Annotated in this window: 49 protein-coding genes, 2 tRNA genes and 3 pseudogenes (1 of these 54 running past the window's edge); 16 read left to right on the forward strand and 38 right to left on the reverse strand. The window is 67.8% G+C overall.

The features are described 5' to 3' along the window. Positions 1-207: pseudogene (locus A3ES_RS54510) on the reverse strand (IS5/IS1182 family transposase); the annotation flags it as partial. Positions 208-496: 289 nt separating this feature from the next. Between A3ES_RS54510 and valS the strand changes: the two are divergent. After that, complete coding sequence (gene valS / locus A3ES_RS0134580) at positions 497-3,028, forward strand: valine--tRNA ligase (protein WP_020391429.1); 2,532 nt, start codon at positions 497-499, stop codon at positions 3,026-3,028. A gap of 1,198 nt (positions 3,029-4,226) precedes the next feature. Here valS and A3ES_RS55220 read toward each other — a convergent pair. Further along, positions 4,227-4,547, reverse strand: a complete 321-nt coding sequence (locus tag A3ES_RS55220) for a hypothetical protein (protein WP_169501828.1) — start codon at positions 4,545-4,547, stop codon at positions 4,227-4,229. A 496-nt stretch (positions 4,548-5,043) separates the two neighbouring features. Between A3ES_RS55220 and A3ES_RS0134590 the strand changes: the two genes are divergently transcribed. Continuing rightward, positions 5,044-5,469: a hypothetical protein gene (locus tag A3ES_RS0134590; protein ID WP_237745143.1), complete on the forward strand. Its 426-nt coding sequence runs from the start codon at positions 5,044-5,046 to the stop codon at positions 5,467-5,469. A gap of 17 nt (positions 5,470-5,486) precedes the next feature. Here the strand turns inward: A3ES_RS0134590 and A3ES_RS0134595 are convergent, their stop codons facing one another. Continuing rightward, complete coding sequence (locus tag A3ES_RS0134595) at positions 5,487-6,410, reverse strand: AEC family transporter (RefSeq protein WP_020391432.1); 924 nt, start codon at positions 6,408-6,410, stop codon at positions 5,487-5,489. Between the two features lie 126 nt (positions 6,411-6,536). Here A3ES_RS0134595 and A3ES_RS0134600 point away from each other — a divergent pair, with 126 nt between their 5' ends. Then, complete coding sequence (locus A3ES_RS0134600; protein ID WP_020391433.1) at positions 6,537-7,814, forward strand: phosphodiester glycosidase family protein; 1,278 nt, start codon at positions 6,537-6,539, stop codon at positions 7,812-7,814. A gap of 86 nt (positions 7,815-7,900) precedes the next feature. Here the strand turns inward: A3ES_RS0134600 and A3ES_RS0134605 are convergent, their stop codons facing one another. Together A3ES_RS0134605 and A3ES_RS0134610 are read right to left on the reverse strand one after the other, a co-directional pair. Next, the gene (locus A3ES_RS0134605; RefSeq protein WP_020391434.1) at positions 7,901-9,157 is read right to left on the reverse strand and encodes a hypothetical protein; all 1,257 of its coding nucleotides are present in this window, start codon (positions 9,155-9,157) and stop codon (positions 7,901-7,903) included. A gap of 11 nt (positions 9,158-9,168) precedes the next feature. Next, complete coding sequence (locus A3ES_RS0134610) at positions 9,169-10,710, reverse strand: alkaline phosphatase D family protein (RefSeq protein WP_020391435.1); 1,542 nt, start codon at positions 10,708-10,710, stop codon at positions 9,169-9,171. A gap of 133 nt (positions 10,711-10,843) precedes the next feature. Here A3ES_RS0134610 and A3ES_RS0134615 point away from each other — a divergent pair, with 133 nt between their 5' ends. Next, positions 10,844-11,047 (forward strand): hypothetical protein, encoded by a 204-nt coding sequence (locus tag A3ES_RS0134615; RefSeq protein WP_020391436.1) that lies wholly within the window; start codon positions 10,844-10,846, stop codon positions 11,045-11,047. Positions 11,048-11,360: 313 nt separating this feature from the next. Here A3ES_RS0134615 and clpX read toward each other — a convergent pair whose 3' ends face one another. From clpX to A3ES_RS0134640, 5 genes and pseudogenes are all read right to left on the reverse strand, one after another. Continuing rightward, on the reverse strand, positions 11,361-12,656 hold the full coding sequence (gene clpX / locus A3ES_RS0134620) for an ATP-dependent Clp protease ATP-binding subunit ClpX (RefSeq protein WP_020391437.1): 1,296 nt from the start codon (positions 12,654-12,656) through the stop codon (positions 11,361-11,363). Positions 12,657-12,873: 217 nt separating this feature from the next. Further along, positions 12,874-13,491: pseudogene (locus A3ES_RS0134625) on the reverse strand (ATP-dependent Clp protease proteolytic subunit); the annotation flags it as partial. Between the two features lie 22 nt (positions 13,492-13,513). After that, a complete protein-coding gene (locus tag A3ES_RS0134630) occupies positions 13,514-14,137 on the reverse strand; it encodes a ClpP family protease (RefSeq protein WP_020391439.1) in 624 nt (207 codons plus the stop codon). A 736-nt stretch (positions 14,138-14,873) separates the two neighbouring features. Beyond that, positions 14,874-16,259 carry a trigger factor gene (gene tig, locus A3ES_RS0134635; RefSeq protein WP_020391440.1) on the reverse strand — a complete coding sequence of 462 codons (1,386 nt, stop codon included), beginning with the start codon at positions 16,257-16,259 and terminating at the stop codon, positions 14,874-14,876. Between the two features lie 78 nt (positions 16,260-16,337). Continuing rightward, positions 16,338-16,410, reverse strand: a tRNA-Pro gene (locus A3ES_RS0134640). A gap of 123 nt (positions 16,411-16,533) precedes the next feature. On the opposite strand from A3ES_RS0134640, the gene A3ES_RS0134645 reads away from it, so the two are divergent. Then, positions 16,534-16,604 (forward strand) — tRNA-Gly (locus A3ES_RS0134645). A 16-nt stretch (positions 16,605-16,620) separates the two neighbouring features. Here A3ES_RS0134645 and A3ES_RS0134650 read toward each other — a convergent pair. The 3 genes from A3ES_RS0134650 to A3ES_RS0134660 form a co-directional block, all read right to left on the reverse strand. Next, on the reverse strand, positions 16,621-17,820 hold the full coding sequence (locus A3ES_RS0134650; protein ID WP_020391441.1) for an MFS transporter: 1,200 nt from the start codon (positions 17,818-17,820) through the stop codon (positions 16,621-16,623). Between the two features lie 64 nt (positions 17,821-17,884). Continuing rightward, complete coding sequence (locus A3ES_RS0134655) at positions 17,885-19,672, reverse strand: vWA domain-containing protein (protein WP_020391442.1); 1,788 nt, start codon at positions 19,670-19,672, stop codon at positions 17,885-17,887. A 66-nt stretch (positions 19,673-19,738) separates the two neighbouring features. Then, positions 19,739-20,800 carry an AAA family ATPase gene (locus tag A3ES_RS0134660; RefSeq protein WP_020391443.1) on the reverse strand — a complete coding sequence of 354 codons (1,062 nt, stop codon included), beginning with the start codon at positions 20,798-20,800 and terminating at the stop codon, positions 19,739-19,741. Positions 20,801-20,964: 164 nt separating this feature from the next. Between A3ES_RS0134660 and A3ES_RS0134665 the strand changes: the two genes are divergently transcribed. The 3 genes from A3ES_RS0134665 (at position 20,965) to A3ES_RS0134675 (ending at position 27,589) form a co-directional block, all read left to right on the forward strand. Next, positions 20,965-23,706, forward strand: a complete 2,742-nt coding sequence (locus tag A3ES_RS0134665) for a phage tail protein (protein WP_020391444.1) — start codon at positions 20,965-20,967, stop codon at positions 23,704-23,706. Positions 23,707-23,909: 203 nt separating this feature from the next. Further along, complete coding sequence (locus A3ES_RS0134670; RefSeq protein WP_026163479.1) at positions 23,910-25,703, forward strand: ABC transporter ATP-binding protein; 1,794 nt, start codon at positions 23,910-23,912, stop codon at positions 25,701-25,703. Then, positions 25,700-27,589: an ABC transporter ATP-binding protein gene (locus A3ES_RS0134675; protein WP_020391446.1), complete on the forward strand. Its 1,890-nt coding sequence runs from the start codon at positions 25,700-25,702 to the stop codon at positions 27,587-27,589. The genes A3ES_RS0134670 and A3ES_RS0134675 overlap by 4 nt, the downstream gene beginning before the upstream one ends. A 48-nt stretch (positions 27,590-27,637) precedes the next feature. Here A3ES_RS0134675 and A3ES_RS54515 read toward each other — a convergent pair whose 3' ends face one another. Then, entirely contained in the window at positions 27,638-27,775 is a 138-nt protein-coding gene (locus tag A3ES_RS54515) for a hypothetical protein (RefSeq protein WP_020391447.1), read from the reverse strand. Beyond that, positions 27,772-28,719: a Gfo/Idh/MocA family protein gene (locus tag A3ES_RS0134685; RefSeq protein ID WP_020391448.1), complete on the reverse strand. Its 948-nt coding sequence runs from the start codon at positions 28,717-28,719 to the stop codon at positions 27,772-27,774. Before A3ES_RS0134685 ends, A3ES_RS54515 begins: the two co-directional genes overlap by 4 nt. 51 nt (positions 28,720-28,770) lie before the next feature. On the opposite strand from A3ES_RS0134685, the gene A3ES_RS0134690 reads away from it, so the two are divergent. Together A3ES_RS0134690 and A3ES_RS0134695 are read left to right on the forward strand one after the other, a co-directional pair. Then, a complete protein-coding gene (locus tag A3ES_RS0134690) occupies positions 28,771-29,706 on the forward strand; it encodes a LysR family transcriptional regulator (protein WP_026163480.1) in 936 nt (311 codons plus the stop codon). Beyond that, complete coding sequence (locus tag A3ES_RS0134695; RefSeq protein ID WP_020391450.1) at positions 29,700-30,878, forward strand: AAA family ATPase; 1,179 nt, start codon at positions 29,700-29,702, stop codon at positions 30,876-30,878. Before A3ES_RS0134690 ends, A3ES_RS0134695 begins: the two co-directional genes overlap by 7 nt. Here A3ES_RS0134695 and A3ES_RS0134700 read toward each other — a convergent pair. From A3ES_RS0134700 to A3ES_RS54520, 6 genes and pseudogenes are all read right to left on the reverse strand, one after another. Then, a complete protein-coding gene (locus A3ES_RS0134700) occupies positions 30,823-31,716 on the reverse strand; it encodes a DMT family protein (RefSeq protein WP_020391451.1) in 894 nt (297 codons plus the stop codon). The genes A3ES_RS0134695 and A3ES_RS0134700 overlap by 56 nt on opposite strands. Beyond that, entirely contained in the window at positions 31,717-32,445 is a 729-nt protein-coding gene (locus tag A3ES_RS0134705) for a CDP-alcohol phosphatidyltransferase family protein (protein WP_020391452.1), read from the reverse strand. Positions 32,446-32,751: 306 nt separating this feature from the next. Further along, complete coding sequence (locus A3ES_RS0134710; protein ID WP_020391453.1) at positions 32,752-33,192, reverse strand: nitroreductase family deazaflavin-dependent oxidoreductase; 441 nt, start codon at positions 33,190-33,192, stop codon at positions 32,752-32,754. 4 nt (positions 33,193-33,196) lie between these two features. Continuing rightward, positions 33,197-33,388, reverse strand: a complete 192-nt coding sequence (locus A3ES_RS49460) for a helix-turn-helix transcriptional regulator (RefSeq protein ID WP_020391454.1) — start codon at positions 33,386-33,388, stop codon at positions 33,197-33,199. A gap of 145 nt (positions 33,389-33,533) precedes the next feature. Next, positions 33,534-33,677, reverse strand: a pseudogene (locus A3ES_RS57275) (SRPBCC domain-containing protein); the annotation flags it as partial. A gap of 10 nt (positions 33,678-33,687) precedes the next feature. Beyond that, a complete protein-coding gene (locus A3ES_RS54520; RefSeq protein WP_020391455.1) occupies positions 33,688-33,825 on the reverse strand; it encodes an SRPBCC domain-containing protein in 138 nt (45 codons plus the stop codon). 404 nt (positions 33,826-34,229) lie between these two features. Between A3ES_RS54520 and A3ES_RS0134730 the strand changes: the two genes are divergently transcribed. Beyond that, positions 34,230-34,442 (forward strand): hypothetical protein, encoded by a 213-nt coding sequence (locus A3ES_RS0134730; RefSeq protein ID WP_020391456.1) that lies wholly within the window; start codon positions 34,230-34,232, stop codon positions 34,440-34,442. Here the strand turns inward: A3ES_RS0134730 and A3ES_RS0134735 are convergent. The 9 genes from A3ES_RS0134735 to A3ES_RS0134775 form a co-directional block, all read right to left on the reverse strand. Next, positions 34,439-34,894 (reverse strand): hypothetical protein, encoded by a 456-nt coding sequence (locus A3ES_RS0134735; RefSeq protein ID WP_237745144.1) that lies wholly within the window; start codon positions 34,892-34,894, stop codon positions 34,439-34,441. The two genes, A3ES_RS0134730 and A3ES_RS0134735, sit on opposite strands and share 4 nt — an antisense overlap. 11 nt (positions 34,895-34,905) lie before the next feature. Further along, positions 34,906-35,589 (reverse strand): class F sortase, encoded by a 684-nt coding sequence (locus A3ES_RS49465; protein WP_237745145.1) that lies wholly within the window; start codon positions 35,587-35,589, stop codon positions 34,906-34,908. 29 nt (positions 35,590-35,618) lie between these two features. Next, positions 35,619-36,479 (reverse strand): hypothetical protein, encoded by an 861-nt coding sequence (locus A3ES_RS0134745; protein WP_020391459.1) that lies wholly within the window; start codon positions 36,477-36,479, stop codon positions 35,619-35,621. A 160-nt stretch (positions 36,480-36,639) separates the two neighbouring features. Beyond that, a complete protein-coding gene (locus A3ES_RS54525; protein WP_083933891.1) occupies positions 36,640-37,266 on the reverse strand; it encodes a hypothetical protein in 627 nt (208 codons plus the stop codon). 67 nt (positions 37,267-37,333) lie between these two features. Further along, entirely contained in the window at positions 37,334-38,521 is a 1,188-nt protein-coding gene (locus A3ES_RS0134755; protein WP_020391461.1) for a PP2C family protein-serine/threonine phosphatase, read from the reverse strand. Between the two features lie 97 nt (positions 38,522-38,618). Beyond that, a complete protein-coding gene (locus tag A3ES_RS0134760) occupies positions 38,619-39,464 on the reverse strand; it encodes an Fpg/Nei family DNA glycosylase (RefSeq protein ID WP_020391462.1) in 846 nt (281 codons plus the stop codon). Between the two features lie 177 nt (positions 39,465-39,641). Further along, entirely contained in the window at positions 39,642-40,115 is a 474-nt protein-coding gene (locus A3ES_RS0134765) for a ribose-5-phosphate isomerase (protein WP_020391463.1), read from the reverse strand. A 20-nt stretch (positions 40,116-40,135) separates the two neighbouring features. Then, positions 40,136-41,260 carry a hypothetical protein gene (locus tag A3ES_RS0134770; protein WP_020391464.1) on the reverse strand — a complete coding sequence of 375 codons (1,125 nt, stop codon included), beginning with the start codon at positions 41,258-41,260 and terminating at the stop codon, positions 40,136-40,138. A gap of 128 nt (positions 41,261-41,388) precedes the next feature. Next, positions 41,389-41,985: a mycothiol-dependent nitroreductase Rv2466c family protein gene (locus A3ES_RS0134775; protein ID WP_020391465.1), complete on the reverse strand. Its 597-nt coding sequence runs from the start codon at positions 41,983-41,985 to the stop codon at positions 41,389-41,391. A 214-nt stretch (positions 41,986-42,199) separates the two neighbouring features. Between A3ES_RS0134775 and pepN the strand changes: the two genes are divergently transcribed. Further along, positions 42,200-44,788: an aminopeptidase N gene (gene pepN, locus A3ES_RS0134780; RefSeq protein ID WP_020391466.1), complete on the forward strand. Its 2,589-nt coding sequence runs from the start codon at positions 42,200-42,202 to the stop codon at positions 44,786-44,788. After that, positions 44,788-45,315, forward strand: coding sequence for a hypothetical protein (locus A3ES_RS0134785; RefSeq protein WP_020391467.1), 528 nt, complete (start codon positions 44,788-44,790; stop codon positions 45,313-45,315). The genes pepN and A3ES_RS0134785 overlap by 1 nt, the downstream gene beginning before the upstream one ends. Here A3ES_RS0134785 and A3ES_RS0134790 read toward each other — a convergent pair. Beyond that, a complete protein-coding gene (locus A3ES_RS0134790; protein WP_020391468.1) occupies positions 45,312-46,448 on the reverse strand; it encodes a serine hydrolase domain-containing protein in 1,137 nt (378 codons plus the stop codon). The two genes, A3ES_RS0134785 and A3ES_RS0134790, sit on opposite strands and share 4 nt — an antisense overlap. A gap of 285 nt (positions 46,449-46,733) precedes the next feature. Between A3ES_RS0134790 and A3ES_RS0134795 the strand changes: the two genes are divergently transcribed. Next, positions 46,734-47,528 (forward strand): SPOR domain-containing protein, encoded by a 795-nt coding sequence (locus A3ES_RS0134795; protein WP_026163481.1) that lies wholly within the window; start codon positions 46,734-46,736, stop codon positions 47,526-47,528. 1,451 nt (positions 47,529-48,979) lie between these two features. Here A3ES_RS0134795 and A3ES_RS0134800 read toward each other — a convergent pair. The 5 genes from A3ES_RS0134800 to malQ form a co-directional block, all read right to left on the reverse strand. Beyond that, complete coding sequence (locus A3ES_RS0134800; protein WP_020391469.1) at positions 48,980-49,378, reverse strand: DUF5130 family protein; 399 nt, start codon at positions 49,376-49,378, stop codon at positions 48,980-48,982. Further along, complete coding sequence (ctaJ, locus tag A3ES_RS0134805; RefSeq protein ID WP_020391470.1) at positions 49,365-49,640, reverse strand: aa3-type cytochrome oxidase subunit CtaJ; 276 nt, start codon at positions 49,638-49,640, stop codon at positions 49,365-49,367. The genes A3ES_RS0134800 and ctaJ overlap by 14 nt, the downstream gene beginning before the upstream one ends. Before the next feature lie 82 nt (positions 49,641-49,722). Continuing rightward, positions 49,723-50,226, reverse strand: a complete 504-nt coding sequence (locus A3ES_RS0134810) for a hypothetical protein (RefSeq protein ID WP_020391471.1) — start codon at positions 50,224-50,226, stop codon at positions 49,723-49,725. Positions 50,227-50,371: 145 nt separating this feature from the next. Next, on the reverse strand, positions 50,372-50,968 hold the full coding sequence (locus tag A3ES_RS0134815) for a lytic polysaccharide monooxygenase auxiliary activity family 9 protein (RefSeq protein ID WP_020391472.1): 597 nt from the start codon (positions 50,966-50,968) through the stop codon (positions 50,372-50,374). 585 nt (positions 50,969-51,553) lie between these two features. Continuing rightward, the gene (malQ, locus tag A3ES_RS0134820) at positions 51,554-53,671 is read right to left on the reverse strand and encodes a 4-alpha-glucanotransferase (RefSeq protein WP_026163483.1); all 2,118 of its coding nucleotides are present in this window, start codon (positions 53,669-53,671) and stop codon (positions 51,554-51,556) included. A 242-nt stretch (positions 53,672-53,913) separates the two neighbouring features. Here malQ and A3ES_RS0134825 point away from each other — a divergent pair, with 242 nt between their 5' ends. Next, on the forward strand, positions 53,914-55,401 hold the full coding sequence (locus A3ES_RS0134825) for a glycerophosphodiester phosphodiesterase (protein ID WP_020391474.1): 1,488 nt from the start codon (positions 53,914-53,916) through the stop codon (positions 55,399-55,401). Here A3ES_RS0134825 and A3ES_RS0134830 read toward each other — a convergent pair. Together A3ES_RS0134830 and A3ES_RS0134835 are read right to left on the reverse strand one after the other, a co-directional pair. Further along, complete coding sequence (locus tag A3ES_RS0134830) at positions 55,385-56,329, reverse strand: FAD-dependent oxidoreductase (RefSeq protein WP_020391475.1); 945 nt, start codon at positions 56,327-56,329, stop codon at positions 55,385-55,387. The two genes, A3ES_RS0134825 and A3ES_RS0134830, sit on opposite strands and share 17 nt — an antisense overlap. Then, a complete protein-coding gene (locus A3ES_RS0134835; RefSeq protein WP_020391476.1) occupies positions 56,326-57,321 on the reverse strand; it encodes a hypothetical protein in 996 nt (331 codons plus the stop codon). The genes A3ES_RS0134830 and A3ES_RS0134835 overlap by 4 nt, the downstream gene beginning before the upstream one ends. A 94-nt stretch (positions 57,322-57,415) precedes the next feature. Here A3ES_RS0134835 and A3ES_RS49470 point away from each other — a divergent pair, with 94 nt between their 5' ends. Continuing rightward, a protein-coding gene (locus A3ES_RS49470; protein ID WP_040456287.1) for a mechanosensitive ion channel family protein crosses the window boundary here: on the forward strand, position 57,416 shows a 1-nt sliver of it. The gene runs 881 nt beyond the window's last position; only 1 of the gene's 882 nt is visible here; only part of the start codon is in view: it crosses the right edge, with 1 base visible at position 57,416; the stop codon falls past the right edge of the window.

Below are 57,416 nucleotides of genomic sequence, written 5' to 3' on the forward strand. Positions count from 1 at the left end.
CTGCAACACCAGCACCGACGCCGCGACCTCACCCGGCAGACTCGGCCGCCCGGTCGAGCTCGGGAACAGATCCTCGAACAACCCGGCCGGGAACACCTCACCACGATGCTCAGCCAAGAACCCGAACACGCTCCCGGCCGGCACCAGATGCCCGACCAACGCCCGAGCGTCCATCAACTCCTGATCAACCCCAGCTGAACCCTGCACCCCACAATCGTCCCAGCACGGTCACCACACGACCGGGCCAACACGCAGGTTATTCAGCAGGCTCCTAGGGCCCTGGGTTGGGCGAGCTTCGAGTGATCACGGTGTCCAGGTGCGTGCATCGGGGTGCTGGGGTGGCGTCCTCGATGCGGAGCATCGTGGATGTTGCCCCAGTGCCGCGAGGTGCGTGCCTGGGCGCCGTGAGCGCCGAAGGGCGCCCAACCCAGGGCCCTCGGAAGGGGGTGTGGATAACCGGTCGGAAGCACCCCTTGACAACCACTAGGATTGGCGCATGACCGAGACGTCCCGCGTTCCTGACAAGCCCACCCTCGATGGCCTCGAGGAGAAGTGGGCTGCGGTATGGAAGGAACAACAGACCTACGCGTTCGACCGTACTGCGGAGCGCGCGGACGTCTACTCGATCGACACCCCGCCGCCGACGGTGTCGGGATCGCTGCACGTCGGGCACATCTTCAGCTACACCCACACCGACCTGGTCGCGCGCTTCCAGCGGATGCGGGGCAAGACGGTCTTCTACCCGATCGGCTGGGACGACAACGGCCTGCCGACCGAGCGCCGGGTGCAGAACTACTACGGCGTCCGGTGCGACCCGACGCTGCCCTACGACGCGTCGTTCGAGCCGCCGGAGAAGCCGGACGCGAAGAAGCAGATCCCGATCTCGCGGCAGAACTTCGTCGACCTGTGCGGTGAGCTGACCCACGTCGACGAGCAGGCGTTCGAGGCGATGTGGCGCCAGGTCGGCCTGAGCGTCGACTGGTCGTACCTCTACACGACCATCTCCGAGGACTCCCGCCGCGCATCGCAGCGCGCCTTCCTGCGCAACTTCGCCCGCGGCGAGGCGTACCTGTCCGAGGCCCCGACGATGTGGGACGTCACGTTCCAGACCGCGGTCGCCCAGGCAGAGCTGGAGGCCCGGGAGTATCCGGGCGCTTTCCACCGGATCGCCTTCCACGGCGCCAACGGCCCGATCTACATCGAGACCACCCGGCCGGAGCTGATCCCGGCCTGCGTCGCGCTGATCGCACACCCCTCCGACGAGCGCTACAAGGACCTCTTCGGTACTACGGTCCGCTCACCGCTGTTCGACGTCGAGGTGCCGGTCCTCGCGCACGAGCTGGCCGAGCCCGACAAGGGCGCGGGCATCGCGATGTGCTGCACCTTCGGCGACCTGACCGACGTCCAGTGGTGGCGTGAGCTGCAACTGCCGGTCCGCACTGTCATCGGGCGCGACGGGCGACTGCTGCGCGAGACGCCGGAGTGGCTCGAGGGCTCTTCGCTCTATGCCGAACTGGCCGGCAAGACGATCTTCAGTGCGCGCGAGCTGACCGTCGCCAAGTTGCGCGAGAGCGGCGACCTGGACGGCGAGCCGAAGCCGACCAAGCGGATGGCGAACTTCTTCGAGAAGGGCGACAAGCCGCTCGAGATCGTCTCCACCCGGCAGTGGTACATCACCAACGGTGGCCGCGACGCCGGTCTGAAGGCCGAGTTCATCGAGCGTGGCAACGAGCTCGGCTGGGTCCCGGAGCACATGAAGCACCGCTACCTGAACTGGGTCGACGGGCTGAACGGCGACTGGCTGATCTCCCGCCAGCGCTTCTTCGGCGTGCCCTTCCCAGTCTGGTACCCGCTCGACCACGACGGCGAGCCCGACTACGCGCACCCACTGATGCCGAGCGAGGCCGACCTGCCGATCGACCCGACCTCGCAGGTCCCGGGCGGGTACGACGAGTCCCAGCGCGGCAAGCCGGGTGGCTTCGTCGCCGACCCGGATGTGATGGACACCTGGGCGACCTCGTCGCTGACCCCGCACATCGCCTGCGGCTGGGAGCGCGACGACGACCTGTTCCAGCGCACCTTCCCGATGGACCTGAACACGCACGCGCACGAGATCATCCGCACCTGGCTGTTCTCCCGCGTCGTCCGGGCCCACTTCGAGAACGGCACGCTGCCGTGGGCGCGCTCGATGATCTCCGGTTTCGTCGTCGACCCCGACCGCAAGAAGATGTCGAAGTCCAAGGGCAACGCGGTCGTCCCGTCGGAGATCCTGGAGAAGTTCGGCTCGGACGCGGTCCGCTGGCGCGCGGCCATGGCCCGGCCCGGTCTGGACTCGCCGTTCGACGAGTCGCAGATGAAGGTCGGCCGCCGGCTCGCGATCAAGGTCCTCAACGCTTCGAAGTTCGTGCTCAGCTTCGGCGCCACCTCGGTGGACGCCGGCGCCGTGACCGAGCCGGTCGACCTGGCGATGCTCGCCCAGCTCCGCAGGGTGATCACGGATGCGACCGCCGCCTTCGAGCGGTACGACTACACCGGCGCCCTCGAGGTCACCGAGCGGTTCTTCTGGACCTTCTGCGACGACTACGTCGAGCTGGTCAAGGAGCGCGCATACGGCGGCCATGGCGAGGCAGGGGCCACGTCGGCGAAGGCCGCTCTCGCGGTCGCGTTGTCGGTGCAGCTGCGCCTGCTCGCGCCGTACCTGCCGTTCGCGACCGAAGAGGTCTGGTCGTGGTGGCAGGAGGGCTCGATCCACCGGACATCTTGGCCAGTCGACATCGCAGCCGCCGAGCAGGACCCGGCGGTCCTCGACGCGGTCGCCGAGGTGCTCGCAGGCATCCGCGGCGCCAAGTCGACGGCCCAGGTCTCGATGAAAACCGAGGTCTCCAAGGCCGAGGTCACCGGCCCCGCCGCCCGCCTGACCCTGGCAGAAAAGGCCGAAGTCGACCTCCGAGCCGCCGGCCGAATCACCGGCGAAATCCTCTGGAGCCCCGACGACTCCGACACCGTGTCAGTAATCGCCACCCTCTGACCCAGCCACGGCCCATCGCGCGGGATCAGCCGGTCCTGCGCGCACGCGCGGAACCGCCCGGCACGTTCGCCTAGCGCCCCCGTCAGATGGGGTTGTCACCCGAGATGGTGGGTTGTCACCCCATCTTCAGGGGTGACAACCCACCATCTGAGGTGACAACCCCAGCGCGACTCGCCGACTCACCCACCGCCGCCAGCCCCGGTGCGGCGCTCGCCATTCACCTGCCCACCCAGGCGACATCCGGCGCTCCCTCCCGTCGAGAGCAGCCCTGACCGCCCGGTCGACGTCCGGCGCTCCCTCCCATCGCGAGCAGCCGTGCGCGGCAGCCGGCGTACCGGAGCGCGCAGTCTCAGAAGCACCTGCGCCAGCCAGCTCAGCCGGTAGATGCCCTCGACGAGCCCTTGGGTGTGCTCAACCCCTCGAAGGACGGTTCGCCCACCGGTCTACCAGGGAGCGAACCCCACGAAGCGGAGCTAACCCCACCGAGCGCACCACGGTCGAGGAGGATCTCGGGTACGCCAGTCGCGAGCACGCACTCGGCACGGCGCGGCGCGGCAGCACCCGGCGTACCGGAGCGCGCAGACTCAGAGCACCTGCGCCAGCCAGCTCAGCCGGTAGATGCCCTCGATGAGCCCTTGGGTGTGCTCAGCCCCTCGAAGGACGGTTCGCCCATCGTTCTACCAGGGAGCGAACCCCACGAAGCGGAGCTAACCCCACCGAGCGCACCACGGCCGACGAGGATCTCGGGTACGCCAGTCGCGAGCACGCACCCGGCACGGCGCGGCAGTCGGCGTACCGGAGCGCGCAGTCTCAGAAGCACCTGCGCCAGCCAGCTCAGCCGATAGATGCCCTCGATGAGCCCTTGGGTGTGCTTAACCCCTCGAAGGACGGTTCGCCCATCGGTCTACCAGGGAGCGAACCCCACGAAGCGGAGCTAACCCCACCGTTCGTACTGCGGGCGGCAGGGATCTCGGGATTCGGAGAGGTCAGACATGCCCTGGCTTGCAGTAGCGCCTTGTCGTGATGTGAAACGATCGGGTGAACCCCCAACCCAAACCCCCGGCGACCCCGTCCGCGCGCCCCGAGGAGTCTCGATGACCACCCCCACCACCCCCGGCCCGGACGACCCAACACCCAAGCCGAAGCAAACCCAACTTCCCACCCAAACCCCGCTCCCCCAGCAGACTCCCCTCCCACCTCAAACTCCTCTCACCCCTACCCCACCCACCGGCAGTTCCTCCGGCGCTGGGGACTCAGCAGCCAAGCCCACCTCCGACAGCTCACAGGCCGGCACGTCCGGTACTCCCGCTGACGGCGCCGGTACGCCAGCAGGCGCGGCCGGTACGTCGGCAGGCGCGACCGGTACGTCGGCAGGCGCGGCTGGTACGTCGGGTGGCGGCGCCAAGTCCGCTGCCGAGAGCAGCTCTACGGGTGCAGCAGCGGCGGGTGCCGGTGCGGGCGGGTCGGGCGGGTCGGGCGGGTCGGGCGGGTCGGGCAAGGCTGCGGCTGAAGCGGACACGGAGTCGATCCCGGTGCAGACTGCGGCCGGAGCAGGCGGAGTACCGGCCGGCCAAGCTGCGGGCGGAGCGCCTGCTGGGCAAGCTGCAGGTGCGGCTGGCAAGCATGCGGCAGGTGCGAGCGGAGTGCCGGCCGGGCAAGCCGCAACGGTTGCAGCTGGCACGGCTGGGGCAGGTGCGAGCGGAGTACCCGCCGGGCAAGCCGCAACGGGAGCTGGCACGGCTGGGGCAGGTGCGGGTGGAGTACCGGGCGGGCAGGGTGCTGGCGGGGTGGGTGCTGGCGGTAAAGCTGTTGATGGGAAGGGTGTTGGCGCGACGGCTGTTGGTGGGAAGGCTGCTCGTGGCGGGGGCGGTGGGGGCAAGGGGCCTTGGTGGAAGGCGCCTTGGGGGAAGTTGCGGAACGTGCAGTGGCGGCGGAATCCTTGGGTGACTGTGGGTGGGGTTTTGCTGGCGCTGCTGGTGGTGGCGGCGGTTGGGTATTTTGGTGGGCTTGGGCCGATGAGCCGGTTGAACACTGCTCGCGGGATTGAGCCGCCGGCGAAGCTTGGTGGGCTGGATCGGGTGACGGACAGCGAGATTCGTGGGCAGCTGAAGCTGGATCAGACCAAGGAGGCGCTGAGCCGGATCAACGACGGTAAGCAGGCGACTGTCGAGGCGTACGGGAATCTCGACGGCAACCGGCTATTCGTCATCATCGCGTTGCGCGGCAAGGTCGACATCGACAAGACGATCAAGGATTCGGGAGCATCGCCCGAGATGGTCAAGGTGGTCGGCAAATCCACCTGCGTGGAGTCGAACGAGCTGCCGACCCAGTGCTACCGCGGTTCCAACACCCTCACGGTGATCGCCCAGGCGGCCAACGACGGCGTCAGCGTCAACGACGTCGGCCCGCTCGCCGACGAAGCCTTCGCCGCCATGAAGTAGCCCGACGTCGGCCAAACTCAGGCGAGTAGGCCAGCGAGAGCGATCATCACGGGGATCGAGAGCAACGTGCTGAGCAGTACCGCGCTGCGGGCGAGTCTTTGCGCGGCGCGGTACTGGACGGCGTACACATAGACGTTCTGGGCTGTCGGTAGCGCGGCCAGCAGGACCGGTGCGAGCAGCGAAGCGCCCTCAAGGCCGAGCACCCAGCGGCCGACGGCGAAGGCCACCAGCGGCTGGACGAACGTCTTCAAAACAACGGCCAGTGCTGCGTCGCGATCGAGGCTGATCGAGTCCTTCGTACCGCTCAGGCTCAACCCATACGCCACCAGCGCCACCGGCACGGCCGCCGCGGCCACCAGGTCGATGGGGCGCATGAGGAGAGCCGGCAACTCAACCCCGAGCGCAGCGATCAGCAGGCCGAGCAGCGACGCGACGGTCAGTGGATTCCGCAGCGGCCGGCTCAGCAAAGTGCGGAGCGGCACGCGCCGTCCCGACCCCCGCCCGTCGCCATCCAGTACTGCGAACGCGACCGGCGCCATCACCAGCAACTGGAACAGCACGATTGGCGCCACCAGCGCACCATCGCCAAGCACATAGGCGGCGACCGGCACCCCAAGGTTCCCCGCGTTCACATACGACGCAGCCAGTACTCCGATCGTCGCCTGAGCCCGAGTGCGTCGCCAGAGCAGCACCGCGACGGCGAGGTACAGCACCTGAACCACGAACAGCCCGGCCAAATTGGTCAGCAGGACCGGCGAGAAGATCGCGTGCAGATCGGCCCTGGCCACCGTGGTGAACAGCAACGCGGGCGTCGCGACGAAGAACGCGAGCCTCGACAGGACCAGTTCGTCCGAATGACGAAGGACACCGGCCAGCCCGACCAGATAGCCGAGAACGGCGACCGCAACGAGTGCGACGAAGGCGGCAAGGACGGCGGACATCCGGGCTCAGGCGCTCGACGGCTTCATCACTCCGACGATCCTATACGAAATGATTCACCTGCAAGTTACTGACGAGCCAGGCACTGTAGTGGAAAGATTCCACCAAAACCTCACAGGATGGCTGCCATGACTCCTTCTGTCCGTCGCACGCTCGCCGCAGGCACCTCACTGGCCGTGCTGGCGACCCTGATCGTCGCACCGACCACCAACGCCGCAGCCGAGAGCACCGCCCCGAGCACCACCCTCCCGATCGGCGACGCGGACCTCGCCGAGACCCGCACGACCACGACCCTCGCCAGAGGCGTCACGCTGACCCGCATCGTCCGCGGTACCGACCCGGCTCCCGCCGACCAGATCAACACCACCACTCGCGGGCCGTGGGTCGTCAACGTGCTCACCATCGATCCGCGCAAGGCGAAGGGCCAACTGAAGGCGACCTACGGCCCCGACCTCGCCAAGGTGGAGAAGACAACCGACCTCGTCCGTACGTCGGGCGCCCTGGCCGGCGTGAACGCGTCGTTCTTCACCTTCACCGCCAGCGCCCTGTACCCCGGTGACCCGGTCGGCCTGGGCATCTTCGACGGCAAGCTGCTCAGCGAGCCGCTGACCGATCCGGCCGAGGCCAACTTCCTGATCGATGCCAAGAGCAACAAAGCGGTGATGGGCCACCTGCGCTGGACCGGCGCGGTCGAGAACCGGCAAACCGGTACGACGCTGCCGCTCGAGTTCGTCAACCACCCACCCGTGATCCCGGCCGCCTGCGCCACGCTCCCCGACCAGACCACCTGTACCGCGCCCGGTGACGTGGTTCTGTTCACGCCCGAGTTCGCCGCCGCAACCCCTGCTGGTGCAGGGATCGAGGTGGTACTCGACCAACGCGGCTGTGTCGTACGGACTGCCACAACCCGCGGTACGGCCCTCACCGCCGGCCAGACCTCCTTGCAAGCGACCGGCCAGGACAGGAACGCGCTCCTGGCGACAGCAACCGGCTGTCTCAAGCAAGACATTGAGGTAGCGAACGAGTCCGGCGACAAGGTCAAGCTGCGCAAGGGCCTGTACGGCGTGACCGGTCGCTACCGCCTCACCGCCAACGGCGAGATCGTCGTCCCGGCCGGTACCGGCAGCTTCTTCGCCCGCAACCCGCGCACGATCGCCGGGACCACCCGCGACGGCAAGGTCACGCTGGCCACGATCGACGGCCGGCAGACCACGAGCGTCGGTACGACGATGGACGAGACGGCCGCGGTCGCCGACGCGCTCGGCCTGCACAACGCGATCAACCTCGACGGTGGCGGCTCGACCGCGATGGCCGTCAACGGCGCGCTGGTCAGCCACCCCAGCGGCACCGGCGGCGCCGAACGAGCCGTCGGCGACGCCCTCGTCTACGTCGAGAACAAGAACTGACAGACCTCGACAACCGGTACTGACAACCAGCACTGACAGCAGCGAGCCCAGGCGGACAACGCATCCACCTGGGCTCGCCGCCAATCTCACCAGTTGTTGTTGGAGATTCCCTGCCCGAGCATCACCTGGTCGTAGGTGTTCCCGTCGTTGTCGTCGGTGTAGGCGACAGCCACCTCCGACCAAGGCGACACGGCTACCACCATCTGCTCCTGCCGCAACGGCGTCAGCTGGCTCAACTGCTGAGCTGACAGCCGCGACGCGTCCGTAGTACCGGTGGAGCTGAAGCCGCGGATCCACACGTCTAGGTCAGCAGCCTGCACAGTCCATCCGACTGCACTGCTGGCCTGGTCGTCGATGCCCACCGACGGGCTCTTGCCCCCGGCAGCCACCTCCACGTCGGCGAAACGCGCAGTACCGGCTGAGTTTAAGCTGCGCGTCCAAGCGCCCGCAGTACCGGTGTGGTTCGACTCCCATGCCACAGCGAAGTCGCCGTTGAAGTTGGCGGCGACCGACGCCTGCGTCTGCTGCCCGCCGGCGTTGGAGTTCGCCGTACGCCGGGACAGCGTGACCGCGCCACTCGTGCGCGCCAGCCCTACCAGGCCGACGTTGTACGCCGCGTCGGCGTCCCCGTCCTCGTTCCACACCACGATCGCATCGCCCGAGGCCGACACCGCCACGTCCGGGTTGTGGTGCTGACCCGTCGTCTGCGAGGCAGTGACCTCCCAGGCCCGCGTCGTCGGTCCGGTGAACCCTGCCGCCTTGACCATCGCTTGCGCGCCCGTCTGGATGTCCTCCCACACCACGGAGAACGCGACCGCTCCCCCGGCCGGAGCGCCGTCCGGGTCGACAGCCACGCGGGGGTTGATCTGCTGACCGTCAGAGCTGCTGTTGGCGCTGCCAGACGCGGTGACGGTACCGGCCGTGTTCACCACCCGGTACGGGATGTTGTAGTAGCCGTTGCCGTCCGGGTCATCGGCCCACACCACTACTGCATTGCCCTTGTCGTCCAGCCCGACGTCCGGGTGGAGGTGGCGCCAGTTGGTGACGCCACTGCCGCCGGCTGCGGACAGCTTCACCTCGTAGATGGCCGTACCGTTGCGGAACAACCGTAGGAAGATCTCGCTGTGAGTGTTGTCGGTCGCGGCGGTGGTGTCCCGGTCGTCCTCCCACACCACGGCGACATACCCGTTGCGGTTGGTCGCGATAGCCGGAGCATCCTGGTCACCGGTCGACACGCTGTTCGCCGTCGACCAGGTCGGCGCCGCGATGGCAGCGTGCGCCGGGGTGGCGATCGTGGCGGTGAACAGCACCGCGACGACGGCAGTGAAGAGCTTCTTCTTCATGACTGATCCCCTCACACGGCCTGAAGGCCAGGCTGGCCCTCTTCGATCACGAACGACTTCGCGGTGGTCACCGCGGCGTCATGCTCCGAGACCTTCGCCACGGCGCGGAAGTCCGCCCGCAGCTGGGTCGGGCTCATCGTCGTCCGGATGTAGCCGCGGCGGTTGTTGAAGAACTTCAGCCACGGGTTGGTGCCGACGTCGGGAATCGCGGTGGCGCCGTCACCGTCGCCACCGGAAGTGGCCGAGCTGGTGACGAGCTCACTGCCGATCACTGCCGAGTTGGCGTTGTTGTAGTCAGCCATCAAGTTGTTCGCCCACGCGCGGTGGACGTCGCCGGTGAGCACCACCGGGTTGCGGGTGCCACGGCTGACCCAGCCTTGCTGAATGCGGGCCCGGGAGGCACGGTAGCCGTCCCACGAGTCCATGCTCGCTCCGGACGCGTTGAAACGCCTGGCGAAGAACACCTGCTGCCCGATGATGTCCCAAGTGCCCGTGTGCTGGGCCAGGCCGTCGAGAAGCCAAGTCTCCTGAGCATTGCCAGGCAGGCTGCGCGAGGCCAGGTCCGCGTCCGAGCAGACTTTCCAGCCGTCACCACAAGCCTGGTCGCTGCGGTACTGCCTGGTGTCGAGCATGTGGAAGGTAGCGAGGTTCCCCCACTGCAGACGCCGGTAGAGCGGGATGGAGTTGCCGTTGTTGGCCTGCGCCGGCCGCAGTGGCATGTTCTCGTAGTACGCCTTGTACGCCGCACTACGACGAGCAGTCCACTGTGCAGCCGTCAGTGCGGGAGTACTGTCCGCGCGTATCGTCCCCGCGTAGTTGTTCTCCACCTCATGGTCATCCGGTACTACGATCCACGGCGCAACCGCGTGTGCTGCCTGGAGATCCGGGTCCGACTTGTACTGCGCATAGCGGCGCCGGTAGTCCGCCAATGTGCTGATCTCCGTGCCACCCAGGTGCAGTCGCGTCCGGCCCGCAGTAGCGGGGTACTCGTAGATGTAGTCGCCGAGGAACAGGATGACGCCCGGGTTGTCCTCAGCCATCCGGCGGTACGCCGTGTAGTAGCCCTCCTCGTAGTGCGCGCAGGAGGTGAACGCCATGACGAGGTCGCGACCGCTGGTGCCCGGTGCGGGCGCAGTACGGGTGCGGCCGACGGGCGACAGGTGTCCCTGAGCGCGGAAGCGGTAGAAGTAGTCCGCGTCGGGGTTGAGCCCGCTGGCGACTACATGGACCGAGTGAGCGGCGCCGTACGTCGCAGTGACGGTTCCCGAGGCGACCAGCGTGCTGAAGAGCTCGTTGGTCGACACCTGCCAGTCCACGGCGACATTGGCGTTCGCCATGCCGCCCTGGCCGTCCGCATTCAGTGGCAGAGGCGCCAGTCGGGTCCACAGCACGACGCTGCTCGCGTCGGGCTCACCAGATGCGACACCTAGCTGGAACGGGTATGGAACAGCCGCGGTGGCGTTGATGATGCTGCTGGAGTGGGCGGGTAGGGCAGCGGCACCTGCCGCTGCCAGTCCGCCAAGGACAAGCGTTCGACGACTGATGGGTTTCATGGGCCTCACCTTCCGTGGTGCGCATTGGGGCGGTTCGCGCCCATGATCCCCAACATTTGGTAACTTTCCTACATCTCACAACCCTTAGCGGGAAAACGTTCGCCGAACTCAGCGGATCGGGACGGCCTGAAGCTTGCTCTTAGCGGCGACCCAGGCACGCATCCGGCCGAAGTGCGGGGCGACCTTGTCCGCCGCGTCGGCGTACGCCGGGTACGCGAACGGCCGGCCGCTTTGGGCGGCCTCGATGCACGGCTGCAGGACCCCGCCGACGGACGAGTACTCCTCCTGCCGCCGATTCCACTCGACGAAAGCCTTCCCTGCGTTCGCCGTCGAGTAGTGGGCGAGCCGGTCAGGCGACGTGGTGAGGCAGCTCAGAGCGAGCTTGACGTTCGCCCTGGTGAACGACCTCTCCTCGGCCGCGCCGCTGCAACGCTGATAGCCGGTACTACGAGTGCGACGGCGGCCAGTACGGCCGAGGCCCGTCTGCCGGTTCGTGACTTCACTGTTCTCCTCACATCGACTGGGCCCTTGGACACAGTCGACGCTAGGCGTGGGGCTTCTCGGCCCACGTCCGCCACGAGAAGGAGGCCGGCAGTCCGCCTCTCAGCGGATGCCGGCCTCTTCAGGAGTTACGCGGTACGGAGTACAGGTCAGGCGGTCTTCTCGCGCCGCTCGCGCTTGCGCTCCATCTGGTCGCGCGGGATCAGCGTCGGGTTGACGTTCTCCAGCACGACCTCGCCGGTGACGACGACCTTGGCGACGTCCTCCCGGCTGGGCACCTCGTACATCACGTTGAGCAGGACTTCTTCCATGATCGCGCGCAGGCCGCGGGCACCGGTGCCGCGCAGCAGCGCCTGGTCCGCGATCGCCTCGACGGCGTCCTCGCTGAACTCCAGCTCGACGTTGTCGATCTCGAACAGCCGCCGGTACTGCTTGACCAGCGCGTTCTTCGGCTCGGACAGGATCTTGATCAGCGCGTCCCGGTCCAGCGGGGACACGGTGGTGATGACCGGGAGCCGGCCGATGAACTCGGGGATCAGGCCGAACTTGAGCAGATCCTCCGGCATGACATCGGAGTACCCGCTGAGTTCCTTCGGCTTCTCCGGCTCGCGGGAGGCGTTGAAACCGAGCGTCTTCTTGCCGACCCGCTGCTCCACCATGTGGTCCAGGCCGGCGAACGCGCCGCCGACGATGAACAGCACGTTGGTGGTGTCGATCTGGATGAACTCCTGGTGCGGGTGCTTGCGGCCGCCCTGCGGCGGGACGCTGGCCGTGGTCCCTTCCAGGATCTTCAGCAGTGCCTGCTGGACGCCCTCACCAGAGACGTCGCGGGTGATCGACGGGTTCTCGCTCTTGCGGGCGATCTTGTCGACCTCGTCGATGTAGATGATGCCGGTCTCGGCCTTCTTGACGTCGTAGTCAGCGGCCTGGATCAGCTTCAGCAGGATGTTCTCGACGTCTTCGCCGACGTAGCCCGCCTCGGTCAGCGCGGTGGCGTCGGCGATCGCGAACGGGACGTTCAGCATCCGGGCGAGGGTCTGGGCCAGGTACGTCTTGCCGCAGCCGGTCGGGCCGATCAGCAAGATGTTCGACTTGGCCAGCTCGACCGCCTCGTCCTTGGCGTGCCGGCCGGCGCTCGACGAGCCCTGACCGTCACGGACGCGCTTGTAGTGGTTGTAGACCGCCACCGCGAGCGCCTTCTTCGCCACGTCCTGACCGACGACGTAGGCATTGAGGAAGTCGTAGATCTCCCGGGGCTTCGGCAGCTCCGTCAGACCGACCTCGGAGCCCTCGTTCAGCTCCTCCTCGATGATCTCGTTACAGAGATCGATGCACTCGTCGCAGATGTAGACGCCGGGACCGGCGATGAGCTTCTTGACCTGCTTCTGGCTCTTCCCACAGAACGAGCATTTGAGCAGGTCACCGCCGTCACCTATGCGTGCCACCGGGACAGATCCCTTCTCTGAGCAGTCGACCCGGGTTGGCCATCGGGGACGGACCCCACCCGGAACTCGCTTCGACGGTACCGCGCCAGGGGCCGAAACGCCGTGCGCACCGACGCGTTGTGACTACGCCGGTGGCGAACGCACTGTGGCTTGACACTGCGTTCCCCTTTCACCGGACGGCCCTTTTGTCAGTACCGCCGAAGCGGAACGGTCCTGCTCAGACGCCGGCCGGAACCGGAGCCTTGAGCGTCTGCAGGATGTCGTCGATCAGGCCGTACTCGATGGCCTGCTCGGCAGTCAGGAACTTGTCCCGCTCGATGTCGCGCGAAACCTCTTCGAGCGGCTTGCCGCTGGCCTCGGCGAGCATGGTCTCCAGCAGCGCCCGCAGACGCAGGATCTCGTTCGCCTGGATCTCGATGTCGCTGGACTGCCCGTAGGTGCCCTCGGTGGCCGGCTGGTGGATAATGATCCGGCTGTTCGGCAGGGCGAGCCGCTTGCCCGGCGTACCGGCGGCGAGCAGTACCGCGGCGGCCGAGGCGGCCTGGCCCAGGCAGACCGTCTGCACGTCCGGCTTGATGTAGCGGATCGTGTCGTAGATCGCGGTCAGCGCGGTGAACGAACCACCGGGCGAGTTGATGTAGATGCTGATGTCCCGGTCGGAGTCCATCGCCTGCAGGCAGAGCAGCTGCGCCATCACGGCGTTGGCGATCTCGTCGGTGATCGGGGTACCGAGGAAGATGATCCGGTCCTCGAACAGCTTGGTGTAGGGGTCGATCCGGCGCATGCCGTACGACGTGCGCTCCTCCCACTGCGGGATGAAGTAGTTCATGCTGGTGTCCTTAGTTTCGCGTGGGAGATCAGGAGTTCGGGCTGCCGCTGGTCAGCTGAGCGGCGCTGGCCACGACGTGGTCGATGAAGCCGTACTCCTTCGCCTGGTCCGCGGTGAACCAGCGGTCCCGGTCGGCGTCGGTCTCGACCTGGTCCAGCGGCTGGCCGGTGTGCTCGGCGATCAGCTTGAACAGCTGCGCCTTGATGTGCAGCGACTGCTGGGCCTGGATCTTGATGTCGGAAGCCGTACCACCCATGCCACCGGAAGGCTGGTGCATCATGATCCGCGCGTGCGGCAGGGCGAAGCGCTTGTCCTTCGCGCCGGCGCAGAGCAGGAACTGGCCCATCGAGGCGGCCAGGCCCATCCCGACGGTGGCCACGTCGTTGGAGATCCACTGCATGGTGTCGTAGATCGCCATGCCGGAGTCCACCGAGCCACCCGGGGAGTTGATGTACAGCCAGATGTCCTTGTTGGGGTCCTCGGCGTTGAGGAGCAACATCTGAGCGCAGATCGCGTTCGCGTTGTCGTCGCGAACCTCGGACCCCAAGAAGATGATCCGGTTGCTCAGCAGGCGCTGGTAGATGTGGTCGTCGAGTCCGCCGGATCCGTTGCCGCCCGCGGCGGTGGGGCTGGCTGCAAATGTCTCGTTCACGAAGCCGACATTACTGGTCCCCGACGACAGACCTAAGGCTGGTAGGCACCTGTTCGCTCACGGCGCACGCCGTCTGCCCTCAGCGAAACCGCGAACAGCCCTTTTCGGTCTGATGTATTACCCCCACCCGCACTCGCTCGGCGAGCCGGGGTGCCCACCCGAACCACAGGGTCGGCGGCGCATTCGCCGAGACGGACCGCGTGGACTGCTGGGCGCTGTGTTGGCTCCACCCGTGCTCGCTCGTCGGGATGGCGCGTGGTGCCCAGTCGATCCACCGCGCGGGCGGATCAGCAGCCGCTACGACCGCGGCCTGTGGGTGGCGCGTTGGCTGAGGCGAACCTTGTGGCCTGATGGCGGAGCGTGGTGTCACCGCCCTCGTGCGCATCGCTGGCCGGTGACGATTCCGACGACTTTGGGCACGAAGCAGTCACCGGTACGGCGCTTTGGTGACTGACCGGCGCTCAAGGTGCCGCCCAGCGCGACACCGGCGCTCACGTTGAGCACCGGGTAGTCGCCGGTAGGGCGTCCGGGTGGCTGGCGGGTGCTCAAAGTCGGCGCAGGCATTGCCGAACCGACCGCCGTTGGGCTGTCCGCCGGGCAGGCTCATGGTTCGGGTGGGCACAACACTCCGGCTCGACGAGCGAGCACGGGGGGATCCAAAACATCACCCGCTACAACGCCGACGGCCCCGGGATCCGCCTTAGGACTCCGGGGCCGTCAGTTTTGTTCAGGTGTTTCAGGCCTTGGCAGGCTCTTCCTCGGCCGGGGCGTCGGCCTCGGCGGCTTCCGGGTCGGCGTACGAGCCGTCCGGCTGGAGGGTCTTGAGCTCGACGACGTTGCCGGAGGCGTCGGTGACCTTGGCGTTCTCGACCAGGTGGGCCAGCGCCTTGCCGCGAACGACCTCGGAGACCAGGCTCGGTACCAGGTTGTTCTCGACGGCGTGCTGGGCGAACTGGTCCGGGCTGACGCCGGAACGCTGCGCGTGCCGGACGATGTGCTCGGTCAGCTCCTGGTCGTTGACGCTCAGCTCCTGCTGCTCGGCCACCAGGTCGAGCACGAACTGCGCCTTGATCGCGTCCGCGGACCGCTTCTTCAGGTCCTCGTCGAACTCTTCCTCGGTCTGCTCCTCGCCCTCGAGGAACTGCGCGAACGTCATCCCGGAGTACCCGAGCTGCTGCTCCAGGTTCTCCCGGCGGGCGGCCAGCTCATCGGTCAGCAGGCCCTCGGGGACCGGCACGTCGACGAGCGTGAGGATCTTCTCCAGTACTGCGTCGCGCGCGTCGCCTGCCTGCTCGAGGCGCTTGCCACGCTCCAGCCGGCCGCGCACGTCCGCGGTGAGCTCCTCGGCGGTGTCGAACTCCGAAGCGGTCTGGGCGAAGTCGTCGTCGTACTCCGGCAGCTCCTGCTCCTTGACCGCGGTCACGGTGACCTCGACGTCGACGTCCTCGCCCTTGAGTTCACCGCCGACCAGCTGGGTCACGAAGGTCTTCGACTCGCCGGCGGTCAGGCCGGCCACCGCCTCGTCCAGGCCGTCGAGCAGCTGACCGCTGCCGACCTGGTACGACAGGCCGGTCGCCTGGGCCTCTTCGATCTTCTCGCCGTCCTTGGTGGCCGACAGGTCGATCGTGATGAAGTCCTTGTCGGCGACCGCGCGCTCGACCGGGTTCAGCGAACCGAACCGCTGCCGCAGGGCCTCGATCTGCTCGGTCACCTCGTCGTCGCTGATCGCGATGTCCTCGACGCCGGCCTCGAGGTTGTCCAGGTCCGGCAGGGTGATCTCCGGGCGGACCTCGACCTCGGCGGAGAACTGCAGGCTCTCCTTGTCGTTGAACTCGGTCACGTCGACCTCAGGCCGGCCGATCGCCTTGACCTGGTTGTCCTGGACGGCCTGCGAGTACAGCTTCGGCAGCGCGTCGTTGATCGCCTCTTCGAGCACCGGACCGCGACCGACCCGCTGGTCGATGACCTGCGGGGGGATCTTGCCCTTACGGAAGCCCGGCACCACGATCTGGCTGCCAATGCTCTTGTACGCCGCGTCGAGGCTCGGCTTGAGCTCCTCGAACGGCACCTCGACGATGAGCTTGACCTTGGTCGGGCTCAAGGACTCGACGGTGCTCTTCACGGTGGCGGTTCTCCTTGATCGATGACGTCCACAGCCGTGACCGGACAGGCCACGCTGCACGGTGCTGCATGGGGTTTGTCGGGGCGACAGGACTCGAACCTGCGGTCTCCTGCTCCCAAAGCAGGCGCGCTAGCCACTACGCTACGCCCCGCAGTGACCGGACGAGTCTAGTGGACGCGAACCAGTGCTCGCGCCACCACCCCTCCCCGGGACCGGTTTGAGTCCTGGCCCGGCGATGTGGAATCATGTCCGCGTGCCCGCCGGACGGGTGCATGCGGGTGTAGCTCAATGGTAGAGCCCCAGTCTTCCAAACTGACTACGCGAGTTCGATTCTCGTCACCCGCTCCCCCAAGAAGGGCCCTCAGTCACCGGCTGAGGGCCCTTTCTCATACCCACGCAACGGCGACCGGGCGGAGTACAGGCCGGCGGTGAGCATGCCTGCGGTGGCGAGAACGAAAGTGACGCGAAGGCCGACGGCGGTGGCTAGCAGGCCGGAGGCCAGGGCTCCGGCGGTTTGGCCGCCGATGACGAGCGTGCGCCAGGCGGCCGTCGTCTGCGGGAGCAGGGCAGGCGGGACCAGCAATTGGCGGAGCGTGCGCTGAGGCACGCCGTAGAGGGGCATGCCCACGCCGGTGAGGAGCTGGCTGAGGAACGCCAGCGGCGTGAGCGCTGCGGCCAAGGCCAGGCCGGATAGGGATGCCAGGAGTTGGCCGGTGATGTAGGCGCGGCCGAGGCCGAGGGCACGTCCGTACGCCGGGGCGAAGAGCGCGCCGAGCGCGGAGGCGGCTCCTGAGACGGTGATCGCGATGCCGACGAGTACCGGGGACCAGTGGAGCTCTCGGATGAGGTAGAGCACTACGAGCGGTGCCTGCATCGCACCGCAGGCGGCAGCCGCTGTCGCCGAGATCAGCAGCGCACGGAGCACGGGATCGGCGTAGAGCACACGCAGGCCGCCCGTGAGGGACAGGGCTTGACCCCGAGCAAGTACAGGTCGCCGCGGCTCCTTCAGGAGAACAGATGTCACCGCGGATGCCGCATAGGAGATGGCGTCGAAGGCGATGGCAAACGGGGCACTGACGGCCGTGACCAGAGCTCCGGCGAGGGACGGGCCAGTAGTGGTGGCGACTGTCTGGGTGAAAAGCGTTGCGCTGTTGGCGGACATCAGGTCGTCGCGCGCGACGAGTACGGGCAGCAGGGACTGGGATGCCGTGTCCGACAACAGGGTTAGCACACCGGCAGCCGCTGCGACCAGGTAAAGGTGGAGCATCTGCAAATGGCCAATGGCTGCCAGGACAGGGATTGCGCCGAGCAGTAGCGCCCTGCCGACGTCAGCAACGATCAGTAGACGCCGTAGGGAGAAGCGGCTGACCCAGAGGCCGGCAGGTAGGCCGAACACCAAGTGGGGAAGGACATTCAGCGCCGCCAGGACACCCATCTCCACAGGCGACACATGCAACGTGAGCACCGCGACCAGTGGCATGGCGACCGCGGTGATCACAGTACCGGTCGACGAGATCGCCTGGCCGGACCAGAGCTTCACGAACTCGCGGTTGCGCCACATGCGCCAGATCCTCACAACAGCGCAGGCTCAACCGACAGGGGCGTTCACCGCCAGCGAACCCTGTTCACTGCACGCGGAAGACCGGCCCCTTGGGAGTGAACGGCAGTGTCGCCCCGGCCGGTACGAGCCAAGCGTGCTCACGCCGAACCCGTACTACGTCGCACTCGCCGTCCGTGATGATCAGGATCGGGCCGTCCACCGGGAAGTCATCCGCGCGCTCCAGCAGGTCCACGCCGGGTTGCAGCACGGTCCCACCCCGCCCACGCACCTTCACCCGTCCGGCGATCTCGTCGACCGGGACATAGCCCGCGTCGTAGGCAGCCGCGTCGCAGAAGACCACCCGAGCCGCCGGGACATCCCGGGCCATCGAGTACGACGCAATCGCGCCAAGCGCCTTCCCCAGCAGGGCACGGTCCATCGAGCCAGACGTGTCCAGCACCACCCCGTACGTCGGCAGCCGCTCGACCGTGGTCGGCCGAATCCACCCCGGCCGCGGGATATCCGGAGTACTGGCCTGGCGGCGGGAGGCGCGGGCGTAGGTCCGTACCTTCGACACAGCTGGCACGTGCTCCTCGAACCACCGGGCCAACTGCGCGTCCCAAGCCAGTGGCGGGTGGTCGAGCGCCTTGATCTCCTCCACCAGCCCGACAGGCAGCAGACCCCGACTGCTGTCGTGATAGGCCAGTCCGGTCGTCAATGAACGCCGGTAGATGTCATCCAGGTCCGTCGCCCGCGGACCCTCGCCAACACGCGGCAGCGGCTGCCCCAACACATCCCCGAGCCCCACACCTCGCAGTGTCGCCAGCTTGCGATAGCGGCGCAGGTCGGTCGTGATGCGGTCGTACACGGCCTCCACAGACAGCCCCTGCAGCGATACGTCGTACAGGGCGCCCTCTGGCATCGTCCCGACGCCCATCTCGATCAGCCAGCCGTTGATGACCAGGTCGGCCGCCACGTTCCACAGGTAGGCGTCACGCCCTCCTACTCGCGCACCGTGGCGCAGTGCGGCGTGCAGCATCTCGTGGGCCATCACGAAGCGCCACTCGTTCTGCGTCATCCTGAGCAGCGGGTTGATGTAGATCTCCCCAGCCTCGGCGTTTACGGCCGCGACGTGGATGTCCCAGGCCCGTGCGAGCTCCGCCTCGGCCACCACTTTCATGGTCGCCGCCAGCGCGCCCAGCAGCGGGTACGACGAAACGAACCACCCCAGCGCCCGATCCCACTCGGCGACGGCCCCGCCTAGGTCTGACATCGAGGACCGCACACCGCCCGCGACCTCCACAGCCGCAGCAGCCGCGTCCGCGAGCCCGGCGGCGAACAAGTCCTCCCACTGCGGCGGATCGCCCCATCCCGTCCAGGCGGTCAACTCGACGTCGTTCACCTGCCCAGCCACACCGAGCCGGGCAAACTCCTCCGGTACGCCGATCCGCCGCCACTCGCGAGCCAGCACGTCCTCGTCCGTGCCGGGAAGCTCGTCGGGGAGCCGCACCACGGATCGCCCGAAGCCCAGTGACGCCAGGAACCGGTTGACCGCTACATCACAGGCGGCGGCAGCCGCGTGATCCGCCACCGGCCGGTCCGGCGACGCGTGGCCCAGCCCGAGGTGGATGAGCAGGTGCGCGAAGACCCACTTCCATTCCTCGGCATCGGCCCGCCGGGTCGGATGAACGAAGAACGTCCCCTCGGACGAGACGACCGCCCAGCCGTCGGGCGGGCACGGCCCTTTCTCCTCCCGCCGAGGCTCGGTCCAGCGCGTGACCATCGGCGCGAACAGCGGATGCCGCGAAACCTCGCTCCAGGCGTTCCGGATCGCCTCCAGCGCCGGATCCTTCTTCGGTCCCCGCCGAGCCATCAGCTACTCCCCGGCCGAGCCAACGTCCCCGACGGCGCGCCCTCGCAGCAAACCATCAGCGCCAACTCAGGACCGGGCTGCGACGAGTCGCGGCAGGTCCCGCGTCACTTCGACCAGGAACCAGGACGGCAGCACCGGCCGGCCGTCCTCGTCGGCGGCGATGACGATCTGCGCCACCTCCAGCGAGATCTCGGCGAGCTCCACCAGCAGCGCCTTGCCGCGGTAAGCCAACTGCCGCGCCGCTGGGCCCGCAGAAGCCTTGTCGGCCGACAGTTCCTTCACCAGCCGGGCGCGGAACGTCTCGGCCAGGAAGTACAGCAGGTCCCGGTCCTCCGGTGCCGCCGGCCAGCTCACCTCGCCCTTCAGCACCGCCTCCAACCCGAACGCGTTGCGGATCGTCTTCACGAACGCCCGGAAGGTCGACGCGTGCGCGGCCGTCAACGTGCCGAAGGCAAGGATCCGGACCGTCTCGTCGTCGATGCCGTCGCCGTAGGAGTGCAGCGCGTCGGACAGCATGTGCCAGCTGCGCGGCGTCGAGAACGGCTCCTCGGTCTTCGGCGGCGCCGTCCACAGGTGATCCGGCCGGTTCAGCAAGTAGTCGAGCACCCACGGGTGAATACCCGCCTTGGCCGCCCATTCCAGCCAATCCGTGGCGGACGCCCGCAGATGAACGTGCACCAGCCGATTGAGCAACGCCGAAGCCATCGGCCGGGCCAGTGCGTTGTCGGTAGCGCGGTTTCCGGCGCCGATCACCACCGACCCGGCCGGCAGCTCGTACTCACCGATCCGGCGGTCCAGGATGAGCGAGTAGAACGCCTTCTGTACTTCGGCCGACGACGCGTTCAGTTCATCCAGGAACAGAACGTAGGGAGTTTCCCGGGCGATGCTCACGGGCGGCGCGAACCGGCTCCGGCCGTCGACGATCTGCGGTACGCCGATCAGGTCCTCGGGCGCCAACTGGGTGCCGAGCAGCGTCACGCACTCCAGCCCGAGCGAGTCGGCGAACGCGCGGACCAGGCTGCTCTTGCCGATTCCAGGCGATCCCCAGACGAAGACCGGGCGGACGACGGCGACGTTCAGCAACAGGTCGGGCAATTGCGCCGGCGTCACGGTAATTGCGGCCTGCATCGGGTCCTTTCCGCGGGTTCTCGGGTCTTGTGAGGGTCCCGCACGTCACCCGCTGTGTCCACCGGAATTTGCGGCAAGCGCTTCCGCTACTCCTGGTCACCGGTTAAAGTGCCGCCCTCAAGGGGAAACCGGCGGCGACCACTAGCCGCCGAGGGGGTTGTTCCATGAAGTTGCGTTCGAAATTGACTGCTGCCGTCTGCGCGGTCGTCCTGCTGCCGCTCGCTGCCGTCAAGGTGATGGCGGCCGATCCGCCGGAGCATCTTGGCGAGGGGGTGGCGGTCGGGAATCGGTCTGTGGCCGACCCGGCGGTTCAGATCAGACAGGCGACCAGCTCGTACTACGTGACGTCGTACGGGCAGCCGGCCGGGCCGTGGGAGATCCTCAGCAGCACGAACGGCGCGCTGGTCCGGACCTCTCCGCGACTGCCCGACGAGCCGGACAAGCCGCCCACGCTGCTCGGCAAGTACGTCGTCACTCCGGCCGCTGCCCAGGTCAGCTTCCGCGACATCGCGACGGACGCGGTCAGCCAGGTCGCAGTACCGGCAGGAGCGACGTACCAGGGCGCCTACCCCGGCGGCATCCTCCTGGCCCGCGAGAGCTCGTTTGCCTTGCGCGCTGTCGACAACACAGAGAAGCCGGTCACCGGCGCGGTCTTCGGCGACCCGGTCATCCTCGACACGACCGCCACCTCGATCCTGATCGGCGTAGCCGGCCACCTCTACGTCGTAGACACTGCAACCGGTACTGCGACCGCAGCAGCGACGCTGGCCGCCAACCCGGCGTGGGCCGCCCTGACCCCGAACAGGGTGCTCTGGCAGACCGCAGCCACCGCCAACTCCAAGACCGTCGCCTGGAAGCAGGGCGCGACCACCGGCACGGTAGAGGTGCCCTTCGGCCTTCCGCTGCTCACAGTGAGCGATGACCTCGCAGTACGGGTGCCCGAGACCAAGCAGCTGGCCAAGATCGCAGCCAATGGCGGCGCTATCACTCCAGCGTTCGTCACTGGAGTCCACGCCGCGGCAGACCTCAGCAACGGCCGCCTGCTCGTCAGTGCACAGAGCAAGGTGGCCAGTGTCGGAGCCGATGGCGTACTGACGACCGTCAAGGCCACCCCTGCCTTTGCTGCCCAGGTCAGCGGAGTGGGGATGTCCGGAGCACGTGTAGTCACGGCGGACTACCAGCCGGACCACGGTGTGTACGAGACGGCCACCAACGGCACGACCTGGACCTCACTGAGCACCAGCAACTCCACCAAGCCACTCCAGCTCGAGGGGACCACCCTGGTGACCTACCAGGGAAGCACCGCTCGAGTGCGGGGCTCTGGCGGCGACTTGACCTTCCCGGCAGCCGACGAGGTCGTCCTGGGCAAGGGCGGCAAGCTGGTCTCGCACCGTACGCCGAATGCCGCCACGGCCGAGGTCTACGACGTCGCGACCAAGACCAAGCTCGCGGACTACGCAGTGCCCTTCGCCTTGGCCGACAGCTCGGCCTGGAAGGTCACGGAGCCCGGCGTACTGACTGGCAAGGACCTCAGCACCCAGGCCACCAAGACGATCGCAGTGGCTGGCGGCTGCACGGTCGGCGCGGACCGCGTCAACGGTCGCTGGGCTCTGCTCAGTGGCTGCAACGGCGGCAACCAGGTCATCGACACCAAGGGCCCGGAGGCACCCCGCAACCTGACGGTCGCGGCGGACGCCCAGCTCGGCAACGGGTTCGTCGTACAGACCGCTGTCGGTGAGAACGCCGCTAAGGAACTCCTGGTCACCGACCTCAACGACCAGGGCCTCGGCCAGCGCCGGTACGGCCCCATCAACGGCAGCTTCCGGCCAGACGGCGCTGGTGGCGCCAAGCTCATCTACGCGGACCCGGATGCCCGCCCCCGGATCGCCAGCCTCACCTGGCTGGCAGCCGATCCGCAGCAGCGACCGGACACGACTGCGCCGGTGCTGACCAGCGCGAGTGCCGGAGACCGGCTCCGCGACAACACGAGTCTGTCCTTCGACTGGGCCTACACGGATCCGCAGGACCCGAACGCGCCAGCGACCGGAGTACTGTCCTACGACCTTCGCATCCAGCAGCGGCCGAACCGCACTTCGCCGTACGGCGCCTGGAACCAGGTGCCCAGCTGGCAAGGCCTCAAGACCACGGCGGCGAGCTACAGCGCAGTACCGGGTACCGACACCTGTTGGCAGGTCCGTGCGCGTGACTACGCCGGCAACCTGAGTGCTTGGAGTACGTCGTACTGCAGTGAGGTAGACGGCATCGCGCCGGTGGCCTTCACGCTGAAGATCAGTGATCGGGTCTACCTCGGTACGCCGGCTACGGTCCGCTGGTCGTACACCGACGAGACCTCGGTCGCGAACTACGACGTCGTCTACAAGACCGCCGCGGCTGGAGCCGCATTCGGCAAGTGGATTTACCCCGCGGCCTGGCAGAACACCGACCTCACGTCGATCTCCTGGGCGCCACGGCTCGGTATGGACGAGTGCTTCATGGTTCGCGCCCGCGACGTACTGGGGAACCTGTCGGCCTGGTCGCCGCAACTCTGCTCGATGGCGCCGCAGGACGACCGCGCGCTGCTCTCCTCCGGCACAGTGACCCGGGCGACCAGCACGCTCGCCTTCCAGGGCACCACCTCGATCCTGAAGGCCAGCGGCGCCTTCCTGACCAAGACCGGCGAGGCGGGCCTGCGGATCGCGCTCGTCACGATCAACGGCCCCGGCCAGGGCAAGGTCGACGTCTACCACGCCAACATCAAGATCGGCACGGTCTCACTGGCCGGCACCACGACCGCGCGCAAGGTCACCTACCTGCCGGTCACGCCGTTCCGCACCGGCGCGATCAAGATCGTCTCGACCTCCACGGCTCCGGCCGTGATCGATGGCGTGGCCCTCTTGCGATCCTGAGATTCATCACGACTCGTAATGACTGTGAGCCCCGTCACCGCCCGGTGCCGGGGCTCGCTCATTGCAACAAGTGGTAATTGACCGCCGCGGAATGGAATCCGGACGACAAGCGCTTACCGCTACGCGATACTGGAAAGTGCGCCGTTTTCCGGTCGCGAGCCAAAAATCCCGTGCCGAGCATGTTGGGAAGTGCGCCCCTCCAGATGCCCTCTGAGCAACCTGTCCAAGCGCCGTCGATCGCTGCCCCTTCTAGCCGTACCACTCCCCGCCGCAGCCAGAATCTCTGGCGACTCCGCCCCTACCTCCGCCCCCACAAGTGGCGCCTGCTGATCATGTTCAGCACGGCGATCCTGGGCGTAGGCGTCGGCCTCTCCGTCCCGCTCGTCACCCGGGCCATCATCGATGGTCCGGTCACCCGCCGCGAGATCGATCTCCTCCTCCCCCTCGGCCTGCTGGCCCTCGGCCTGAGCATCAGCGAGGTCCTGCTGGTCTGGGTCCGCCGGTGGGCCCAGTCCCGCGCGGTCAGCGACCTCGAGGCCGCTCTCCGCAACGACCTCTACATCCGGCTGCAGGCCCTCCCGATGGAGTTCCACAACCGCTGGCAGAGCGGTCAACTGCTGTCCCGGGTCACCGCCGACCTGTCCACCATCCGCCGGTTCATGGGCTTCGGCCTGTTGTTCCTGGTGATCAACATCCTGCAACTGGTGGTCGTCACCGTCCTGCTGCTGCGCCTGTACTGGCCGCTGGGCGTCGTCGTCCTGGTCGCGGCCGCGCCGATCATCGTCGTCTCCCTGCAGTTCGAGAAGAAGTACCTGGCGATCTCCCGCCTGGTGCAGGACCAGCAGGGCGACCTGGCCACCCGGATCGAGGAGTCGGCGGTCGGCTTCCGGGTGATCAAGGCGTTCGGCCGGCGAGAGCACGTGAAGCAGCAGTTCGACGACGGCGCGGTGAAGCTCTACGACACGTCGGTCGACAAGGTCCGGTTGTCCGCGCGCTTCTGGACCTTCCTGGGGGTGATCCCGAACCTGACCCTGGTGATCGTGTTGCTGCTCGGCGCGCTCGCCGTCGGCCGGGAAGCGATCACGCTGGGCACGCTGGTCGCCTTCATCACGCTGATGCTGTCGCTGATCTGGCCGGTGTCGTCGCTCGGCACCATCTTGGCGATGGCGCAGGAGGCGATGACGTCGGCGGACCGGATCAGCGAGATCCTGGACACCGAGTCCACCATCACCGACGGCCCGGACGAACTGGTGAACCCGCGGGGCCACCTGCGGTTCGAGAACGTCAGCTTCCGGTTCAGCCCGGACTCGGCGGACGTCCTGCACCACATCGACCTCGACCTCGCTCCCGGTACGACGCTCGCCCTGGTCGGGGCGACCGGGTCCGGCAAAACCACCCTCACCTCCCTGGTCCCCCGCCTGTACGACGTAACGGGTGGCCGGATCACGATCGACGGGCACGACGTCCGGGACCTGACGACGAGGTCGCTGCGGAGCGCGGTGGCGTCGGCCTTCGACGACCCCACGCTGTTCTCGATGAGTGCCCGGGAGAACATCACGCTGGGCCGGCCGGAAGCGACCGAGGCGGACGTCCAGCAGGCTCTGGAGATCGCCCAGGCGACCTTCGCCAACGACCTGCCCTGGGGGCTGGAGACCAGGGTCGGTGAGCAGGGCATGTCTCTGTCCGGTGGTCAGCGGCAACGACTCGCGCTCGCGCGGGCGGTGCTGGCCAGGCCGTCGGTCCTGGTCCTCGACGACACCTTGTCCGCGCTCGATGTCCACACCGAGGCCCTGGTCGAGGAGGCGCTGCGCAACGTGCTCGCCGAGACCACCGGCATCGTGGTGGCACACCGGGCGTCGACGGTGATGCTGGCCGACCAGGTGGCCCTGCTGGAGAACGGCACGATCACGGCCGTCGGAACGCACCAGGAGCTGCTGGCGACCGTACCGGCGTACCGGCAACTGCTCGCCGCGGAAGAGGAGGAGGTGCACGCATGACCACGACCCAGCAGACACCTCACCACTCCCCGGACGACGAGCCGGAGGAGCAGAACGACTCCTGGCGCGGGTATGCCGAGGAGGGCAACGACGAGTTGTCCAGGGCAACGACCGTGCGACTGCAGAAGCACTCACGCAAGTTGCTCGGCGAACTCCTGCGGCCGTACCACAAGATGATCTGGCTGCTCGTCGTGATCGTCCTGGTCGAGAACGGCGCCCGGCTGGCGGTGCCGTACCTGGTCAGTCTCGGCATCGACAAGGGCATCCCGCCGATCATTGCCAGCAAGCACGGTCTGGCGGGCGAGGGCAGCCAGACGCTGGTCACGGTGGTCCTGGTGGTGTTCGCGTCGGCGCTGATCCAGGCGTTCGCCCGGCAACTGTTCCTGATGCGCTCCGGTCGCCTGGGCCAGACCATCCTGCTCGGCCTGCGTCGCCGGGTGTTCGATCACTTCCAGCGGCTCAGTCCGTCGTTTCACGACAAGTACACGTCGGGGCGGGTGATCTCGCGGCTGACCTCGGATGTCGACGTCATCGACGAGATGCTGCGGACCGGGTTCGACGGACTGGTGACGGCTCTGCTCACCCTCGTCGGCACGGCGGTGCTGCTGCTGGTGCTGGATCTCCAGCTCGGCCTGATCGCGTTGCTGTCGTTTCCGGCGCTGTTCATGATCACCAGGTGGTTCCGGCGCCGGTCGGCGATCGTCTACCGGCGGACCCGCGAGGCCGTAGTACTGGTGATCGTGCACTTCGTCGAGTCGATGGGTGGCATCCGCGCCGTCCAGGCGTTCCGCCGGGAGCCGCGCAACGAGGAGATCTTCTACGACGTCAACGACAAGTACCGCGAGGCGAACCTCGAGTCGTTCCGGATCAACGCGATCTTCATGCCGTCGATCAAGGGCGTCGGCAACATCACCATCGTCGCGATCCTCGCGTACGGCGGCTGGCAGGCGTACCACGGGCATGTCACGGTCGGCGTCCTGACCGCGTTCCTGCTCTACCTGCGGCAGTTCTTCGAGCCGCTGCAGGACATCTCGCAGTTCTACAACACCTTCCTGTCCGCGAGTGCGGCGCTGGAGAAACTGTCCGGCGTACTGAACGAGAAGCCTGACGTCGCCGAGCCGGTGAAGCCCGCTAAGCCGCCGGCTCACACTCGTGGCCATCTGGAGTTGCGCGACGTGCAGTTCCAGTACGTCGACGGGGTGCGGGTGCTGCCCGGGCTCCAACTCGACGTACCGGCCGGTCAGACCCTCGCTCTGGTCGGTACGACGGGAGCGGGCAAGACCACGATCGCCAAGCTGGTGGCGAGGTTCTACGACCCGACCGGTGGGCACGTGCTGCTGGACGGGATCGACCTGCGCGACCTGACCGAGGACGACCTGCGCGATCGGGTGGTGATGGTGACCCAGGAGAACTTCCTGTTCACCGGCACGGTCGCCGACAACATCCGGTTCGGCAAGCCGACCGCGACGATGGACGAGATCGTCGACGCGGCCAAGGTGATCGGCGCGCACGACTTCATCATGGCGCTGCCGGACGGCTACGAGACGGCGGTCGCCAAGCGCGGCAGCCGGCTGTCGGCCGGTCAGCGTCAGCTCGTCGCGTTCGCCCGGGCCTTCCTGGCGGACCCGGCGGTGCTGATCCTGGACGAGGCGACCTCCAGCCTCGACATCCCCAGCGAGCGGCTGATCCAGCGCGCGCTGCGCACCATCCTGGACGACCGCACCGCGATCGTCATCGCCCACCGCCTGTCCACGGTGGAGACCGCCGACCGCGTGATCGTGCTCGAACACGGCCGCATCATCGAAGACGGCGCCCCCTCCACCCTGATCACCACCGGCGGCAACTACGCCGGCCTCCACCAAGCCTGGGAAGACTCCCTGGCCTGAGCTGTCGCACGAAGGCCGCCCCGCACCTCATCAGGTGCGGGGCGACTTTTATGGAATGAGCAGGAGCTTGCGGTAGTTCACGCCGATCGCGACCACCTCGATCCGCACTTGCCCTGCCTGCAAAGGGATCGAGGGCCGCTCGACCACGCGAAGGGTGTCCGGATCGACAGCCTCGATCGCCTTCATCGGTGGAACGCCTCGACGACGCGCTGCACCCGGTCGGCCGCGGCGAAGTCGGCGAGGTCGTGTGGATGCTCACCGCGTACGGCCTGGGCGAAGAGGGTCAGGCGAGTCGCCTCCGACCCGAGCTCGCCGGCCAGCTCGACCGCCCGCCAGTCATTGCCTTCAGCAACAAAGAGGTCGCGCCAGGCGGTCAGCCGGTAGGACTGCTTGGTTCCGCGCAGTACCCACTCGTAGGTATCCGGCCCAGCGGCGCCGACGATCCCGGTCAAGTGCACGGGGATCTCGCCCGCCTTCATCAACCCGTACGCCGCTGTCTCGCTCGCCTCGTCGCGATACTCCAGTTCGGCATGGACCGGTTGGAGCGGGCCGACCAGGCGATCGGTGAGGTAGGCGAAATGGGAGAACACCTCGCGCACGAAGCCACCCTGTTCGCGCCCGGCGACCCAGGTCGCGTCGGCCTGGAACGCACGGGGCCAGACCGGGAAGGCCAGCCGGATCTCAACCCCGAGGACGTCACCGAGGCGCCCGTCCGCGATCGCCTGCTCGACGTACCGGGTGGACTGCCGATCCGACAAGGAGAAGTTCACCGCGGCCGCCTTGCCAGCAGCCGCTTTGAGCATGGCGGCCGCATCGGCGTCGGACACGGCCAGCGGCTTCTCACAGAACACCGCCTGACCCGCCTCGAACGCCGGTACTGCGAACGCCGCGTGCGTGGCCGGCGGCGTCGCGATGTAAACCGCGTCGACATCCTCGGCGCCGATCACGTCGCCGGCCGTCACGCTGAAGGCAACACCGGGATGCTCGGCCTGAAGCGCGCTGACGGTTTCCCGGGCGAGGTCGACGGCGTGGGTGACCGTGAAGTCCGGATGATCCAGGGCGGTAGTGAGCAGGTGGTGGCCCATCGCGCCGAGGCCGATGATTCCCAGGCGGATCGGTGGTGTGGTCATGTCCGACAGTCTGCCGCGCTGGCGATCATCCAGTCCATCTACTCTTTATGCATGAAACCGTTAAGCCACGACTTCATGGATGATCTTCGCAGACTCCGCGTCCTGCGGGAGTTCCGCGAACGTGGCACGGTCACGGCCACCGCCGAGGCGCTGCACCTGACGCCCTCGGCAGTCTCCCAGCAACTCGCCGGCCTCTCCCACGACCTCGGCTTCCCGGTCACTCGCAAGGACGGGCGCCGCATCGCCCTGACCCCGCTCGGCGAGGCGCTCCTCAGCCACGCGGACGCAGTCTTCGCGCACCTCGAGCACGCCCGCCACGACCTGCAGACCTTCGACGAGACGCTCCGCGGCACAGTCCGGATCGGCGCCTTCTCCACTGCGCTCGCAGGTCTGTTGCCCACGACCCTGGACAGCTTGGCCGCCGACTTCCCCGACCTCGTCGTCTCGGTCCGCCAGAGCGAGCCGCCCGAGCTCTTCGACCAACTGGACGCGGGTCGCCTCGACGTAGCCATCGCGGTGGCCTTCGACGGCTCCCCGACGGTCAGCGATCCGCGCTATCACCGGGTCGACCTGGGAGCCGACGTACTGGACGTCGCAGTACCGGCAGATCACAAGCACGCCGCAGACGCCAGCATCAACCTCCGCGACCTCGCCACGGACCAATGGATCACCGGCTCCCCCGGCGGCTGCTGCGCTTCCATCACCGCCACCGCCTGCGCGGCCGCCGGCTTCACCCCGGACATCCGCCACCAGGTCGACGACTGGCTGGCCGTGACCCAACTAGTTGCCCACAACCACGGCGTGACCCTCCTCCCCCGGCTAGCCCAGCGAAACCTCCCACCCGGCTTGGCCGTCCGCCCAGTAGCCACCCAACAACCCCAACGGCACCTCTTCGCCGCAGTACAAGAGGGTGGCCAGAACTCTCCACTGCTGCAGGAAGTCCTCAGGCACCTGTCGGAGGCGGCGGCTACGTTGGCCGCATGTTGACTGCGTTGGCGATTGAGAACTACCGGTCGTTGTTACGGCTGGTGGTGCCGTTGGGGCGGTTCAACGTGGTGACTGGGTCGAACGGGACCGGGAAGTCCAGTCTGTACAGGGCTTTGCGGTTGCTGGCGGACGCTTCGCGCAATGGCGCCGTGGCCGCATTGGCCCGGGAAGGTGGGTTGCAGTCGACGTTGTGGGCCGGGCCGGAGAACGTGTCGAAGGCTGTCCGGCGGGGTGAGCGACCGATCCAGGGGACGGTGCGGACCAAGGCTGTCAGCCTGCGGATGGGGTTCGCGTCCGAGGACTACGGGTATGCGATGGATCTCGGGCTGCCGATGCCGAGCAGGTCCGCTTTCGCGCTTGATCCGGAGATCAAGAGTGAGGTGTTGTGGGCCGGGCCGTTCCTGCGGCCGGCTGCCTTGCTGGCTGAACGCAAGAACGGTGCCGTGCGAATCCGCGATGACGACGGAAAGTGGCGTGACAGCGGGCATCAGCTGCAGTCCTTCGACAGCATGCTCAGCGAGTACGCCGACCCGGATCGCGCGCCGGAACTCTTGAGCCTGCGGGAGCGGATGCGCTCATGGCGGTTCTACGACCACCTGCGGACCGACGCCGACGCGCCGGCCAGACAAGTACAGATAGGAACCCGTACGACGGTGCTCGGGCCGGAGGGCGCTGACGTTGCCGCCGCTCTCCAGACGGTCAGGGAGATCGGCGCGCCCGGCGCTCTCGACCACGCGATCGAGCAGGCCTTTCCTGGCAGCAAACTGGCCATTCAGAACAACGGCGGCCGGTTCGAGCTCGCCTTCCACCAGCACGGTCTACTCCGCCCGCTGTCCGGAGCCGAACTCTCCGACGGCACGCTCAGGTACCTGCTCTGGGTCGCCGCCCTGCTGACCCCGCGCCCGCCCACTCTCCTGGTCCTCAACGAACCCGAGACCAGCCTCCACCCGGACCTGCTCCCCGCTTTGGCCAACCTCGTGGTCACCGCCGCCAAGAACACCCAGGTCATCGTCGTCACCCACTCGCGCCCGTTCCTGGCAGCGCTTCAGGCCGGGTCCGACGAGACCAAGGTGGACCTCCAGACCATCGAGCTGGTCAAGGAGTTCGGGCAGACGACTATCGAGGGTCAGGGCCCTCTGGATGAGCCGCCGTGGAAGTGGCCGGCTCGGTGACCTCGTCCTTGACGCTCTCGAAGCGGACCAGGATGAGAGCGCCGATCGCGGTCACGACGAAGCCGCCCAGCGCACCGGCGTACCAGCCGTCGCGGACTGCGTCGTCGAGGACCAGTACGCCGACGGCGGCCGGCGCGATCGTCTGCAGCGCGATCATCGGTGTGGTTGCCAACGTCACCGAACCGCGTTGCAGGGCTAGCGAGTAGAGCAGGAAGGCGAGTGCGGCCGAGACGGGCAGCGTGTACGTCGTGGGGCTCTGGAACAGCGCGCCGATCGAGCTGTCATCCAGCATCCGGGCCGAGATGGCGACTCCGGCGTACCCAAGACCTGATAGCAGGCCGAGCACCGCCGTCACGCTCGCGTGCTGGGAGCGACTCGCAAAGCCACCCAGTACTGCGATGCAGATCAGCCCGACGATCAGCCCGACCGTCAGGCCGTGGTGGCGAGCACTCTCGCCCGCATCGCCGGCCGACACCGCGAGCAACCCGAGTCCCACGCAGACGCCGACCACGGCCGACCACTCGATCGCGCTCAGCTGGTCGCTCATCAACCGGGTCGCGAGCAACGCGGTGACGACAAGGCTCGCCGCGATGCCGGCCTGAGCGAGGTACAGGGGAAGCAGTCGCAGGGCAACGAAGTGCAGCCCGAAGCCGGCCAAGTTGAGCGCGAGCGCGCCGAGCCAGGCCGGTTGCCGCAACAGCGCGACGACGAAACCCGCCAGCCGGCGCGGGTCGAGCTCCGAGCCGGTCGGCACGTTGCGCGAGCCGACGGCCTGCAGGATCGCGGCGATGCCGAACAGAACGGCGGCACCCAGAGCAGCGGCTAGACCAAGTAGCACTTAGGCAACCTTGCGCCGGGGAGCCCAGAACGTGAGGTACAGGCTGAGTCCCCCGTAGTACACGAGATAGGCCAGCGAGATCGCCACCACGATCGGGCTCGGATTCGGCATCTGGGCCAGCAGTACGGCGTACGCGGCGAGCCAGATCAGTGTGGTGATCAGGTTCATCGACCGGAACACCTTGGTCCGCGAGGGGTAGACGTACTTGACCGGGACGAAGACCAGGATCGAGCAGGTCAGCAGGATCACGCCGGTCGCGGTCGGGCCGAGGCCGAGCACCACGACGTAGAAGGCGACCACGTTCCAGTAGCTCGGGAAGCCCAGGAAGAAGTGGTCGTCGGTCTTCGCGTCGGTGCGGCAGAACTGGTAGCTGGAGGCAAGCAGTGGCAGCGCTGCCAGCGCGGCACCGATGAAGCCGTTCGGCAGGTAGCCGCCGGTCCACAGCAACACGATCGGCGCGAACGCATACGTCAGGTAGTCGACGATGTTGTCGAGCATCGCGCCGTCGAACCAGGGGATCGTCTCCTTCACCCGGAGCCGGCGCGCGATCATCCCGTCGGTGCCGTCGATCCAGAGCGCGGCCAGGCCGAGCCAGAGCGCCCGGACGGCGTCCCCGTCGATCGCCGCGATCACGATCAGCAACGCGAGCACCGTTCCGCTCGCGGTATAGGCGTGCAGTGCAAGTCCGGCCAGACGCAGTCGCGTCGACCCGACGAACGGTTCCCGCACCGCGTCGTGTGTGGTCAGGAGAACTCCCAGAACTCGGCCGACGCCACGCGTCGGATCAGGTCGTGTTGGCAAGCTCTGTGCAGTCGCGAGCAGGTGCTCGGTGCGGTAGCTCGGTGTGCTGGAGTGAAGGCCTCGATGTTTTTCCATCGTGGCCTTTGCTCCAGTGCGCCGAGGTGCCGTGCCGAGTGCCGCGCAGCACGCACAGAGCTTGCCAACACGACCTCGCGCCGTCAGCGTCTCATAAGGCGGGTGCTTGCCTGGAGACCGCATACCAATCCGCGGTCTCCAGTGTGTCGCGTCGAGCTACTACTGCATCGGCTCCAGCAGGAAGAGGGGGATCAGCCGGTCGGTCTTCAGCTGGTACTCGCCGTAGTTGGGGAAGACCTTGACGGCCCGCACCCACCACTCGGCGCGCTCGTCACCGGTGAGCTCGCGGGCGACCATCTCGCGCGTCTCGGTGCCGTCCTGGACGGTCAGCTTGGGGTCGGCGATGAGGTTGTAGTACCAGACCGGGTGCTTCGCGGCGCCGCCGTCCGAGCCGACCGCGAGGTAGCTGCCTTCGTGCTCGACGCGCATCAGCGGCACCTTGCGGAGCTTGCCCGTCTTGGCGCCACGCATGGTCAGCAGGACAACCGGCTGGCTGCTGTTGAACTGGCCGGCCTTGGTGTCCCCCGCCGCCTCGATCTTGGCGACGGCGTTCCGGACCCAACCGGTCGGACTGGGCGCATACTCTTCAACAGATGACATGTCATCATTCTCGCAGACTTTCGGCCAGTTCCTTGACCGCTGCGAGTCGCTGACCCCAGAGCGCCGCGACCTGCCGGGTGACGGGCAGCTCCACGGCGAGAGCGGTCGCAGTACGGGCGCCTTGGCCGGCCAGCATCTCGACCAGGCGGCGGCGACTGGGGTCGGCGAGTGCGGTCAGCACTTCCGCAGTACTCACGTTCGTTGCACCAACTCGGCCAGCGCCGCGAGACCGCCGTCCCAGCCCTGCGCGGCATCGTCGGCATGCTTGACCTGTACTTCGGCTGACGCGTCGAGGCGGTCGAGCCGCTCTCCACCACAGGCAATCGCGTGCCCTCGCCCTCGGGGGTGAGGGTGAACTCGACGAGGTTCGAGTTGCCCGATACTGGATCGACATCCGGGTCGACGGCGTACCGGTAGGCGAAGCGCCGACCCGGCTCGACCTTCTCGACGAAACCGCGGTACTCGCCGTGCTCGTCCCAGCGCATCACCAGGGATCTACCGGGCCGCAACTCGAACTCGGCACCGCCGAAACGCGTGCCAGGGCCAGGTGGCGAAGTGCTCGGGTTGGGTCAGCGCCGTCCAGACCAGCTCAGGTCGCGCCTCGACGTCCACCTCGCGTTCGATGCTCTCCATGGGCCGGATCTAGAAACCCTTGGTGGCGACGCGCAAGCCGTCGCTCGCACATCAGGTTTGCGCGTCAGCCTTGGACATCAGGCGTGTCCCTCTGGCCTGCGCCTCAGGCTTGAGCTCAGGCGACGGGCCGCACGTTCGCTACTCGACGACGCCGGCTGAGACCTCCCGGACCTCGGCGTGAAGGATTTTTGCCGCTCCGTGGCAAAAATCCTTCACGCGGGCCATCTGCCACTCCTCCACGTTGCTCGACCATGCGTCCGCCGTGGCGAAGGCGTGGACGGCTGCGCACGCAGCTGACCGGAGACCCGGCAACACCGCGAGAGACACCGACCGAGGAGGAAATTACGCCCGCCCGCGGCGAAAATCCTCCTCGGCTCCGGCGACCTCAACCTCAGATCTCCCGATTGCTCAAAGGTTGCGACATCCTGTCGGACGACCAGCGGATTGGCCGTGCAGCCGGCGTCGTCTGCAAAGCTTCCGGCACAGCTGACGTGGTGGACGCGATCGTCGTGGTGACAGCCGTGCAGTATCAGGCTTCGGTCGTCACCAGCGACCCCGGTGACCTGAGCCACCTCGCGGCGTCGATCGGCGTCAAGCTTCAGCTGTTCACCGTCTAAGCGGTGCATTCCTGGAGTTGGGTGGCGGTGGCGATTTTGGCTTCTATCCAGCGGCGGCGGAGGAAGTGGGCTTTGAGGAGGCGGTGGAGTCCGTCGAGGACGACCAGGCGGCCGCGGTAGGCGACCAGGTGGATGGGGAAGTCGAGGTCGGCGTCCATCACGCGTTCGTAGTGCGGGCGGTAGTTCATCGGGGTGGCGGCGACCTGGTTCGGGGTGACCTTGAAGCGTTCGCCGTTCAGTTGCCACAGCGGCAGGTCGAACATCCAGAGCAGGTCGGCGACCTCGACCGGTTCGACCCGCAGGTCGAGCGCCCACAGCTTGCCCAGTTGCCAGTGCGTCTGCGGGAACACCTCACGCAGCGGCTCCGGCGTCATCGCCAGCAGTTCGTCGAACGACACGTCCGGCGCGCTCCGGTCGGCACCATCCAGGTTGTCCACCCCATCGATCGTCACGACCGAGCAGGCTACGCCATCGGCTGGGCGACCACGACGACGTTGCTCAGGTAGACCTTGCCGTTCCAGTCCTCGCAGGTGATCAGTACCAGCCGACCCGGACCGCTCTGGTCGAAGACAGCGGCAGCACTCCGGGCAAACGCCTGCTTCCGGTACGTCGTTACGCCGGTCACCCGATAGTTCACCGTGCCTCGCGAGGTGCTCAGCACGACAACGTCCCCAGCGCGAAGCTGCTCCAGATCGTCGAAGGCACCGCCGCCGTCGTGGACGGTGTGCCCGGTGATCACCGCCGAGCCCTGGGCGGCTCCCGGCAGCGCCCCTTCCGACCACCAACCCACCTTCCGCGGATTCCCCGGCGGCGTCAGCGAACCTTGCTCGGCACGGATGGCCACCACCGGCGCACTCACGCCCAGCCGCTGGATCGCCACCACTGAAGGCACTCCAGGCCGAGCGACGGGAACTGCCGTCGTCGGAGCACCGGCCCGCGACTTGCTCACCACGACTCGAGGTACCGGCAGGCCACCAGGCGGCTCGGGGGCGGATGCCTGCGACTCCACCGGACTCGGTACGGCGTCGCTCGGGCCGTCGGTGAGTTGGAGACAGCCGCCCGCGATCGCCAGGCCAAGCCCGACGATCGCCAGCGAACTGTTCCCCCGAAGCGGCGCACCCCTCCCACGCCGCCGCCCAACTGTCACCTCATACCTCGCTAGTTACCGATGGTTCGTCAGAGACTGTGCTTGCCACGGCGCCTGAGGACCAGAGCCGCACCGAGGGCGAGCAGGAGTCCGCCGGACGTCAGCAGGATCCCTCCGACGGTGTTCATCCGTCCCGACGAACCCCGGGTGGCAGGGTCGCTGCCGAGACCGGCGTCCACTTCGGTCGGGATTCCCGTGGCCGGCGGCACCGGTGCCGAGGTCGTTGCGACCGGGACGCTGGTCTCCGGAGCCGTCGTCGGGTGCGTCACGGGCGGCTTCGTCGGCTTGGTCGGCCGAGTCGTCGGCGGCTTGGTCGGCTTGGTGGTCGGAGGCTTCGTCGGCTTGGTGGTCGGCGGCTTGGTAGTCGGCGGCGTGGTGGGAGGTGTCGTCGGCGGAGTGGTCGGCGGGGTCGTCGTGGTGCAACCCTCGACCCAGAACACTTTGTGCTTCTTGTCCGCGCCCTGCGACCCGTCGGCCTCGACGGTGATCTTGACGTGGTACCCCTGCACCGGATGCGGATCGCCGGTGAACTTCAGCGTGTAGGTCACCTTGGCGTCGAGGTCGTTGCCACCGCTGGCCGCATCCTCACCGATGAAGGGCGTCAGGTCACCCGACACGACCTGCAGCCCACCGTCGGCGGTGGGTGGCTGGTCCTCGAAGGTCACCTTGGCGAAATAGGCCGGGTTCTTGTCGTAGTTGTAGAACTCGACGGTGAACGTGCAGCCCTGATGCGGGTTGTTGTCCGGCGGCCCGCTGCCGATGTCGACGCCCTCGATCTTGATCGTGCCGTTGTTACCCGGTGGATCGGCCGCCTGGGCTCCTGGAGCGACCAGCACGGCACTACCCAGCACCAGCGAGAACGCCCCAGCGGCGGCTACCCACCCGGCCATACGACTGCGACTACCCGACAAAGCGATCATGACAACGCCTCGGATCAGGAGAAGGAGTGAGGTCCTCCCTGGAAGGTAGGCGCGGATCGTTGCCTCAGTCAACTACTGATCGTAACGATTCGATCAGCAGACCCCCAACTTACTTACGCTGTGTGCATTTTCAACTGTGCCTGCCCCGGCGCCTGAGCGAGCCGATCGCAACTGTTGCCATCAGCAACCCACCCACGGCCAGCAGGATCCCGCCCAGCATGCCGATCGGCTGCACCGGCGCGGAGCTGACCAGGGCAACACCATCAACCTGTACTCCGCCCGCAGTCGCCGCCGGCAGGCTCGGAGGACTGGGCGCGGGCGTGGTGTCCCGTACTGCGCTCCGCGGCGGCGGGGCAACTCGTCTGTCGCGTCGAGGCGGCGCAGTGGTCGAAACGGCTGCCGACTGCGTGGCGGACGGAGTACTGGACGGTGACGTCGAGGGCGTAGCCGATGGAGCCGCGGTCGAAGGAGACGGCGTGGCTGATGGCGTAGTGGGTGATGCCGTCGGCGAAGTGGTGGGAGGCGGAGTGGTGGGAGGCGGAGTAGTGGGAGGCGGAGTAGTGGGAGGCGTGGCCGGCGGCGTACTCGACGGCGATTCGGTCGGTGTGGAGGTCGGTGTGGGCGTCGGCGAAGGCGTCTCGGAGACAGGCGGCGTCGGAGGCGGAGTGTCGGCACTCGCGGTCTGCGCGCCGAGCGCGAGCAGGGCAGGGACGACGATCAGTAGCAGCGACAACGTCCTGGCCGAGTTAGCGATCACGGCACTGCCCCGTTCGAGCGAAGAGTCCCTGGCCTCAATAGGTGTCTCTCCGGCAGTATGCGCGCCCTCAGCGGGCGTAGCGAAGCATCGCGGTCTTGCGGCGTTGCAGTTTGTCCGCGAGCTTCGGCCGGGCCAGCGCGCTGTCCGGCGATTCGGACGGGTTGGTCATGCGGTGGACGACCACGATGGCGGAGTCGTCGCCCGGTCCGCCGATCTCGTCGACGAGCTCGAGCGCGGCGCCCCGGAAGCCGTGGGCGACCAGGCGCTCCGCATGACCGGCGAGCCGGTCCGTACCGCGCTCGATGTCGCGACGGGGCGTCTCCACCATCCCGTCGCTGTAGAGGAACAGCGCGTCGCCCATCTTCAGCTGGCCGCGATTCACCACGAACTCGGGCGTCTCGACCAGACCGAGCAACGGCCCGTCGGCGTCCCGCGTCTGCCACCGCCCCGACCACGCGTCGAACTGGATCGCCGGCGGATGCCCAGCGGTCCGTACTTCGAAATCGCCGGTTCGCAGGTCGACCGCGACGTGCACGACGGTGGCGAAGTCGTCGTTCCAGTCCTGTCTGCGCAGATAATGGTTCGCCGCCGGCAGGAACTCCTCGACCGGCACCACCCCGAGCAGCCCGCCGAAGGCCCCGGACAGCAGCAGTGCGCGGGTTCCGGCATCGATTCCCTTGCCCGAGACATCGACCAAGGCGATCTCGAGGACCTCGTCGGCTCTCGTCGTCGAGACCACGAAGTCGCCGGAGAAGGATGCTCCGCCGGCCGATCTGATCGCCTGCTCGGCCCGCCAGCCGGCCGGCAGGTCGGGCAGCTCCCCCTGGGCCGTCAGCAGGTCGCGCAACTCCATCAGCATCGTCTCGCCGCGAGTTCCCTGGACACCGAGCCGGCTGCGCACCTTGGCGCCGGTCAGCACGATCCAGGCGATCACGCCGAGGACGACGACGAACCCGGTCTTCGGCAGCCCGGCCGCGCGGTCGGACACGACGAACGCGCCGAGGATCAGCGCGAACAGGGTCAGCACGACCAGCGATCTGAACCTCAGCAGCAATCCACCGAGCAGCAGAGGTATGACCAGCACGCTGGTGGGTATGAAGGAGGGCATCGCCAACGCGGCGGAACTGACCGTGACCGTCAACGCCAGCAGACCCACGAAGGCCAGCTGGTGCGATCGGCGCGCGCGCCGAAGCAACGATTCGGCCCGCCTGCCGACTCGTCGCACCACTGCGTTGCCGCCACCGCCACTACTCATGGTGAGAAGAAGATAACGGCACCATCCGGTCCGCGCATCACATTGTCACAACTTGATTGCAGTCGATTCTCGATTGAGACCGTCAGGAGCGGGGCCGTCACGAGCGCGGCCGGCGGGTCAGTCCGGTGCGCTGGCATCTGGGACACCAGAAAAGGTTGCGTCCGGCCAGGATCTCGGTCCGGATCACCGAGTCGCAGGCGTGGCAGTTCTGGCCCTGGCGGCGGTAGACGTACACCTCACCGCCGTGGTCGTCGCGGCGTGGATCGCGTCCCATCGCCTCGGGAGTGTGGTCGTCGGCAACGGTGTCGATCCGGCCTGTCTCGACGCCGTACTTCATCAGCTCGAGCAGGTCGGTCCACATCCCCTGCCATTCCTTCTTCTTGACCAGGTGGCCGGGGGTCTTCGGGTGCAGCTTGGCGCGGAACAGCACCTCGGCCCGGTAGACGTTGCCGACGCCACTCAACACTTCCTGGTCCATCAGCAACTGGCCGATCGGCAGTTTGCTGCGGTGGATCCGCTTCCAGGCCTGGTCGGGGTCCGCGTCGTCGCGCAACGGGTCCGATCCCAGGCGCTTGATCAGCGCCTCACGCTCGCCGTCGGTCAGTACTTCGCACACCGTCGCGCCGCGCAGATCGGCGTACGCCGCTGCGTTCCGCAGCCTGAGCCGGACCTGGCCGACCGGTTGCGGCGCGCCGTCGCCGGCCTCGATCTGGCCGAAGTCGACCTTGCCGATCAGGCCGAGGTGGATGTGCAGCCAGCCGGCGCCCTCGAAGTCGGCGAGGAAGTGTTTGCCGTGGGCCTCGGTCCCGCGCAGGACATGCCCGTCGAGCAGCGTGGCGCCCTCGACGAACCGGCCCTGCGGGCTGGAGGCGCGGACGACGCGACCGCCGAAGGAGTCCCAGACATCATTCGCCAGCCGGTGCAGGGTGTGACCTTCGGGCATGATTCCTCTTATGGGTCTGACGTCAGCAGGTAAGGGCCGGAGCGGGGCGCCTACTCCGGCGGTTGTCGGCACCGGCCGTTCGATGCGGGCCCGGGATGTCTCCAGGCCGCGCACTCCCGACCGGCCGGCGCGCAAACAGCAGGAACAGCAACAGCAGCACGAAAAGGATGGGAAGGGTCAGGAGGAAGGCAGCGGCGGCAGTTCGCCGGTCTCCTCGTAGGCGGACAACATGTCGATCCGCCGAGTGTGCCGGTCCTCGCCGGAGTACGCGGTGGACAGGAAGACCTCCACGAACGAGGTGGCCTCCGCCTCGGAGTGCATCCGCGCGCCGACGCTGACGACGTTCGCGTTGTTGTGCAGCCGGCCGAGCTCGGCGGTCTCGGTGCTCCAGGCCAGCGCGGCCCGGACGCCCTTCACCTTGTTCGCGGCGATCTGCTCGCCGTTGCCCGATCCCCCGATCACGACGCCGAGGCTGCCCTCGTCGCCGACGACGCCCTCGGCCGCCCGCAGGCAGAACGGCGGGTAGTCGTCAACGGCGTCGTAAACGGCCGGGCCGTGGTCGACAACGTCGTGCCCCGCAGTAGTGAGGTGCTGGACGATGTGGTTCTTCAATTCGAAGCCGGCGTGGTCAGAGCCGATGTGCACTCGCATGGCCTGAAGTCTCGCAGGTGTCAGTGACAGTCTGGGACGCCGGGGAGCTTCGGGCCGCCGGTGCCGACGTACACGTTGGTGACGTAGCCGTCGTACTTCGGCAGGTAGGCCCACCAGTCGCTACTGCGTGGCGGAGCGTCGATGAGCTCCCCCTTCTTCTGACAGGACACCAGTACGTCGACCCCTGACGGCAGCGTGCCGAGGACGCCGCCGGAAGTGTTCGGCGCGCTCCGGACCCGTAGACCGGAGCCAGTCGTCGTCACCCAGGTCCCCGGCGACTTCACCCCGCCCGGCACGTTCAGCGTCCTGGTCAGCCGGGTGACGTTGTTGTAGGCCTGCCCGTACCCCGTGCCGTTCGGGTGCAGCGTGTAGACCGCGACGATGGTCCGATCCCCCATGCCTACTGTCCCGGTGGTGTGCAGAGCCTCACTGGTGAGGTCCACTGCGGCGTCCTTGGGCTTGTTCTTGTCCGAGCCGAACCCGCTGGAGCTGGGGAAGCCCGACCAGCCCTGCTTGATGGCGAAGGCAGGATCGAAGACCGACGAGATCCCGAAGTACTGGTCGAAGCCGTCGGTGCCGTAGCGGGTCGCCTGGTGCAGGTTGCCCATCACGAAGGTCCGCACGGGCTCCGGAGCCTCGTCGAGCAGGTAGCGGTAGATCCGCACGGTGTCGGCGGCAGTGAAGGCGGCGTACCCCCAGAAGCCCGGGTGGGTGGCGGGCGGCCCCTCCGTGTGGGTCAGGCCGAGCCGCGCCACCATCCTGTCGACGATCGCCGAGCCGCCGAGGTGGTCCCAGTAATAGCTCGCGGCATCGTCATCACTGCTGCGCAGCATGACCTCCAGCCGGGCGCGGTCAGCCGGCGGGACGTCGTACTCCGGCCCGCGGTCCCACAGGTAGTCGAGGACCAGCAGCAGCTTCACCACCGACGCCGACCGGAACTGCAGATCCGGGTTGAGCACGTCGGTGAACTGGCCGGTCTGCCGGTCGAACACCGCGATGCCCGCGGTGACGCCGGGCGGGACGACGACCGCTTCGGCCGTCGTGGCCGACGAGGTCGCCGCCCACGACGGAGTGACCGAGGCCGTCATCCAGATCACGCTCGAACCAGCCAGCATCACGCTCAGACCACTGCGCAGAAGCTTCATCAGGCAACCTACTCACCATTGAACGATTAACTTGGTGAGTAACCTTCGCGTGGTTCGCTGGAACGTTCAACCCTTGTCAGCGAGTTCGAAGCCTGAGGTCCAGAACCAGACCAGAATGAACCGCAGGATCAGTCGAACGAAGGATCCCGGTCCCGCGTTCGCTTCAGCTCGAAGAAGCCGTCGGTGGCTGCCACCAGCCGGACGCCGTCCCAGAGCTTGCCTGCCTCTTCACCCTTCGGCGCCGGCGTGACGACCGGGCCGAAGAAGGCGGAGCCCTCGACGGCGATGACCGGCGTACCGACCTCCATGCCGACCAGTTCCATGCCTTCGAGGTGGGACTTGCGCAGCGCGTCGTCGTACCGGTCGGTGCCGGCGGCCTCCAGCAGCGAAGCCGGCAGACCGGCCTCAGCCAGAGCCTCTTCGAGTACGCCGTCGCCGCGGATGCCACGGCCCTCGACGTGGATGCGGTTGCCGAGTGCGGTGTAGAGCGGCAGGAGCGCCTTGTTGCCGTGCGCCTCCTCGGCAGCGATCAGTACCCGGACCACGCCGAGCTTGCGTTGCCAGTTGGCGTCGTGCTCGTCACGGTCCTCGTTCAGGATCGCGAGGCTCATCACGTGCCAGGCGGTCTTCACGTCCCGGACCTGCTCGACCTCGAGCATCCAGCGAGACGTCATCCAGGCCCAGGGGCAGGCCGGGTCGAACCAGAAATCAGCAGTGGGGGTCATGGTTTCGATCGTACAAACTGAAATCATTACGCACGCCGGCCAGCGTGGCGTCTCGTACCCCGGACACTCAACGGCCCGGTTTGATCACCGCCGGGCAGCGGCCGATCACCCTCGGCCAACACCGGATCAAGCTCTGACAACGCTTTCGCGGAGGTTGCGCAAGTCGCGGGGAAACCCTCGGCCATCCCACCATCCAGGTGCATAGGATGCCGACATGCCTGGAACCAACCTGACGCGCAATGAAGCGCGTATCCGCGCCGGCCTGGTCAGTGACGTGAGCTACGCGATCGAGCTCGACCTGACCACAGCCGCCAGCGGTGCCGCGACGTTCGCGTCGACGACCACCCTCAGCTTCGCCGCCGAAGCCGGCGCGAGCACCTTCGCCGACCTGATCGCGGCGACCGTGCGCGAGGTGACGCTGAACGGCCGCTCGCTCGACCCGGACAGCGTGTACGACGGCGCGCGGCTGCAGCTGGACGGGCTGGCCGAACGCAACGAGCTCGTGGTGGTCGCGGACTGCATCTACTCGCGCACCGGTGAAGGGCTGCACCGCTCGGTCGACCCGGCCGACAAGGAGACCTACCTCTACACCCAGTTCGAGGTGCCCGACGCGCGCCGCGTGTTCACCACCTTCGAGCAGCCCGACCTCAAGGCCCCGTTCACCTTCACCGTCTCCGCACCGGCCCGCTGGGTGGTCATCTCCAACGCGCCAACGCCCGAGCCCACGCCGTACAAGGGTCCGAACGGCGAGGCCTTCGCGACCTGGCGGTTCGCGCCGACCGAGCGGATGTCGACCTACATCACCGCCGTCGTGGCCGGCCCGTACCACGTGGTGACCGATGCGTACGAGGGCCCGAACGGGACCTACCCGATGTCGTTGCTGTGCCGCCCGTCGCTGGCCGACTCCCTCGACGTCGACGACCTGTTCGAGGTGACCAAGCAGGGCTTCGAGCTGTTCGAGCGCGCCTTCGGTACGCCGTACCCGTTCCACAAGTACGACCAGGCCTTCGTGCCGGAGTACAACATGGGTGCGATGGAGAACGCGGGCTGCGTGACCATCCGCGACGAGTACATCTACCGCAGCCGCACCACCCACGCCGAGCTGGAGAGCCGCGCGAACACCGTGCTGCACGAGCTCGCGCACATGTGGTTCGGCGACCTGGTCACGATGACCTGGTGGGACGACCTGTGGCTGAACGAGTCGTTCGCCGAATGGGCCAGCCACTGGGCCCAGGCGACCGCGACCACGAAGTACGCCGGCGCCTGGACGACCTTCTGCAACGCCCGGAAGAACTGGGCCTACCGGCAGGACCAGCTGCCCTCGACGCACCCGATCGCCGCGGACATGGTCGACTTCCACGCGGTCGAGGTGAACTTCGACGGCATCACCTACGCCAAGGGCGCCTCGACGCTGCGTCAGCTGGTCGCGTTCGTCGGTGAGGACACCTTCATCACCGCGCTGAAGGAGTACTTCGCCGACCACGCGTTCGGCAACACCGAGCTGGCCGACCTGCTCAAGCCGCTGGAGAAGGCGTCCGGGCGCGACCTGGACGACTGGACCGAGCGGTGGCTGCGGACCGCGGGCGTGAACACGCTGCGCGCCGCCTTTACCGTCGACAAGAGCACAGTCGATGCCGAGGGCGCGTTCACCAGCTTCGCGATCGAGCAGACCGCGGCGGCCGACCACCCGACGCTACGGCCGCACCGGCTCGCAGTCGGCCTGTACCGGCTGACCGACGAGGGCCTGGTCCGGACCGAGCGGTTCGAGGTCGACATCGACGGCCCGCGGACCGAATTGGCCGAGCTGGTCGGCGCGACCCAGCCCGACCTCGTGCTGCTGAACGACGACGACCTGACCTACGCGAAGATCCGGCTGGACGAGCGGTCCCGGCTCACGCTGGTCGAGTCGATCGACCAGCTCAAGGACTCGCTGGCCCGCGCGCTGGCCTGGGGTGCCGCCTGGGACATGACCCGCGACGCCGAGATGCCGGCCAGCCAGTACGCCGGAATCGTGCTGCGCGGCATCCGCGCCGAGACCGACCTGACCGGCGTACGGTCGCTCCTCGCGCAGGCGACGTCCGCGATCAACAGCTACGCGGCTCCGGAGCACCGGGCCGAGCTGCGGGCGCAGTACGAGCAGACCCTGGCCGAGCTCCTCGCGGACGCCGAACGGGGCAGCGACCACCAGCTCGCGTTCGCGCGGGCCTACATCGCCGGTGTCTTCTCCGCCGCCGGCGCGGACCGGCTGGCCGCATGGCTGGACGGGACCGACCTGCCGACCGGGCTGGTGGCCGACAACGACCTGCGCTGGACGCTGATCGTGGCGCTCGCGCGGCTGGGCCGGATCGATGCCGACGGCATCGACGACGAGCTCACCCGCGACACCACCATCACCGGTCAGGAGCGCGCCGCCCAGGCGCGGGCAGCGCGGCCGACGGCCGAGGCGAAGGCCGACGCCTGGCAGATCGCGGTGGAGTCCGAGGACACCCCGAACGAGACCCAGTTCCGGACCATCCTGGGCTTCCAGCAGCCAGGCCAGGAGGAGCTGCTCCGCCCGTACATCGGCAAGTACCTGACCGCCGCCAAGGACGTCTACACCCGGCTCGGCTCGTCCATGGGTGAGAACGTGCTGGTCTACCTGTCACCGCGCGGCCTGCCAGAGGAGTCCACGCTGGAGGCCCTGACCGGCTGGCTCGACACCGAGGCCGAATCGGTCGACGCACCGACACTCCGGTACGTCGGGGAGGCGCGCGCCGACCTGGTTCGTGCGCTGGAGGCCCAGCGACTCGACGCCCTCGCCTGATGGGCTCCGACCCCGCGTTAGCCGGCGCCTCGGCCGTGGCCCTGACGGGTCTGGCCGAGGCTTACCGGCCGCGGCCGGTCACGCCGTTGATGCCGTGGCGGTTCACCGGGCGGCTGGTCAAGCCCTACGTGATCACCGCGCGAGGGCGATCCTGGGACGACCAGATGGTGGCGGCGGCCAGGACCACCGCCACCCGGCAACTGGAGTTCGACGACGCGATGGGCGCCGTCGGGCTCGCCGTCGTGGTCCTGCACCTGGGTGACGACGGCATCTACCTGGTCGTTCAGAGCTGGGCGAAGGACTTCCAGTCGCGGCTGAGCATCTTCAGCGGCATCGAGGTCGATGACCTTCGCCCGTCTCCGATCGGGGTCGCGCCCTGCGTCTGGGAACAGGAAGTCCTCAGCCACGAGCGGGCGTCGTACGTGAACCACATCCTGAACGCCGAGGTCGACGTCGAGACCTGGCTGGACGACTGCCTGGACACCCGCCCGGCGCCGAGAGCGGACGGGATTCCGTCCGGCACCTAGCGTCTGGGGCAGATGGCGTTGTCGATCAGCTTCACCGACGCGCCTTCCTGCGCGAAGATGACCTCCATCGAGTCGTACAGCTGTGACGCCATCGCCACCACCGCGCTGCGGCGACCGTCCCGTGTGATGCCCAGGCGGGTGCGGTAGCCGATCTGGTCGCCGCCTGGGATCCAGATCGTGCCGCCGCAGGACAGGTCCCGGGAAAAGAGGCCGAGGCCGTACCGGGCGCCCTTCCAAGGCTCGATGACCTCGCCATTCACCTCGACCGTGCGGGTCATCTCGGCAAGCTGCTTGGGGCGGAGCAACCTCCCGCCGAACAGGGCCCGCTGGAATGCGTCGAGATCGGCCAAGGTCGAGATGAAGCCGCCGGATGCGTCGGCGTCGATCAGCTCGGTGGTGTCGGTGTACGGCTCCCCGGCCGCGAACCTGGTGTAGCCCTTGGCGTGCGGTGCACGGATCCGCGGGTCCCTGCCAGGCCAGTAAGTGTGGTGCATCCGGAGCGGGCGGATGATCCGGCGCTCCACTTCGGCGTACCACGCCCGGCCGGTGACCGCCTCGATGACCAGACCGACCATGTTGTACCCGGTGTTGGAGTACGCCCAGCCCTCGCCCGGCTGGAAGTCCGGCGGATGGCGCAGCCCGGCCTTCACCACCTCTTCCTCGGAGCGGGTCAGGTACCGGCGCTGGTAATACTGCTCGGCATTGTCGATGGCCGGGAAGTTCCCGTCGTAGATCCCGGCCGTGTGCTGGAGCAAATGCCGGATGGTGATCCGGTCGCTGTCATAACCATTGCCCCGGACGAATCCAGGCAGCCATTTCTCGACCGAATCGTCCAGCCTCATCCGTCGCTCGCCGACCAGCTGCAGCACCACCGTCGCCACGAGCGTCTTGTTGGTGCTGCCGATCCGGAAGTAGCCTTCTGCCCGGACCGGCCGGCCCGTGGCGAGGTCGGACACTCCGCTGACAGCGGTCCGCGACCCGGCCGGTATCGTCGTCCGCGCCTGTACTCCGGTCACGCCGACCGCGCGGATCGCGTCGGCATCGTGCTGCAGCGTCGATCCACGGCCGGCCGCCGCGGGCGCCATCGGGACCAAGGCCAGGATCAGTACTGCGATCAGAAACTTGGTTCTCATCAGCGATTTACCCCTCCGATTGGTTAGGCATTGACGCCATGCAATCTCCCGTGGGTAATCGGCACCATCGCCCGCACACCCGGACAGTGGTAGCGCATGCGCTACCGGTGACATTCAAACAATTGAATGGTAGCGCACTGTCGTGGACCGGTCGCAGCCCGCGAACTGCCGTCCCACAACGAGATTCTCACCACGTGACAAGGGCTCACTTTTGCGGCTGCTCGGATTAAGCTGACCGGGATTATTCACCCGCCAGACATGGAGAGGGCCTTTGTCGTGACACACGTGGATGACCGGACAGGTCGGACCCGTGCCGGCGGCCGGGCGTTGCGCAGTGGCGGCGACAGCCGGGTAGCTGCCCGTGCCGGACGCGCAGTACCGACGAAGGATGTCTCTGCAGCCCAACTCGAGCGGGAAGCGGAACGCGCCGAACGGCGGGCGGCGACGCGTGCAGCGGGACGGTCTGCCCGGAAGAAATCGAAGCGGTCTCACAGCGCGGTCGGAGCCGCGATCGTCGCGGGTGCCGCGATGGTCGCGACTTTTGCTTTCATCCTCACGAACGGCGGATCGTCGACCCCGCAGACCAGCGACAACCCGCCGCCCGTCGTGGCCCCGCAGACCTCGGCTCCGCCAGCCTCGGCGAGCCCCAGCGGGAACCCCGCCCCGGCGGCCAGCACCGTCAAGGCCGATCGCAAGCCGCCCGTCGCTCCCGTGACCACCGCGGCGACCACGACCACGCCGAACACTGGCCCGCAGTCGCCCGTCTTCCGGCGCGGCCAGTGGATCGCAGTGATCGACAAGTACCCGACCGACGCCGGCATGGAAGCCGACCAGCTCGCCAAGCAGCTCGCCGGCAAGATGATCGCGGCCGGCGTACCGGCCAGGGCGATGCTGCTCAACGGGCAGTACCCAGGCGTGGCGAACAGCAACCTCCAGGCGGAGACCGGTGCGTGGGTGGTCTACCTCGGCCCATTCAAGTCCGCGGAGGCAGCACTGAACGTCTGCCAGGAGCCGAAGACGCAGCAGGCCTATGGCAGCCTCGCGTGCCCGACGTACGAGCCGGCAGCCGCACCCGGCTGATCTGAAACGTCGCGCTACCGCCTCGTACTGGGTCGACGGCTACGACTGGCGCGCTCGGCTCTGGACGTCGTTCACGTTCCGGTTTCCGGCAGCTGACCAGGCGGTTCAATCGGACCCGCTGACCACCTCTCGCGACGCCTGCTCCGCTACGCCCGCTGCATCGCGGATGGACGGTAGGCGCCGGCGCTCGTGAAAGGTGGCGCGTGCCGGCGGCCCGCGACGCCCGCTCCGCTGCGCTCCGCCCGCTGCATCGCAGGTAGATGGCTGGCGCTGCTGCTCATGCGGGGTGTGCCGGCTCGCGACGCCTGCTCCGCTGCGCTACGCGGGCTGCATTTGCGGATAGACGCCTGTGCTGGTGAGGGCAGAGCACCCGCCGGACGGCTGGTGAGTCTGCTGCGATGCGCCTCGTCGGCTCTGGCGCTCCGGCGGGTGATCGGGCCCTTCCTGGAGTGACCATCAGCGCGGATCGCCAGCCTGGACAAGCCGCCGACGTCGCCAAACCCGTGCCGAGCGCCACACTTTCGGCTGCGAACCCCAAAGCGAAGGTGAGCGCGTGGTCCCGGCTGGGAACCGCGTCTGGTGTTGGTCGGCCCGCGGGGGATCAGGCAGTCGGTAGCGGACCTGCATGGCGAAAGCCGCGCAGGGGCGGACGGCCACCACTATCGAACCTCGCGAGCAAACGCTTCCCTTCGGAGTGTCGGGGCCTCGGGGCGGGTTCGGTAGTGGTGGAGGTCCGCGTCTCGCGTGTACGAGGGCGTCATCGGTGGGTTCGGCTGGTGTTTGCCTGCCAAGAACCGTGGGCTCAACCTCGCCTGGCGGGGTTCGCGCCCTGTTAGACGAAGGGGGAAACCCACCTTGGAGGGGGTAACCCACCTTGGAGGGGCTGACCTCCCAGCCGCGTAGCCACCGCCTAGGCGGCGGTCTTGGCGTCGGCGCCTGACTCAGCACCCGCCGCCCGCCGCCACCCGCCACTCGCCACTCGCCCGCCCGCCGCTGCCCGTCGCCCGCTGCATCGGCAAGCGATGCAGCTGGCGGAGCGGAGCAGGCGTCGCAAACGGTCCCGCGTCTTACCCAGGACGAGTTCCGGCGCCAGCGTCAGCATCCAACCAGCGCTGCAGGCGTCGCGCGCCGACTCGCGTCCTACCCAAGACGGGTCCGGTGCCGGCGCCAGCGGCCGGTCAGCGATGCAGCAGGCGGAGCAGACGTCGCGAGCCGTCTCGCGTCTTACCCAGGACGAGGTCCGGCGGAGCGGAGCGCAGCAGACGTCGCGAGCCGGCCCCCGTCTTACCCAGGAGGAGTGCCGACGCCAGCGTCCAACCAGCGATGCAGCCGGCGCAGCGCAGCAGACGTCGCGAGCCGACTCTCGTCCTACCCAGGACGAATACCGGCGCGAGCGCCAGCATCCAACCAGCGATGCAGCTGGCGGAGTGGAGTGGAGCAGGTGGCGCGGGCTACTGCTGGTGCGGTTCCTTGGCGTGTACCAGTGGCGCCTGGTGCGCGTGGTCGCCCAGTTGCTGGATGCCGGTGACGAGGCCACCGGTCAGGTCGCCGGCGGCGAAGGATGTCTGCATCGCTAGCGCGGCCAGACCGGCCGACGTGTCCGTCAGCTGGCGCCGGGCGTTCGCGCCGGTGACGATCTCCAGCCGGCGACCGGCGGGGTCGACGTACACCAGGACGCTGTTGTCCGGGTCGTCCAGCTCGTTCAGTAGCTCCAGGGCGAACGGGCGCGTCTCGGAGTCGGCACCGCCGACGTACACGGAGAAGTGCAGACCTGACGCGGTCTCGGCGTGCCGGACGGCGCGCTCGATGTCGTAGAGCTGTTCCGGGGTGAATGCGTCACCAGCTGGCACTTGCGCCTCCGGTCGTACGGGCGACGCCGGTGGCGGTCGCGGTGGTGGTGCCGGCCGGGAGCTCGGGCAGGCTGGCCGGGTCCGGCTTGGTGGCCGTCGGGCCGCCGATCCAGACCGGTGGCGCCCACCAGGACAGGCCCGGACGGTAGCGAGGGCCCTTCGCGATCGAGGAGGCGAAGACGAGCAATGCCAGCACCGCCACGACCAGCGCCGGAATGCCGACAAACACCAGCAAGGTGTGGCCGGAGAGCTGAGTGATCACGGGCAGCAGCCTAGTACGCAGACAGCCGCGCCCGTTCCGGGGCCTCATCCGGAACGGGCGCGGAGAGTGAAGAAGTGCGGGGTCAGCAGCCGCCGCAGTTGTAGTACGTGATGTCCCAGTGGTTGCCTTCGTTCGCGTAGATGTTGCCCGCGCCGGAGCGCCACTGCTGGGCGCCGTCACCCCGGTCGGCGATCCGCGTGAAGGTGTTGCGGATGTAGTTGCTCACGCAGGTGTAGACGGAGATGTCGACCTTGTAGCCGTTGCGGTGGCTGTAGGTGCCGCTCGCATGGCCGGTCTCGGTGCCGCCGGTGATGTTCACCGCGCACCCACTCGCCTGCTTCAGCGTGCGGACGCCGTACACGGTGGTGTCGTTGATGTTGGTGAACGACGTGCAGGTGGAGTTGTTCCAGTCGGAGCAGTTGCCGCTGGAAGACCAGGTGATGCCGGCCGCACGGAAAATGGCGGTCGCCTGCGAGTGGGTCATCTTGGTGACGGCCGACGCCTGCTCGATCACCATGACGCCGGGCAGGAACCCGACGAGCAGGGCGACCAAGGGCACGGTCACGCGACGGAGAAAGGACTTCACGAGGGACTCCTTGAAACTCGGGGCGGAAGGTTTCAAAGAGTGCCATTCCCTCGAAAGTTATTCACCAAACGTGAACAGCCAGTGCCCTGACTACGTGGAGCCGAACCGAGGGCAGTCGGCTCGGCTCCACGTCAGGGGGCGCCGGTCAGAACCGGACGTCAGAGCACTGGTAGAACGCGTTCCCCGTGTCGGCGATCGTCCAGACCGCCAGGATCATGTGCCGACCGGTCCGGCTCGGCACCGTGCCGGTGTGGGAGGAGTCGGCGGGCGGCCGCGCGCCACCCAGCGACTTGGTCAGGAACGGCGTCAGGTCGAGCGCCGACCGGGTCAGCGGCGCACTCTGATTCCAGCCCTGCTTGGTGATGTAGTACTTGAAGTCCGTGGTGGCGTGCGCCGCGGTCAGCCGCCACTTGAAGGTGTAGCTCTGGCCGGAGGTGAGCTGCGTGGCCGGCCAGGCGCCACCGCGCTGGTCGTTGAGCTGGTCGAACTGCGAAAGGCCGGCCGAGCAGAGTTTGCCGTCGACTGGACCGCTTGACGGGAAGCCTTTCGGTCCCTCGACGCTCTGCGGTTCCCACTGGATCGGGCCGCAGTTCTGGACCGTGCCGTTCTGGCAGTGTTTGGCGCGACTGATCGGCGCGGTGGTGAACCCGTGGCCATAGGCCAGTGGAATGGACGTGGAGACCGTCAGAGCCAGTGCTCCGACAGCGATTCCAGCCACACTGAGTTTGCGTGCTCGCAACATGCGGACACTCCTTCTGATTCCCGATTGTGGGGGCGGAGGGGAATGAAGGAAGGCGCCTTCGTTGACAATAGATAACAACCGTTCAAATCTATTGTCAACAGCTCGTGAGCACCCGTTCACTTTCCGCAAGCCGAACCGGGCGGCCCGCTGGCCGCAACGACGCCGGGCTGAGATCGTCCCGGACCACGGCGTGAAGGATTTTTGCCGCTCCGTGGCAAAAATCCTTCACGCGGGTCATCCGTCCGCCCTCCTGCCGGTACTCGCCAGCCCGACAGCACCTGATCATTCGCCCCCTTTTGCCCACCCCACAGCCCGTCCACCTGTTCATTCGCCCCCTTTTCACCCTCCGATGCAGCTACGGCCACCGGCTCGCGGCCCTGAGGGTGAAAAGGGGGCGAATGAACAGATAGGTGAGGGCAGGCGGCGCCGTCGCTCGTGGCGCTGGTCCGGCGGGACTCGCAGGGCCGGCCAGCGCGCCGACCCGCCCCACGCTGCACCTGATCGGGCTCAGCCGACCGCCACCTGTCCTTGACCAAGTGACGCTTCACCTAACTGAACGGCATTGCCGCTGGCCGCGGTGGGCTGTTAGCTGGAGACGACGCCGATCAGGCGGCGGAGGCGCTGGTTGTTCGGGAGGTCCTCGATCAGGATCGGCAGCCCGTCAGGGCCGCCGAGCGGGACCCGCCAGTTCGGGTACTCGTCCGTGGTGCCCGGCTGGTTCTGGGTACGCCGTTCGCCAACCGCGTCTGTGAGGGCGACTCCGACCAGCTTGGCCGGCGTGTGCGCGACGTACCGGTGCAGCGCCTCGACGATGCGCTCGACGTCGCCATCCGCGTTGCCCAGCAGGTGCCGTTCGCGCAACGCGTTGAGCCAGGAGTCGCGCTCAGCCTCGTCGACGGCGAGTTCCTCGGCCACTGGCCGAGTGAGCAGGCCTAGGCGGTCTCGTAGCTCGACATGGTCACCGGCGAGATATCCAGCCGTCGGCGGCAGGTCATGCGTCGTCACCGTGGCCAGGCAGAGCTCGCGCCAGCGCTCCGGCGACAGCGGGTTGCCGTTCGCGTCTCGCTCGAACCACAGCACCGAAGTACCGAGCACTCCGCGTTCGGTGAGGTAGTCGCGGACCCATGGCTCGACAGTGCCGAGGTCCTCCCCCACCACGACCACGCCGGCGCGCGACGCCTCGAGCACGAGGATGCCGATCAGCGCCTCGTGGTCGTATCGCACGTACGTGCCCTCGGTCGGCCGCTCGGGTGAGGTGACCCACCAGAGCCGGAACAGTCCGAGGATGTGGTCGATCCGCAGACCCCCGCCGTGCCGGATCACTGCACGGACTAGATCCCGCCACGGCGCATAGCCGGTTTCAGCGAGCGCATCCGGTCGCCACGGCGGCTGCGACCAGTCCTGCCCCTGCTGGTTGAACGCGTCCGGCGGCGCACCCACATGGATTCCCGCGGCCAGCACGCGCTTGAGCGCCCAGGCGTCGGCACCATCCGGATGTACGCCGACCGCCAGGTCATGCAGGACGCCAAGCGACATGCCGGCCGACTTGGCTCGCGCCTGCGTCCTGGCCAACTGCTCGTCGAGCTGCCACTGCAGCCAGCAGTGGAACTCCACCGCATCCGGGTTATCGTTGCGGAAGGCAACAACTTCGGATCCGGTCGGGTCCTGCAGTTCCTCGGGCCACTTGCTCCACTCGGGACCGTGCACGTCCGCGATCGCGGCCCAGGTGGCGAAGTCGACCAGCCCCTGCCCCTCGCGGTCGCAGTACGCGCCGTACTCCGCGATCCGGCCGATCGACGGCCGCACGCCGAACAGCAGTTGCAGGGCTTCGCGCTTGGCTGTCCAGACGGTGTCCCGGTCCAGTGCGTTCGCGTCTTCGCTCAGCGCCCGGGCCTGCAGGGCCAGCGTGCGGACGCGGTCGCGTTCGGCCGGCGCCAGGTCGCCGTACTCGTCGATGTCCTCGATCCGCAGGTAGAGCGGGTTCGCGAATCGGCGTGAGGCCGGCAGGTACGGCGAGGGCTCCATCCGGCCGGAGGTCTCGGCGGCGTGCAACGGGTTCACCAGTACGAAGCCGGCGCCGAGGTCGTTGGCGGACCAGGCGGCCAGGTCGGCGAGGTCGTGCAGGTCGCCGATACCCCACGACCTGCGGGAGCGTACGGAGTACAGCTGAAGCACCCAGCCCCAGGTCCGTTGCAGCGTCTGCGGTTCGAGCCGTTGCGGGGTGACGATCAGTGAGCCGACTGAGATCTCCGGGTTGGTGCCGACTCGCGCGCACAGCCGGTGGTAGCCGAGCGGCAGGTCGCCCGGCAACTGGTACGTCGCCTCGCCGATCTGTACGCCGTCGACCCACTCGGGCTCGACCCAGTGCTCCTGCTGCGGGATGTCGCGACGCTGGCCGCCGTCCTCCAGATCCACCCAGACCTCGGCAGTGGAGCCGTGCGGCAGGTGTACTGCGAACCAGGGCGTCCAGCCCTCCCGCATCACCACAGTGGCGGGCAGCGTACGGCGCCAGCGAGCTTGCTGGTGCTCCACCAGCGCATCAGTGGCGCGCTCGGGTGTGGACGCGTCGACACCGAGTGCGGCCAGCACTGTGGAGACGACCTCGGACGAGACCAGTACGTGTTTGCCCTGCCAGTCCCAGTACTCGGTCGCCACTCCGTGCGCGACGGCAAGCTCGACAAGGGCTGGAGTGGGAGCAGTCACGCGTGCGAGTCTGCCGTATCCCGGCCGTTGGACCGAACGCCGCGCGCCGCATCTGCTCCGAACGTCACCCCTCGCAGGCGCTCCGGCACTGGCCGTTCCGTTGCGTCACGACCACGCATCGGGGACTGCCGCACTACGGGGTACTGCCCTTACTCTTCGGTGGAAGCCTTGACCGGGGTGGTGGGGTGGGGAAGGTATCAGCACGGCGCAGGGGGGACTTGCGCCGGCATGAGGGGGCGTCGATGGATGAGTTGCTGCCACGCGGCATCAGCCGCCGTACAAGCCTGGGCTGGCTTGGGGCGCTCGCTGTCGGCTCACTGGCCACCGGCTGCCGCACTGCGCCCCGCAACACCAGCGAGCAGGTGGGCGACTTCAGCCTCGCTGACTGGGTCGCGGACAGGGGCAACAGCTACCTGGTCGCGCACCGGGGCGCCGGTGACGTGTTCCCCGAGCACAGCATGGAGTCGTACGACGCCGCGGTCGGCTGGGGCGCCCAGGCGATGGAGGTCAGTGTCGGCATCACCGCCGACAACGTCCTCGTCTGCATGCACGACCTGACCCTGGAGCGGACCACCAATCTCACTGGCAAGCTGCAGGCCACGACGTACGACCAACTGGCGAAGGGCTGGCTCGAAGTCCCCCGGCTCGGCCCGCGCTGGGAACTGGCCAAGGTCCGGGTGCCGCTGTTCGAGGACGTACTGCGCAAGTACGGCGGCCGGGTGATCCTCGCGGTCGAGGCGAAGGACGACCGGGCCTACGAGCCGATGATGGCGATGGTCGCGAAGTACCGGCTGGAGTCGTCGGTGATGGTGAAGACCTACTTCAAGAGCAAGCGGATCGCCGAGGCGAAGGCGCTCGGGTTCGGAGTGTTCGCCTACTTCACCACGCCGGCCGAGCTGACCCCCGAGGCGATCCAGGCGGTCGCCGGGCACCTGTCGCCGCGCACGGACGCGATCGTCGTACCGAACTCCGGCCCGGGCGGCTACCTCGCTGCCGCGCTCGTCGACGCCGCGGTCGCGACCAGCATCCCGATCTGGCCGTACCCGTTGCATCGCCGGGCCGACGTCGCCCACTACCAAGGGCTCGGGATGCCGGGCGCGGTGACGTCGAACATCGGCTATCTGCTCGGCAAGACCGAGCAGGCGACCACCGACCAATGGGCCTCCAAAGCGCTGGTCTCGGGCGAGCTCACGCGCGATCCGTACGACGAGCGGTTCGCCGTCGGCTGGGGACGTGGCGGTGTGATCGCACTCGGCGCCAAGGGCACCCAGCACTTCCTCACCCTCGGCAACCTCGGCCCGATCACGTCACCCGTCTACTCGATCGAGTTCCAGGCCTCGTACGGCGTGCTGCCGGCCGACCCGCTCGCGAACCTGACCCTGGCCTTCGGGCACACCGACGACGCGTACTACGAACACCGCAGCGGCACCTCCAACGGCTATCACGCGATCATGCAGGCGAACGGCGAGCTGGGCCTCTACTCCCACCGCGCCGGACAACCGGCGGGTGTCAAGCTGGCGGTGAAGAAGAGCGCGCGGGTGTTCAGGGGCGAGTGGATGAAGTTCCGCCTCGACGTCACCCCGACCACGCTCACCTGGAACCGTCTCGACCAGCCGGCCAAGGTCACTGTCGCCGACAACGCCTACCGTGGCGGCTATCTGCACCTCGGGCGCGCATCCACCGACGGCAACCTCGCGCTACGCGGCCTGAAGGTCACCCACACGCCCTGACGGCATCCGCGGCACAGCCCCAGCCCAGAGTGATGCCACTGCCGCCATGCCCATAGTTGTGCACCACCGGTACGCCGGGGAGCAGCTCGTCGTCCCGCTCGAGCCGCACCTCTGGCCGGCCCGGCCGTAGACCTACTAGCGCCTCGATGACCGCTGTGCCGGCCAGGGCGGGCACCAGGTCGCTACAGCGGCTGATGATCGACAGTGTGGTCTCGTCGTCGACCGTGGTGTCCCAGACGCCTGCATCGAGGGTGCCGCCGAGGATGCAGTCGTTCGTGCGGGGGTGGACATACGCGCGGCCAGCAGGGTGCGTCTCGTCTCGCATCGACATGCTCAGGCCAGGGTTGACGACTCTGACGATCTGGCCGCGGATCGGGTAGGTACTGGTGTCGCCGACGAGCTTCCCGGCCGCCAGGCCCCCGCAGTTGACGATGACGTCGGGGGCGAGGTCCAAGAGGTCGTGGAGTGCGTCGATCCGGCGTACGACCTGGTGGCCGCCTCCGTCGACGTACTGGCGGTAGAGCCACGGCAGGTAGGTGGGCATCTCGACCAGGGGGACAGCGAAGCGCAGACCGTGGCTGTAGCCGGCCGGGAGCTCGTCTGCCTTGGCAGGACGGATGTCGCCGACAGCGGCTGCCCATGGTTGTGGCGGCGGCTCCTCGCGGTAGACGACCAGGGACTCGCGCATGACCACGCCTGGCACTCCACGCTCGGCCTCGGCCGCCAGTACGTCGTACGTGGTGCTGCCCCAGCTTGCGACCTTGTCGGCCGGGCCTGCGGAGGTGGGGAACCAGACGGCTGCTGCTAGGTGGGAGGTGGTGGCTTCCGTGGCGTGTGCGCTGACTAGGACCACGTCGTCGCCACGCTGCCTGAGCAGGGTGGCGGTGGACAGGCCGGAGATCCCTGCGCCGAGTACTACGACTCTCATTCCACCAGTCTTCGCTCGCGGCGGGTCAGGACGAGGACGGCCAACAGGAGCGCAGTACTGGCTATTACGAGGCCGATGGCTACGCCGGCGACGTTGTTGGTCAGCTGGTAGAGCGAGATGGGCCAGATGACGAGGAGGATCGAGCAGCCGACTACGGCGTACGCCGACGCGTGGCGACGACCGTAGGCGACTAGGAGGGCGGCAGGGCCCGCAGTACCGACTGCTAGGGCCATCACTTCGCCGCGCTCCTGGATGAGCCAGCAGATGGAGGAACTGAACATGGCGGCGCCGGCCAGTGTCCAAGCGGTCACTTGGTCGCGCACCAGGCCGACCATGGCCATCACGAACGCCACCAGGATGAAGCCGGTGCCGGCGATCCCGGCGGAGTTGGTCGAGGTGTCCGGGGTGAGCTCGTCGGCGGTGATCACCAGAACACCGACAGCGAGGATCGCGAACATCGCCACCAGCAACGAGGATCCGGCCAGCCACCAGACCCCGATCACCGCCAGCGCGAGCGCCACCGCGACCCCGATCAGGCGACCGGACGCTCCCTCGATCGCGACGTAGGTGGCGAACCCAGCGACACAACACCCCAGCGAAGCAAGCGCCGAACTCAACTGGCCGCGCCGCCGCAACAAGGCAAGCACGACCGCAGTACCGAGCAGCATCACCGCCGCACTGGTCCCAGTACTGATCCGCGCCGCGCGCCCCATCTCCCCCCAGTTGGCCACCACGAGAAGCGCCACAGCCCCTAGCAGCAACGCACCCCCGATGTACCCCAACACCTCAATCAACGCCGAAGAGTGCGCAGCAGTGGGCGGTACTCGCACAGCTTTCTTCTGCTCACCGCCTGTACGCGGTGGTGGCGGAGGTGTGACAGGTGGGGTGGAGTGGTCCGCGTCGGCGGCTGTGCGGAGGGCTTCGGCTTGGTATGGGCGCAGGACGCCCGCGGACACCAGCCTGGTCAGCTCGTCATCCAGCCGGCTCGGCATATCCGTTTCTTCCTCCTCGCAAGACTCTGGTCCGACAATGCGGAGATCCTGGCGGCCGGACCTTGACGACGCAGCACTACAGTAGGGCGGCGAGA

Source organism: Kribbella catacumbae DSM 19601, from assembly GCF_000372465.1.
GTDB lineage: Bacteria > Actinomycetota > Actinomycetes > Propionibacteriales > Kribbellaceae > Kribbella > Kribbella catacumbae.

What these genes read in the sequence shown, in the direction of transcription:
- valS (WP_020391429.1), top strand. Translation starts at nt 497, where the DNA reads ATGACCGAGACGTCCCGCGTTCCTGACAAGCCCACCCTCGATGGCCTC.
- A3ES_RS0134590 (WP_237745143.1), top strand. Translation starts at nt 5,044, where the DNA reads ATGAGCCGGTTGAACACTGCTCGCGGGATTGAGCCGCCGGCGAAGCTT.
- A3ES_RS0134595 (WP_020391432.1), bottom strand. Translation starts at nt 6,410, where the DNA reads ATGTCCGCCGTCCTTGCCGCCTTCGTCGCACTCGTTGCGGTCGCCGTT.
- A3ES_RS0134600 (WP_020391433.1), top strand. Translation starts at nt 6,537, where the DNA reads ATGACTCCTTCTGTCCGTCGCACGCTCGCCGCAGGCACCTCACTGGCC.
- A3ES_RS0134605 (WP_020391434.1), bottom strand. Translation starts at nt 9,157, where the DNA reads ATGAAGAAGAAGCTCTTCACTGCCGTCGTCGCGGTGCTGTTCACCGCC.
- A3ES_RS0134610 (WP_020391435.1), bottom strand. Translation starts at nt 10,710, where the DNA reads ATGAAACCCATCAGTCGTCGAACGCTTGTCCTTGGCGGACTGGCAGCG.
- A3ES_RS0134650 (WP_020391441.1), bottom strand. Translation starts at nt 17,820, where the DNA reads ATGTGGCGCAACCGCGAGTTCGTGAAGCTCTGGTCCGGCCAGGCGATC.
- A3ES_RS0134655 (WP_020391442.1), bottom strand. Translation starts at nt 19,672, where the DNA reads ATGGCTCGGCGGGGACCGAAGAAGGATCCGGCGCTGGAGGCGATCCGG.
- A3ES_RS0134660 (WP_020391443.1), bottom strand. Translation starts at nt 20,800, where the DNA reads ATGCAGGCCGCAATTACCGTGACGCCGGCGCAATTGCCCGACCTGTTG.
- A3ES_RS0134665 (WP_020391444.1), top strand. Translation starts at nt 20,965, where the DNA reads ATGAAGTTGCGTTCGAAATTGACTGCTGCCGTCTGCGCGGTCGTCCTG.
- A3ES_RS0134670 (WP_026163479.1), top strand. Translation starts at nt 23,910, where the DNA reads ATGCCCTCTGAGCAACCTGTCCAAGCGCCGTCGATCGCTGCCCCTTCT.
- A3ES_RS0134675 (WP_020391446.1), top strand. Translation starts at nt 25,700, where the DNA reads ATGACCACGACCCAGCAGACACCTCACCACTCCCCGGACGACGAGCCG.
- A3ES_RS54515 (WP_020391447.1), bottom strand. Translation starts at nt 27,775, where the DNA reads ATGAAGGCGATCGAGGCTGTCGATCCGGACACCCTTCGCGTGGTCGAG.
- A3ES_RS0134685 (WP_020391448.1), bottom strand. Translation starts at nt 28,719, where the DNA reads ATGACCACACCACCGATCCGCCTGGGAATCATCGGCCTCGGCGCGATG.
- A3ES_RS0134690 (WP_026163480.1), top strand. Translation starts at nt 28,771, where the DNA reads ATGAAACCGTTAAGCCACGACTTCATGGATGATCTTCGCAGACTCCGC.
- A3ES_RS0134695 (WP_020391450.1), top strand. Translation starts at nt 29,700, where the DNA reads ATGTTGACTGCGTTGGCGATTGAGAACTACCGGTCGTTGTTACGGCTG.
- A3ES_RS0134710 (WP_020391453.1), bottom strand. Translation starts at nt 33,192, where the DNA reads ATGTCATCTGTTGAAGAGTATGCGCCCAGTCCGACCGGTTGGGTCCGG.
- A3ES_RS54520 (WP_020391455.1), bottom strand. Translation starts at nt 33,825, where the DNA reads ATGGAGAGCATCGAACGCGAGGTGGACGTCGAGGCGCGACCTGAGCTG.
- A3ES_RS0134745 (WP_020391459.1), bottom strand. Translation starts at nt 36,479, where the DNA reads ATGGCCGGGTGGGTAGCCGCCGCTGGGGCGTTCTCGCTGGTGCTGGGT.
- A3ES_RS0134755 (WP_020391461.1), bottom strand. Translation starts at nt 38,521, where the DNA reads ATGAGTAGTGGCGGTGGCGGCAACGCAGTGGTGCGACGAGTCGGCAGG.
- A3ES_RS0134760 (WP_020391462.1), bottom strand. Translation starts at nt 39,464, where the DNA reads ATGCCCGAAGGTCACACCCTGCACCGGCTGGCGAATGATGTCTGGGAC.
- A3ES_RS0134765 (WP_020391463.1), bottom strand. Translation starts at nt 40,115, where the DNA reads ATGCGAGTGCACATCGGCTCTGACCACGCCGGCTTCGAATTGAAGAAC.
- A3ES_RS0134770 (WP_020391464.1), bottom strand. Translation starts at nt 41,260, where the DNA reads ATGAAGCTTCTGCGCAGTGGTCTGAGCGTGATGCTGGCTGGTTCGAGC.
- A3ES_RS0134775 (WP_020391465.1), bottom strand. Translation starts at nt 41,985, where the DNA reads ATGACCCCCACTGCTGATTTCTGGTTCGACCCGGCCTGCCCCTGGGCC.
- pepN (WP_020391466.1), top strand. Translation starts at nt 42,200, where the DNA reads ATGCCTGGAACCAACCTGACGCGCAATGAAGCGCGTATCCGCGCCGGC.
- A3ES_RS0134785 (WP_020391467.1), top strand. Translation starts at nt 44,788, where the DNA reads ATGGGCTCCGACCCCGCGTTAGCCGGCGCCTCGGCCGTGGCCCTGACG.
- A3ES_RS0134790 (WP_020391468.1), bottom strand. Translation starts at nt 46,448, where the DNA reads ATGAGAACCAAGTTTCTGATCGCAGTACTGATCCTGGCCTTGGTCCCG.
- A3ES_RS0134815 (WP_020391472.1), bottom strand. Translation starts at nt 50,968, where the DNA reads ATGTTGCGAGCACGCAAACTCAGTGTGGCTGGAATCGCTGTCGGAGCA.
- A3ES_RS0134825 (WP_020391474.1), top strand. Translation starts at nt 53,914, where the DNA reads ATGGATGAGTTGCTGCCACGCGGCATCAGCCGCCGTACAAGCCTGGGC.
- A3ES_RS0134830 (WP_020391475.1), bottom strand. Translation starts at nt 56,329, where the DNA reads ATGAGAGTCGTAGTACTCGGCGCAGGGATCTCCGGCCTGTCCACCGCC.
- A3ES_RS0134835 (WP_020391476.1), bottom strand. Translation starts at nt 57,321, where the DNA reads ATGCCGAGCCGGCTGGATGACGAGCTGACCAGGCTGGTGTCCGCGGGC.